Source organism: Enterobacter cloacae complex sp. CDL013, from assembly GCF_049238805.1.
Taxonomy (GTDB): Bacteria; Pseudomonadota; Gammaproteobacteria; order Enterobacterales; family Enterobacteriaceae; genus Enterobacter; species Enterobacter hormaechei_C.
Genome location: NZ_JBMKGT010000013.1, coordinates 1 through 57,671, shown reverse-complemented (window position 1 = coordinate 57,671; position 57,671 = coordinate 1). Strand labels below are relative to the sequence as shown.

General features: G+C 56.0%; 46 protein-coding genes (1 of these 46 running past the window's edge). 21 read left to right on the top strand and 25 right to left on the bottom strand.

From position 1 onward, the window contains the following. Nucleotides 1-1,444: the 5' portion of an L-lactate permease gene (gene lldP, locus ACOTXD_RS21050; RefSeq protein ID WP_003860175.1), read on the bottom strand. The gene continues 212 nt to the left of window position 1, outside the view; 1,444 of the gene's 1,656 nt are visible here — the first part of the coding sequence; it begins with the start codon at nt 1,442-1,444; its stop codon lies off the left edge, out of view. Between the two features lie 1,099 nt (nt 1,445-2,543). On the opposite strand from lldP, the gene ACOTXD_RS21045 reads away from it, so the two are divergent. The 4 genes from ACOTXD_RS21045 to ACOTXD_RS21030 are packed head-to-tail and all read left to right on the top strand — an operon-like array spanning nt 2,544 to nt 7,419. Next, nucleotides 2,544-3,125, top strand: coding sequence for a fimbrial protein (locus tag ACOTXD_RS21045; protein WP_003860173.1), 582 nt, complete (start codon nt 2,544-2,546; stop codon nt 3,123-3,125). A 30-nt stretch (nt 3,126-3,155) separates the two neighbouring features. Continuing rightward, nucleotides 3,156-3,830: a fimbrial biogenesis chaperone gene (locus ACOTXD_RS21040; RefSeq protein ID WP_022652045.1), complete on the top strand. Its 675-nt coding sequence runs from the start codon at nt 3,156-3,158 to the stop codon at nt 3,828-3,830. A gap of 4 nt (nt 3,831-3,834) precedes the next feature. Then, nucleotides 3,835-6,315: a fimbria/pilus outer membrane usher protein gene (locus ACOTXD_RS21035; RefSeq protein ID WP_061856415.1), complete on the top strand. Its 2,481-nt coding sequence runs from the start codon at nt 3,835-3,837 to the stop codon at nt 6,313-6,315. A 9-nt stretch (nt 6,316-6,324) separates the two neighbouring features. After that, nucleotides 6,325-7,419: a fimbrial protein gene (locus ACOTXD_RS21030; RefSeq protein ID WP_048245182.1), complete on the top strand. Its 1,095-nt coding sequence runs from the start codon at nt 6,325-6,327 to the stop codon at nt 7,417-7,419. 32 nt (nt 7,420-7,451) lie between these two features. Here the strand turns inward: ACOTXD_RS21030 and ACOTXD_RS21025 are convergent, their stop codons facing one another. From ACOTXD_RS21025 to ACOTXD_RS21010, 4 genes are all read right to left on the bottom strand, one after another. Next, nucleotides 7,452-7,814: a YibL family ribosome-associated protein gene (locus ACOTXD_RS21025; protein ID WP_022652042.1), complete on the bottom strand. Its 363-nt coding sequence runs from the start codon at nt 7,812-7,814 to the stop codon at nt 7,452-7,454. Nucleotides 7,815-7,872: 58 nt separating this feature from the next. Then, complete coding sequence (mtlR, locus tag ACOTXD_RS21020; RefSeq protein WP_023315021.1) at nt 7,873-8,463, bottom strand: mannitol operon repressor MtlR; 591 nt, start codon at nt 8,461-8,463, stop codon at nt 7,873-7,875. Continuing rightward, complete coding sequence (mtlD, locus tag ACOTXD_RS21015) at nt 8,460-9,608, bottom strand: mannitol-1-phosphate 5-dehydrogenase (RefSeq protein ID WP_038416916.1); 1,149 nt, start codon at nt 9,606-9,608, stop codon at nt 8,460-8,462. The genes mtlR and mtlD overlap by 4 nt, the downstream gene beginning before the upstream one ends. Before the next feature lie 100 nt (nt 9,609-9,708). After that, nucleotides 9,709-11,616, bottom strand: coding sequence for a PTS mannitol transporter subunit IICBA (locus ACOTXD_RS21010; protein WP_023315019.1), 1,908 nt, complete (start codon nt 11,614-11,616; stop codon nt 9,709-9,711). Nucleotides 11,617-12,052: 436 nt separating this feature from the next. On the opposite strand from ACOTXD_RS21010, the gene ACOTXD_RS21005 reads away from it, so the two are divergent. From ACOTXD_RS21005 to selB, 3 genes are all read left to right on the top strand, one after another. Next, nucleotides 12,053-12,661, top strand: a complete 609-nt coding sequence (locus ACOTXD_RS21005) for a glutathione S-transferase (RefSeq protein WP_061856416.1) — start codon at nt 12,053-12,055, stop codon at nt 12,659-12,661. A 103-nt stretch (nt 12,662-12,764) separates the two neighbouring features. Continuing rightward, complete coding sequence (gene selA / locus ACOTXD_RS21000; RefSeq protein WP_022652040.1) at nt 12,765-14,150, top strand: L-seryl-tRNA(Sec) selenium transferase; 1,386 nt, start codon at nt 12,765-12,767, stop codon at nt 14,148-14,150. Beyond that, complete coding sequence (selB, locus tag ACOTXD_RS20995) at nt 14,147-15,985, top strand: selenocysteine-specific translation elongation factor (protein ID WP_061856417.1); 1,839 nt, start codon at nt 14,147-14,149, stop codon at nt 15,983-15,985. The genes selA and selB overlap by 4 nt, the downstream gene beginning before the upstream one ends. Nucleotides 15,986-15,988: 3 nt before the next feature. Here the strand turns inward: selB and ACOTXD_RS20990 are convergent, their stop codons facing one another. Continuing rightward, nucleotides 15,989-16,873 (bottom strand): ROK family protein, encoded by an 885-nt coding sequence (locus ACOTXD_RS20990; protein WP_061856418.1) that lies wholly within the window; start codon nt 16,871-16,873, stop codon nt 15,989-15,991. Nucleotides 16,874-17,039: 166 nt separating this feature from the next. On the opposite strand from ACOTXD_RS20990, the gene aldB reads away from it, so the two are divergent. After that, nucleotides 17,040-18,578, top strand: coding sequence for an aldehyde dehydrogenase AldB (gene aldB, locus ACOTXD_RS20985; RefSeq protein ID WP_006808612.1), 1,539 nt, complete (start codon nt 17,040-17,042; stop codon nt 18,576-18,578). Nucleotides 18,579-18,715: 137 nt separating this feature from the next. On the opposite strand, the gene ACOTXD_RS20980 is transcribed toward aldB, so the two are convergent. Both ACOTXD_RS20980 and ACOTXD_RS20975 read right to left on the bottom strand, forming a co-directional pair. Beyond that, nucleotides 18,716-20,665, bottom strand: a complete 1,950-nt coding sequence (locus ACOTXD_RS20980) for a glycoside hydrolase family 127 protein (protein WP_061856419.1) — start codon at nt 20,663-20,665, stop codon at nt 18,716-18,718. Between the two features lie 10 nt (nt 20,666-20,675). Next, nucleotides 20,676-22,076, bottom strand: a complete 1,401-nt coding sequence (locus ACOTXD_RS20975) for an MFS transporter (RefSeq protein ID WP_126501432.1) — start codon at nt 22,074-22,076, stop codon at nt 20,676-20,678. Between the two features lie 226 nt (nt 22,077-22,302). Between ACOTXD_RS20975 and ACOTXD_RS20970 the strand changes: the two genes are divergently transcribed. Then, entirely contained in the window at nt 22,303-23,121 is an 819-nt protein-coding gene (locus ACOTXD_RS20970) for an AraC family transcriptional regulator (protein ID WP_022652035.1), read from the top strand. Here the strand turns inward: ACOTXD_RS20970 and araD are convergent, their stop codons facing one another. The 8 genes from araD to yiaK form a co-directional block, all read right to left on the bottom strand. Next, entirely contained in the window at nt 23,122-23,817 is a 696-nt protein-coding gene (gene araD / locus ACOTXD_RS20965) for an L-ribulose-5-phosphate 4-epimerase (protein ID WP_061856421.1), read from the bottom strand. Then, nucleotides 23,811-24,671 carry an L-ribulose-5-phosphate 3-epimerase gene (locus ACOTXD_RS20960; protein ID WP_022652034.1) on the bottom strand — a complete coding sequence of 287 codons (861 nt, stop codon included), beginning with the start codon at nt 24,669-24,671 and terminating at the stop codon, nt 23,811-23,813. The genes araD and ACOTXD_RS20960 overlap by 7 nt, the downstream gene beginning before the upstream one ends. A 2-nt stretch (nt 24,672-24,673) precedes the next feature. Next, on the bottom strand, nt 24,674-25,327 hold the full coding sequence (ulaD, locus tag ACOTXD_RS20955) for a 3-keto-L-gulonate-6-phosphate decarboxylase UlaD (RefSeq protein ID WP_022652033.1): 654 nt from the start codon (nt 25,325-25,327) through the stop codon (nt 24,674-24,676). Then, nucleotides 25,324-26,829 carry an FGGY-family carbohydrate kinase gene (locus ACOTXD_RS20950; protein ID WP_061856422.1) on the bottom strand — a complete coding sequence of 502 codons (1,506 nt, stop codon included), beginning with the start codon at nt 26,827-26,829 and terminating at the stop codon, nt 25,324-25,326. The genes ulaD and ACOTXD_RS20950 overlap by 4 nt, the downstream gene beginning before the upstream one ends. A 92-nt stretch (nt 26,830-26,921) precedes the next feature. After that, nucleotides 26,922-28,241: an MFS transporter gene (locus ACOTXD_RS20945; protein ID WP_126501435.1), complete on the bottom strand. Its 1,320-nt coding sequence runs from the start codon at nt 28,239-28,241 to the stop codon at nt 26,922-26,924. 45 nt (nt 28,242-28,286) lie between these two features. Then, nucleotides 28,287-29,213: a DUF4862 family protein gene (locus ACOTXD_RS20940; protein ID WP_061856424.1), complete on the bottom strand. Its 927-nt coding sequence runs from the start codon at nt 29,211-29,213 to the stop codon at nt 28,287-28,289. 26 nt (nt 29,214-29,239) lie between these two features. Next, a complete protein-coding gene (locus ACOTXD_RS20935) occupies nt 29,240-29,707 on the bottom strand; it encodes a YhcH/YjgK/YiaL family protein (protein ID WP_022652029.1) in 468 nt (155 codons plus the stop codon). Nucleotides 29,708-29,717: 10 nt separating this feature from the next. Then, nucleotides 29,718-30,716, bottom strand: a complete 999-nt coding sequence (gene yiaK, locus ACOTXD_RS20930; protein ID WP_061856425.1) for a 3-dehydro-L-gulonate 2-dehydrogenase — start codon at nt 30,714-30,716, stop codon at nt 29,718-29,720. 224 nt (nt 30,717-30,940) lie between these two features. Here yiaK and yiaJ point away from each other — a divergent pair, with 224 nt between their 5' ends. Together yiaJ and ACOTXD_RS20920 are read left to right on the top strand one after the other, a co-directional pair. Beyond that, the gene (yiaJ, locus tag ACOTXD_RS20925) at nt 30,941-31,759 is read left to right on the top strand and encodes an IclR family transcriptional regulator YiaJ (RefSeq protein ID WP_015572751.1); all 819 of its coding nucleotides are present in this window, start codon (nt 30,941-30,943) and stop codon (nt 31,757-31,759) included. Between the two features lie 3 nt (nt 31,760-31,762). Then, complete coding sequence (locus ACOTXD_RS20920) at nt 31,763-32,218, top strand: 4Fe-4S dicluster domain-containing protein (protein WP_061856426.1); 456 nt, start codon at nt 31,763-31,765, stop codon at nt 32,216-32,218. A 7-nt stretch (nt 32,219-32,225) separates the two neighbouring features. Here ACOTXD_RS20920 and avtA read toward each other — a convergent pair whose 3' ends face one another. Both avtA and ACOTXD_RS20910 read right to left on the bottom strand, forming a co-directional pair. Then, nucleotides 32,226-33,479 carry a valine--pyruvate transaminase gene (gene avtA, locus ACOTXD_RS20915; protein WP_421766484.1) on the bottom strand — a complete coding sequence of 418 codons (1,254 nt, stop codon included), beginning with the start codon at nt 33,477-33,479 and terminating at the stop codon, nt 32,226-32,228. A 191-nt stretch (nt 33,480-33,670) separates the two neighbouring features. Continuing rightward, nucleotides 33,671-35,701 (bottom strand): alpha-amylase, encoded by a 2,031-nt coding sequence (locus ACOTXD_RS20910; protein ID WP_061856427.1) that lies wholly within the window; start codon nt 35,699-35,701, stop codon nt 33,671-33,673. A 314-nt stretch (nt 35,702-36,015) separates the two neighbouring features. Between ACOTXD_RS20910 and ACOTXD_RS20905 the strand changes: the two genes are divergently transcribed. Continuing rightward, nucleotides 36,016-36,840 carry a protein bax gene (locus tag ACOTXD_RS20905; protein WP_022652025.1) on the top strand — a complete coding sequence of 275 codons (825 nt, stop codon included), beginning with the start codon at nt 36,016-36,018 and terminating at the stop codon, nt 36,838-36,840. Nucleotides 36,841-36,875: 35 nt separating this feature from the next. Here ACOTXD_RS20905 and xylR read toward each other — a convergent pair whose 3' ends face one another. The 4 genes from xylR to xylF form a co-directional block, all read right to left on the bottom strand. Then, the gene (gene xylR, locus ACOTXD_RS20900; RefSeq protein WP_003860152.1) at nt 36,876-38,054 is read right to left on the bottom strand and encodes a D-xylose utilization transcriptional activator XylR; all 1,179 of its coding nucleotides are present in this window, start codon (nt 38,052-38,054) and stop codon (nt 36,876-36,878) included. Between the two features lie 33 nt (nt 38,055-38,087). Continuing rightward, nucleotides 38,088-39,269 carry a xylose ABC transporter permease XylH gene (gene xylH / locus ACOTXD_RS20895; protein WP_003860151.1) on the bottom strand — a complete coding sequence of 394 codons (1,182 nt, stop codon included), beginning with the start codon at nt 39,267-39,269 and terminating at the stop codon, nt 38,088-38,090. Then, a complete protein-coding gene (locus ACOTXD_RS20890; protein ID WP_015572746.1) occupies nt 39,247-40,788 on the bottom strand; it encodes a xylose ABC transporter ATP-binding protein in 1,542 nt (513 codons plus the stop codon). The genes xylH and ACOTXD_RS20890 overlap by 23 nt, the downstream gene beginning before the upstream one ends. A 72-nt stretch (nt 40,789-40,860) precedes the next feature. Further along, complete coding sequence (gene xylF / locus ACOTXD_RS20885) at nt 40,861-41,853, bottom strand: D-xylose ABC transporter substrate-binding protein (protein ID WP_006808602.1); 993 nt, start codon at nt 41,851-41,853, stop codon at nt 40,861-40,863. Nucleotides 41,854-42,224: 371 nt separating this feature from the next. Between xylF and xylA the strand changes: the two genes are divergently transcribed. Then, entirely contained in the window at nt 42,225-43,547 is a 1,323-nt protein-coding gene (gene xylA / locus ACOTXD_RS20880; RefSeq protein WP_026080557.1) for a xylose isomerase, read from the top strand. 59 nt (nt 43,548-43,606) lie between these two features. Continuing rightward, nucleotides 43,607-45,061, top strand: coding sequence for a xylulokinase (gene xylB / locus ACOTXD_RS20875; RefSeq protein WP_126501439.1), 1,455 nt, complete (start codon nt 43,607-43,609; stop codon nt 45,059-45,061). A 52-nt stretch (nt 45,062-45,113) separates the two neighbouring features. Here the strand turns inward: xylB and ACOTXD_RS20870 are convergent, their stop codons facing one another. Further along, the gene (locus tag ACOTXD_RS20870) at nt 45,114-46,109 is read right to left on the bottom strand and encodes an acyltransferase (protein ID WP_061856430.1); all 996 of its coding nucleotides are present in this window, start codon (nt 46,107-46,109) and stop codon (nt 45,114-45,116) included. Nucleotides 46,110-46,293: 184 nt separating this feature from the next. Here ACOTXD_RS20870 and ACOTXD_RS20865 point away from each other — a divergent pair, with 184 nt between their 5' ends. The 3 genes from ACOTXD_RS20865 (at nt 46,294) to glyS (ending at nt 49,750) form a co-directional block, all read left to right on the top strand. Next, entirely contained in the window at nt 46,294-46,599 is a 306-nt protein-coding gene (locus ACOTXD_RS20865) for a YsaB family lipoprotein (protein ID WP_017693801.1), read from the top strand. A gap of 160 nt (nt 46,600-46,759) precedes the next feature. Beyond that, nucleotides 46,760-47,671 (top strand): glycine--tRNA ligase subunit alpha, encoded by a 912-nt coding sequence (glyQ, locus tag ACOTXD_RS20860; protein WP_003860141.1) that lies wholly within the window; start codon nt 46,760-46,762, stop codon nt 47,669-47,671. Nucleotides 47,672-47,680: 9 nt separating this feature from the next. Further along, a complete protein-coding gene (glyS, locus tag ACOTXD_RS20855) occupies nt 47,681-49,750 on the top strand; it encodes a glycine--tRNA ligase subunit beta (protein WP_022652021.1) in 2,070 nt (689 codons plus the stop codon). A 202-nt stretch (nt 49,751-49,952) separates the two neighbouring features. On the opposite strand, the gene fadA is transcribed toward glyS, so the two are convergent. Continuing rightward, nucleotides 49,953-51,116: an acetyl-CoA C-acyltransferase FadA gene (gene fadA, locus ACOTXD_RS20850; RefSeq protein ID WP_000416981.1), complete on the bottom strand. Its 1,164-nt coding sequence runs from the start codon at nt 51,114-51,116 to the stop codon at nt 49,953-49,955. A gap of 9 nt (nt 51,117-51,125) precedes the next feature. After that, the gene (gene fadB / locus ACOTXD_RS20845) at nt 51,126-53,315 is read right to left on the bottom strand and encodes a fatty acid oxidation complex subunit alpha FadB (protein WP_023315008.1); all 2,190 of its coding nucleotides are present in this window, start codon (nt 53,313-53,315) and stop codon (nt 51,126-51,128) included. Nucleotides 53,316-53,505: 190 nt separating this feature from the next. On the opposite strand from fadB, the gene pepQ reads away from it, so the two are divergent. The 4 genes from pepQ to hemG are packed head-to-tail and all read left to right on the top strand — an operon-like array spanning nt 53,506 to nt 57,497. Next, the gene (gene pepQ / locus ACOTXD_RS20840) at nt 53,506-54,837 is read left to right on the top strand and encodes a Xaa-Pro dipeptidase (protein WP_003860124.1); all 1,332 of its coding nucleotides are present in this window, start codon (nt 53,506-53,508) and stop codon (nt 54,835-54,837) included. Continuing rightward, nucleotides 54,837-55,451: an IMPACT family protein gene (locus ACOTXD_RS20835; RefSeq protein WP_015572737.1), complete on the top strand. Its 615-nt coding sequence runs from the start codon at nt 54,837-54,839 to the stop codon at nt 55,449-55,451. Before pepQ ends, ACOTXD_RS20835 begins: the two co-directional genes overlap by 1 nt. 41 nt (nt 55,452-55,492) lie before the next feature. Further along, nucleotides 55,493-56,944, top strand: coding sequence for a Trk system potassium transporter TrkH (trkH, locus tag ACOTXD_RS20830; protein WP_022649737.1), 1,452 nt, complete (start codon nt 55,493-55,495; stop codon nt 56,942-56,944). Nucleotides 56,945-56,954: 10 nt separating this feature from the next. Continuing rightward, a complete protein-coding gene (gene hemG, locus ACOTXD_RS20825) occupies nt 56,955-57,497 on the top strand; it encodes a menaquinone-dependent protoporphyrinogen IX dehydrogenase (protein WP_003860122.1) in 543 nt (180 codons plus the stop codon). Nucleotides 57,498-57,671: the final 174 nt, after the last annotated feature.

Below are 57,671 nucleotides of genomic sequence, written 5' to 3'. Positions count from 1 at the left end.
CCGAGACGCCAATCTGCTGCGCGGCCGTGGCCTGTAGGGCAGCAAACAGGGCGTTAGATGACGTATCTGAACCGGTCAGGAACACCCCCAGCCAGCCGAGGAACGGCGAGAAGAAGGTAAACGCGTGGCCGGTATGCGCCAGCGCTAACGCCAGCGTCGACGACAGGCCGGAGTAATTCGAAATAAACGCGAACGCCAGCACCATGCCGATGGAGTAAATCGGCAGCATCAGCTCTTTAATCGTCGCCGCAAAGGTCTGTACCGCGGCGGCAGGCTTCATGCGCAGCCACACAACGGAAAGGATAGCGGCAAACAGGATGGCCGTACCGGTGGCTGAGAACCAGTCGAACTTAAACACTGCCGCATACGGCGTGGCGTCGTGCACCACCGGCGGCATACGGGCGACCATTTTGTCGAGGAACGGCACGGAGATATTAATCACCATGTCGTACAGCGCGCCGCCCGGGGCGAACAGGGCTTTAAACGGCGGAATGCTCCACAGCGTCACGGTGGCGGTCAGGAACAGGAACGGTGACCACGCACGCACAATCTGTCCGGCGGTATAGCCGGTGCGCGCCAGCGTCTGATCCACGTGCGATGCGCCCATGTCAGCAAAGCGGAAGATACGTACCGGCTGCCAGCGTTTCAGGAACAGCGTCAGACAGACCAGCGACACCAGGGAAGAGATGATGTCCGGCAGTTCCGGGCCGAGGAAGTTGGAGCTGAGATACTGGGCAATGGCGAACGAACCGCCCGCTACCATCACCGCAGGCCAGGTCTCCTTCACGCCGCGCCAGCCGTCCATAATCGCCATGATCCAGAACAGCACGATAATGGTCAGGAACGGCAGCTGGCGGCCCACCATCTGGCCGATCTCGAAGCTGTCCAGCCCGGTCACCTGACCCGCCACCAGAATCGGAATGCCCATCGCGCCAAACGCCACCGGGGCGGTGTTCACAATCAGGCACAGGCCAGCGGCATACAGCGGATTAAAGCCCAGCCCGACCAGCAGAGCGGCGGTGATCGCCACCGGCGCGCCAAATCCTGCCGCCCCTTCAAGGAATGCCCCGAAGGAGAAACCGACAATCAGCATCTGTAAACGCTGGTCCGGTGTAATAGAGAGAATCGACGAGCGAATAATGTCGAACTGCCCTGTTTTCACCGAGATTTTGTAGACAAAGACAGCGGCGATGATGATCCACGCAATCGGCCACAGGCCGTAGAAGAAACCATACACCACAGAGGCCAGCGCGCGATCGACCGGCATTTTATAGAAGAACAGCGCCACCAGCAGGGCGATGGCAACGGTGTACGTTGCGGCAAGGTAGCCCTTCAGCTTGAGCTTTATCAGCGCAAAGAAGAAGAACAGGATCGGTAGCGATGCGATCAGGCTCGACAGCCAGATATTCCCGGCCGGATCGTAGTTTTGTTGCCAGAGGCTCATGCAGGTCTCCTGAGGACCACACAGGTGTTCGTCGGGTGAGTCTCTGCTCATCTCAGCGTCACACTTAGTGTAAAAGTGGTCCTTCCAATATTGTGATGTAGGGTTAATGGCAATAAATGGTTAACCAAGTGTTGCTATTCAGCAATGCTTTTGTGAAGTGGAGCATCGAAACTGTGAACGATGGATAGCTTTACGCATGATTGGTAGGACCAAAACCGCAAGTTCAACTCACCGCGTGCGTTGGGAGCGGTAGTCAGGTGGAGGGCATTACATTCGCCTTTTGAGCAGATACGGCGCGTAAAAGAGGTTGAATAAAATGGGTATGTGATAATATTGCGTGAATCAAATGAGGTTTGTTTGTTTTATTTATGTTTTTGAAAATCTGTATATGTGTGATCAGAGTGATATATTTCCTATAAATAAAAAATTTTTTTGGTTAAAAATGCGAAATCGAAGCTGTAGCAAAAAATTTTAATTAAGGAAAATTTCACATATAGATTTTAACAGTGTATTACAAACGATCAATTGCTGATCGATAAGGAAATATCCTGTTTAACCGTGATTTTTCAGGATAAAGTGAAAGAATTTTTTGCTGAAGTGACATTTTTTGGCTAATAATATTCTGAAATAAATTGATCAAACAATGATCAGTTAACTCTCTTGTAATTTAGTTGCGGTATTAAAAGCAGATTAATAATTATTAGGGCAATGGAAAGGGGTTAAATTTGTTAGCTGAGTGTTAATTTCAGAATGTTTACAAGCGCGGCGTATTACTTTTCAATACGTAGACGTTAAAAGGCATTTGATTTACTATTTATTCAGAAGCAACGTAACAGAAGATTTTAAATTTATTACTAACCACAACGTATTCAGTGTTATTTTCGGCCAGAAGTCATTCCTCAGTTGAAGGATATCTGTGTATGGCCTTCTGAAAATATACGGATTATCACCATGGGATGGACCCTGCTTTATTCTATAAGGTCGCGTCACCCATTCTGCTAAAACCCTTTCGGTGGCGTTTTTAAATCCTTATAGCGGTTATTGTACCTGGTACAACAAGTCTATATCTGTTTAATTTACAGAGGGGAAAGTGTTCCAAATGAAAATCAAAAATGTGGCGCTGGCGATTGCCGCGGCGGGGCTGCTGTTATCTTCTCAATCGGTACTGGCAAGCAGTGATTCTGGCGTTAATGCTTCTCTGGATACCGGTGCGGGTTCGCAAAGTACGGGCGGGGTGATCAATTTTACCGGGAAGATTACCCTTATTTCCTGTGATATTACTCCGGCCTCTAAAAACAAAACGGTAGACCTTGGGGCGTGGGCAAAAAGCTACTTTGACGATCACAACGAAACGACGCCGCGCGAGTTCAAAATCAACGTGGAAAACTGCCCGGAGACGGTTGAATCGGTTGCGGTACTGTTTGACGGAACCAAAGATACGGTGAATGACACACTGCTTCAGGTTACGCCAGGTGAAGGTATGGCGACGGGTGTCGGCGTGAAGCTTTATAACAGCGATCGCAGCACGGCGATTAAACCGGGTACGGTATCTGAAACAACCGCACCGGATGATGAAGGCAATGCTGAATTAACTTTCTATGCCGCACTTGACAAAGATGGCACAGAAATCAACGCCGGCGATGTTAACGCCGTATCCAACTTCCTGATGGTTTATAACTGATTTCACTGTCAGCCACCTCCAGAGATAATAATGATGAAACGTTTATCGTATATTATGCTCACTGCATTAATGGTTAGTTCTGCGTCAGTTTCCGCTGGCGTTGTAATGGGGGGAACACGGATCGTATACCCACAACATAGCAAGGAGGTGGCATTTTCTGTTTCTAATATGGAAAGTGCGGTTCCCTATCTTATTCAGTCGTGGGTTGAAGGGGATGGGCAGGGTAAAAATAACGCTGCGCCATTTATTGTCACGCCACCTCTGTTCAGACTTGATCCGGAGCAGACCAACACGCTGCGTATTCAATATACCGGCGCTCCGCTGCCCACAGATCGTGAATCTGTATTCTGGCTCGATATTAAAGCGATTGCGCCAAAGCCAAAAGAGAGCAGCAACGAATTACAAGTTAACGTTAAATCGAAATTTAAAATTTTCTACCGCCCGGACAATCTGAAAGGGGACGCTGCAACTGCCTGGCAGAAAATAACGTTTTCGCGGACGGGAAAAGGGCTTAAGGCCGCTAACCCGACGCCATACTACGTCTCTTTTTATCGGCTGACCGTTGGCGGGCATAAAATTGAGCAGCCGGGCATGATCGGTCCAGGGGAAACCCGTGAATGGCCTGTGTCCGCCTCCGGGGGCGTAAGCTGGTCGGCTATTAATGATTTTGGTGCCATCACCGCCACCCACACCCAGCCTCTTTAAGATCATGCCTTTTCGCCTGTTTCGTTACGCGCCGCTTTCAGTGTTGCTGCTTAGCTTCAGCCGTGCGGGGATGGCCGAGGATTACTTTGATCCCGCCGCGCTGGAGCTTTCCTCTACTGAACAGAAAACGGCGGATCTGCACTATTTCTCTGAAAAGGGCGGGCAGATGCCAGGCACCTGGCTCGTGACGCTGGAGATTAACGGACGCGAGGAGCGGCATCAGGAGATCACCTTCGTCAATGAGAAAGGCAGCCTGCAACCCGTTTTTAGCGTATCGCTGCTGGAAGCGCTTGGCGTAAATGTAGGGGCCATTCCTGCATTCTCCCGGTTGCAGGAGGGAGAAACGTTCACGCACCTCGAGGATTTTATTCCGGCAGCGCGAACCTCCTATGATTTCAACCAACAGCGCCTTTTTCTCAACCTGCCGCAGGCGGCGATGAAACACCGCAGCCGTGGCTACGTGCCGCAGTCGCAGTGGGACGATGGTATCCCGGCGGCATTTACTGATTACAGTCTGTCGGGCGGTCAGGCCCGTCATCAGAGCGGGGTCACGACATCCAGCTATCTGAGCCTGCGTAACGGCATCAATCTGGGGGCGTGGCGGTTGCGCAACACTTCGGCCTGGAGCCACAGCGACGCGGGCGGCAACCATTTTCAGTCGCAAAGTAGCTGGCTGAGCCGGGATATTCGCCGTCTTAACAGCCAGCTACGGATCGGCGATGCCTGGACCGCAGGCGACGTCTTCGATAGCGTGGCGTTTCGCGGGGTTCAGCTCTCGTCCAGCGAGAGCATGTTACCCGACAGCCAGCGCGGCTTCGCACCAACCATCCGCGGCGTTGCACACAGCTTCGCTAAAGTCTCCGTTTCGCAAAATGGCTATGTGATCTATGAAACCTGGGTGGCCGCCGGGCCATTTATCATTAACGATCTGTTCCCCGGCGCACAAAGCGGCGATCTACAGGTTACGGTCACGGAAAGTGACGGCTCAACGCGCGTCTTTACCCAACCCTATTCTGCGGTGCCGTTTATGCGACGCCAGGGCAGCCTGAAATACAGTCTCAACGCCGGACGATTTCACTCCGGCTCCGGCGATGCGCGTTCGCCTGAGTTTGTTGAAGGCGCTTTTTTCTACGGTCTGCTCTCCAGGATGACGGTGTATGGCGGCTTTCGTACGGCGAGCAACTACCAGGCCGGTGCAATTGGCATAGGCAGAGGGTTTGGCGCATTTGGCTCGCTGGGCATTGACGATACGCTGGCAAAAAGCCATTTACCCGACGGCAAAAACGCGATAGGGCAGGCGTGGCGCATTCAGTATCAGAAAGATTTCAGCGCTACCGGCACCGCCTTCAACCTGGCGAGTTATCGCTATGCCTCGCGCAATTACTATGAATTTAGTGAACTGAATCAGTCTGACAGCCAACAGCTGCAACTCAATAATCGCCGTAGCCGCTCGCAGGTCACCTTTTCACAGACGCTGGGTCAGTTCGGCAGCCTCAGCGTCTCGGCATGGATGCAGGATTACTGGCATACGTCCGGGCAGGATAAAACCATCCACATTGGCTGGTACACCAGCTGGCGGGGCATTTCCTGGGGCGCGGGATATGACTACACCGACTCAGCGCGTGAGCAGCATCCCGATCGCACCGTGTCGTTTAACGTCAATGTTCCGCTTGGCCACTGGTTACCGGACAGCTCGGTCAGTTACTTCATCAACCACAACAATCGTGGAATGACCACGCAGCAGATGTCTCTCAACGGCAGCGCGCTGGCGAATCGCAACCTTAATTACAGCGTTCAGCAGAGTAAGGCCAGCGAGGGACAAGCCGACAGTACCAGCCTGGCGCTGCAATACAACGGTGGCTACGGCAACGTCAGCCTCGGTTATGACCACAGCCGAAGCGGTAGCAACGCGAGCCTCGGACTCGCCGGAGGCGTTATCGCCACGCAGTATGGCGTCACGCTTAGCGAGCCGCTGGGCGATACCGTCGCCCTGCTGCGCGTGCCCGGTGCGGCGAACGTTGAGCCGGAGGGTTACAACGGGATCCATACCGACAGCCGCGGCTATGCGGTCATGCCAACGCTCTCGGCGTATCGCAAAAATACCGTCAGCCTTGATACGGCGACGCTGGGTGAGAACGTCGACGTTGAGCAGAGCGGTCTGACGCTCATTCCCACCAGCGGCGCGGTGGTGCTGGCCAATTACAAAACCCACATTGGTTATCGCGTTCTGTTTTCCCTGCGCTACCACGGTGAACCGTTGCCGTTTGGCGCGCAGGCTGAAGTGGTGGAGCAGAACCGCCATTCTGCAAACCGAAGCATGGTCGCTGACGGCGGTCAGGCCTACCTGAGCGGAGTACCCGAGCGCGGCACCCTGCGCATCACCTGGTATGAAAACGGGGAACAGCAGCAATGCCAGACACCTTTCAGACTGGGGAAAGCTCATATGGCCCCCGGCATCGCTACGCTGTCTCTTGAGTGCCACTAGAGGAATATCATGCGTCACTTTATTCACTGGTTTTTCTATCTGAGCCTTCTTTCGCTTTTTGGCATGCTGAGTTTTCATGCGCACGCTCAGGCCTCGCCCTGCCGCACCACGCGCGATCAGTGGGTTGTCCAGGTACCCTACGCCATTGGATATGCTCCCGGCACCGCGGATTGGACGCCGGTTTCCGCGCCGATACAGTCTACCGGGCAAGACTTCTACAACTGTGATGGCGGTAGTGACCCCTGGCGTAGTATCGGATTTGTCGAGCTGGATAACCCCGTCGGCACCGTGGTGGGGGAAGACGGTGCGTCGCGGCACGTCTACAAAACCCAAATTGACGGCATCGGCTACGCGCTCGGGTTCCGCGAGCAGCAGTACTGTGGTGCGGATGCCGTACGGTATATTGACGGCACCAGCCCGGTAGACGGCAACGAGTCCCGGCGTATCTGCGATGCCTCACAGAATCCTGCCTTTGCCAGCGCCCCAACGTATAAATTGCAGTTCTGGGTGGTGTTTTACAAAATCCCGACGACCAGCCCCATGCCTGACGATAACGCCAACTCCCAGGAGCAAAATGTCGGATCGCTGATATTGCAGGCGGGAGAAAATCAAGCCAGCGCCACCAACGTGGCGACACCAGTACAGATTCATCTCGCCAGCTTCACCGTCAGGCGTACCAGCTGTTCAGTGGGCTCTCGCAGCATTCTTGTTCCCATGGGGAGCGTGAGCCAGCGTGAATTTCACGGCATCGGCTCCCGCGCCGGGGGCGGACGCTTCAGCATTCCGGTGACTTGCGAAAATAACACGGCGGTTAAGATGGGTTTCTTTGGCGATACCACGCCGGGCAACGATCGGGCGCTGGCGTTGACGAAGCAGGAGGATAGCGCCAGCGGTGTCGGGATCGAACTGCTTTACGGTGACAATACCGGTTCGGTTCAGGGGCAGGTGGTACCGTGGAACACCCCGCAGGTATCAGCGCTTGGGCAAGTAGGGGATAACCAGACGCAAACCTTCTGGTTTGATGCGCATTACATTCAGACGGAAGCGAACGTGACGGCGGGAAAAGCGGATGCGATGGCCACGTTTAACCTGATTTACAACTGAGTTTCCCCTGCCGCAGCGGCAGGGGAGGACGATCAGAACGCGGTCTTACAAAAACCCGTCATCTCTTTCAGGCCCATTTCGCGACCAAGCTCAGTCATCGGGTGCACCACCACCAGGCCACGGACGCTTTTCTTCAGCTTGCCCATGTCGGCCTGCTCTTTTTTGGTGATCGCGCGGCGATGCGGCATGTTCATCAGCTTCTGCGCTTCTTTACTCAGCTTCTGGCCTTTCACTTCGCGCAGGCGTTCAATTTCCGCCTCCAGCTTCACGGACTCTTTTTCCAGCTCGGCATATTTCTCGGCGGAATCAACAAGGGAGAGGCCGGCCATCTGATGGCGGATCATATCCAGACGGTCGCTCAGGCGTTTAATTTCGTTCTTTTCGACTTCTTTCATGACAAATAACTCTGAAAACGGGGAATTTACAGGGAAGGATACACCAATGTGTGCGGGCTTACTTCTGAAACGCTTTTTTTAAGCTGATTTTAGAAATCAGCTCAGTCAGGGAAAGCACCATGGTGGAGCGGACAACCTGTTGATAACGCAGCTTTTGCATCGCGTACAGCTCTGGGTCGCTGTTATCAAACTGAGGTGCGGGAGGGAGCGCGGATACGCAGTGCAGTTCGCCGAAGGGCCCCAGTATCTCATCATCGGTAAAGGTGTACTCATTGCCGTCATGATTGAGCTCTTCGCGCAGCGCCATTAACAGCTCGGCGTCTTCATACTCCTGACGGTTCAGCACGCCGAGACCGTAAATCAGCTTCAGCCGTACCGATAAATCGCCCAGCGGTCCGTCTCCGTCCAGTAACGGTTCTACAGCATACTTTACCGCGTAGTCGTCTTTGCGAAACACCTGAAGCACCAGAATGTTTACCGCCTCGGTTAACAGCTCGACGGCGGTAATCAGGAAACTTCGTACGGTTTTGCCAGCATTCAGACGCTCAAGCACACGATTTTCAAAGGCCTGGGTTTGTTCCATTATTGCCTGCATATCTGACAATCTGTTATTCGGGCGCAGGCTCACCTGCGCCGGACTCTGCATCATTTGGTTGCGTTGTATGCGCTGACCGCCTCCGCAACTACGTCACTGTTGGCATCCAGACCGGAGATCTGCGCCAGCGCAGCCTGCGCGCCTTTGTCATCAATCAGCTGAGCCAGCTCAATTGCCTGCGGGTCCTGCTCGCTGCGGTAGTGCATTGCGGCAGCGATTCCCTTCACCAGGTTAGCGTGCGGCAGGCCGTATTCCAGCGTGCCCAGCAGCGGTTTAATCAGGCGATCGCCCGCGCTCAGTTTACGCAGCGGCTGACGACCCACGCGCTCAACGTCATCTTTCAGATACGGGTTTTCAAAACGACCGAGGATTTTCTGGATGTATGCTGCGTGTTTATCAGCATCAAAACCGTAGCGTTTGATCAGCACCGCGCCGCTCTCTTCCATTGCCCCTTTGACCACCGCACGGATGTTCTCATCGAGGATCGCGTCACGAATGGTCTGATGACCGGCCAATTTTCCGAGGTACGCGGTTATAGCATGCCCGGTGTTCAGCGTGAAGAGTTTACGTTCGACAAATGCCATCAGGTTATCGGTTAATTCCATTCCCGGAATGGTCGGCAGCGCGCCCTTAAACTGGGTTTTATCAACGATCCACTCGCTGAAGGTTTCCACCGTCACTTCCAGCGGGTCGTTGGTGGCGGATTCTGACGGCGGAACGATGCGATCCACGGCGGAATCAACAAAACCTACGTGCGCTTCAACCCAGGCTTTATCTTCGTCGGCGACGGCCGCAAGAACGTGGCCTTTCAGCTGCGTGGTGCCGCGCACCATGTTTTCACAGGCGATGATGTTCAGCGGCGTTTCAACGCCCTGTGCTTTACGCTTCGCCAGGCCTTTCGCGACCGCCGGGGCGATACGCTCAAGCACCACCGGACCCACGGCTGTGGTGACCAGATCAACGCTGGCAATAAGATCGATAACATCGTCGCCAATGCTGCTTACCGCGTTGACGCCAGAGACCGTTTCAACCTGTTCGTTTTCACCCACCACGTGAACCTGATAGCTATGACGGGCATTCAGGGCATCCAGAACCACCTGATTCACATCGGCGAATGTCAGGGTAATGCCCGCGTCTGCCAGCAGTTTACCGATAAAGCCACGACCAATATTACCTGCGCCAAAATGTAATGCTTTCATAGTGTTAACCTTCATCAATGTTTTTACCCGAGAGGGCTGGGGTGAGGAACGTTTTCCCCTCACCCTAGCCCTCTCCCCGGGGGGAGAGGGAGGAGTACCGTTATTTGTTAAGCAGGGCCAGAACTTCTTCAACGCTGGTGGTGTTGGCCAGACGCTCAATAACCGTTTCGTCATCCAGCGCGTTGGTCAGGCTGGTAATCACCTGGATATGCTCGTTGTTGCGAGCGGCGATACCAATCACCAGACGGGCGATGTCGTCCTCTTCTTCACCGAAGCGCACGCCATCAGGATACTGACAGAACACCACGCCGGTTTTCAGCACGCGGTCTTTGGCTTCCACCGTACCGTGTGGAACCGCGATGGATTCACCCAGGTAGGTTGGGGTCAGCTTTTCACGCTCCAGCATCGCCTCAACGTATTCCGGCTGAACGTAGCCACCTTTCACCAGTTGCTCACCGGCGAAGCGAATGGCCTCTTCTTTATTGGTCGCCGTGCGGCCAAGGAAGATGTTTTCTGCGCCCAGTTTGAACAGATGCGCGTTGCTCTCGTCGAAGCTGTCTTGCAGGCTGGTACGTACTTTCACTTCGTTATCTTCATGGCGCTGCGCCGCCACCAGACGTTCGGTCAGGCTCGTGTACAGGCCGCTGTCGAGGAAGTTGGTCAGGGAAATGTGCTGCGCCTGCGGTACCTGACGCATAGCGCGTTCGGTCAGATCGCGGTGCGTGATCACCAGGTCAACGTCCGGCGGCAGGCTGTTAATCGCGCTGTTGGTGACGGAGATGTTGGTCAGACCCGCATCCTGCACTTTCTTACGCAGTACGCCCGCACCCATTGCGCTGGAGCCCATACCGGCATCACAGGCCACGATGATTTTACGAACGTGGCTCAGGTCGTTAGAGACATCGCCTGCCGCCAGCGGCGTTGCGCCTTTGGATTCGGCTTTCATGTCATGCATACGACGGGTTGCCGCTTCGATATCGTCGTCTTCTTTCACCTTGCTGGTTTTCAGCAGGATAGCGGAGGCCACGAAGGAGACCGCCATGGCCGCACAGATCGCCGCGATGTTCGCGAAGTAGGCGCCTTTCGGGGTCATCGCCAGCACCGCCAGGATAGAACCCGGAGAAGCAGGAGACACCAGACCACCGCCCAGTACACTCAGGGTGAACACGCCGGTCATACCGCCAAGGATAACGGCCAGGATCAGACGTGGGTTCATCAGTACATACGGGAAGTAAATTTCGTGAATACCGCCCAGGAAGTGAATGATCGCCGCGCCGCCAGCAGACTGCTTCGCGCTGCCGCGACCGAAGAACATATATGCCAGCAGAACGCCCATACCCGGACCCGGGTTGGCTTCAATCAGGAAGAAGATGGACTTGCCGAGATCGTGAGACTGCTGAATACCCAGCGGCGAGAAGATACCGTGGTTGATGGCGTTGTTCAGGAACAGGATTTTCGCCGGTTCAACAAAGATAGACGCCAGCGGCAGCATGTCATGCGCCACCATGAAGTTAACGCCCGCAGCCAGCAGTTTGGAGAGCACTTCAACCGCAGGGCCAATGCCGAGGAACGCCAGAATCGCGAGGATCATCCCGATGATGCCCGCAGAGAAGTTGTTCACCAGCATTTCGAAGCCGGATTTGATCTTGCCATCAACCCAGACGTCAAATTTCTTGATCGCCCAGCCGCCCAGAGGACCGGCAATCATCGCACCGAGGAACATCGGCATATCCGCACCGACGATCACCCCCATGGTTGTGATGGCACCCACGACGCCACCACGGTCACCGCCCACCAGACGACCACCGGTATAACCGATGAGCAGCGGCAGCAGGTACGTAATCATTGGGCCAACAAGTTTCGCCAGCGTTTCGTTAGGCAACCACCCTGTCGGAATAAATAATGCGGTGATAATACCCCACGCGATAAACGCGCCGATATTTGGCATCACCATGTTGCTGAGGAAACGACCAAAGCTTTGCACTTTGATCTTGAAATCGGATGACATAAAACACCCCTTCTTATGTTTACGCTTAGGCTTGTGGCCCGAGGTTTATCGTTAATGTGCGGCGGCAGAGGTAGCCGGGCCCTGTTCTGATGCTGTGAAATCTGGCACTGAATCGTTCAACTGTCCAGACAGCGAAATTTTGTGTGATCTGAATCACATGAATGTAGGGGGTGAGGACATTAATGAAGTGATCGCGATCACATAATGAGTGTGTAAAAAAAATACATCGTTCAGAATTACGCCAAGATGGGCGGGTTTTTGTGATTAATATCACAATGTTAAGTTGGCTGTTTGTTTTCAGATTGTGATTTGATTCACAAAATATTTTTATGCAGATTTCTCCCGTATCCCCTCACGACAGGAATGCGATACGCACACCTGCCTTTTTCCACGGCTTGATCCATACTGACCTCTTTGTGGGCATTAAGGATAAGCAATGAAACTCATCGGCAGTTATACAAGTCCTTTCGTGCGTAAGATTTCGATTCTCCTGCTGGAGAAAGGGATTGAATTTGAATTCGTAAATGAACAACCCTACAACGCAGAGAACGGCGTTGCGCAGTACAACCCGCTGGGGAAAGTCCCGGCGCTGGTAACGGACGAGGGCGACTACTGGTTTGATTCCCCGATCATTGCGGAGTACATCGAGCTGCTTGGCGTTGCGCCAGCCATGCTGCCGGCGGATCCAAAAGCAGCGCTGGCGATGAAGCAAATTGAAGCCCTGGCGGATGGCATTATGGATGCGGCATTAACGTCCGTACGCGAGCAGGCAAGGCCCGCCGCCCAGCAGTCAGAAAATGAGCTGCTGCGCCAGCGCGAAAAAATCAACCGCAGCCTGGATATGTGCGAACAGCTGATCCGCGACGGGAAAATTCAGAGCGATAGCCTGAATCTGGCGACGATCGCCATCGCCTGCGCCATCGGCTACCTCAATTTCCGCCGCGTCTCGCCGGGCTGGTGCGTGGATCGTCCGCTGCTGGTCAAACTGGCGGAGACGCTCTTCCAGCGCGAAAGTTTCGCCCGGACTGAACCGCCAAAGGCTTGATGCGGGTTATAACACTTCCTGGCGGGAGGCGGTACAATCCCCCCACATGTTAACTCCCTCTCCCGTCGGGAGGGGGGAAGATATTTACTCGCCAGGCGCATTCATGACTACTCATCATTCCCTCTACAGCCAGATCCCCGCTACCGATCGTCTGCTTCGTGACCCGCGCATCACTGCGGTGCTGGAGCAGTTTGGCCATACTGCAACGGTCGACATGCTACGCCAGCTTCAGGACGATGCGCGTCGCCATATTCAGGCTGAGAACGCGCTACCCGGCTGGTGCGAGGCATGGGCGCAGGAAGTTGAAAGGAGGTTGAGCAAGCACGCGCAAAGCGCGTTGCGCCCGGTTATTAACCTGACAGGCACGGTTCTGCACACCAATCTGGGCCGGGCACAGCAGGCAGAAGAGGCAATAGAGGCCGTCACCCGGGCCATGCGCTCGCCGGTGACGCTGGAGTACGATCTGGACGGCGCCGGGCGCGGACATCGCGATCGCGCGCTGGCGGATCTTCTCTGCCAGATCACCGGCGCGGAAGATGCCTGCATTGTGAATAACAACGCGGCGGCGGTGCTGTTAATGCTGGCGGCCACCGCAAGCGGAAAAGAGGTTGTCGTCTCTCGCGGCGAGCTGGTGGAGATCGGCGGGGCGTTTCGTATTCCGGACGTCATGCGGCAGGCGGGCTGCACGCTGCATGAAGTGGGCACAACTAACCGTACCCATGCAAAAGATTATCGCGCGGCGGTGAATGAAAACACCGCCCTGCTGATGAAAGTGCATACCAGCAATTACCACATTGAGGGTTTCACCAAAACGGTGGAAGAGGCTGAACTGGCCGCCATCGGGCGCGAGCTAAACGTGCCGGTGATTGCCGATCTTGGCAGTGGGTCGCTGGTGGATATGCGCCAGTATGGTCTGCCAAAAGAGCCAATGGTGCAGGAAATGGTTGCCGCGGGCGTAAGCCTGGTCAGTTTCTCTGGCGATAAACTGCTGGGCGGGCCGCAGGCGGGTATTATCGTCGGCAGGCGCGAGCTGATTGCGCAGCTACAGCAGCATCCGCTGAAGCGCGCCCTGCGTGCCGATAAAATGACGCTGGCCGCGCTGGAAGCCACGCTGCGGCTCTATCTCCACCCGGAGAAACTGGCTGACCGCCTGCCCACGTTGCGTTTGCTGAGCCGTGATGCGGCCTCTGTTCGCGCGCAGGCGGAAGCGCTACTGCCGCAGGTTGCTCCTCATTACCCTGAGTTTGAAGTTCGTATCGAGCCTTGCCTGTCGCAAATTGGCAGCGGCTCGCTGCCGGTGGACAGGTTACCGAGCGAAGCGCTGACGTTCACCCCGCGCGACGGACGCGGAAGCCAGCTTGAGGCGCTGTCGGCGCGCTGGCGCGCATTACCGACGCCGGTGATTGGCCGGATCGGTGACGGGCGCATGTGGCTGGATTTACGCTGTCTGGAAGATGAAGTGCGGTTTCTGGAGATGATGTTGAAATGATTATTGCCACCGCCGGTCACGTTGACCACGGCAAAACCACGTTATTGCAGGCCATTACGGGCGTGAATGCCGATCGCCTGCCGGAAGAGAAAAAGCGCGGCATGACCATTGACCTGGGTTACGCCTACTGGCCGCAGCCCGACGGTCGCGTGCTGGGCTTTATCGACGTGCCCGGCCACGAGAAGTTTCTTTCCAATATGCTCGCGGGCGTGGGCGGGATCGATCACGCTCTGCTGGTGGTCGCGTGCGATGACGGGGTGATGGCGCAAACGCGCGAGCATCTGGCGATCCTCCAGCTGACGGGAAACCCGCAGTTGACCGTCGCCCTCACCAAAGCGGACCGTGTGGATGAGGCGCGTATCGACGAGGTGCGTCAAGAGGTGCTGGCGGCGCTGAGTGAATACGGTTTTAAGGATGTCGCACTGTTTGTCACCGTAGCGACAGAAGGCCGCGGTATCGATGCTCTTCGCAACCATTTGCAGCAGATCCCGTCTCGTGAACAGGCCAGCCATCACCGCTTCCGTCTGGCGATCGACAGGGCGTTTACCGTGAAAGGGGCTGGGCTGGTGGTGACCGGTACCGCGCTGAGCGGGGAAGTGAACGTGGGCGATACCCTGTGGCTCACGGGCGTGAACAAACCGATGCGCGTGCGCGGGCTTCATGCGCAAAACCAGCCGGTGGAACAGGCCCACGCCGGGCAGCGTATCGCGCTGAATATTGCCGGTGATGCCGAAAAAGACCAGCTTAACCGCGGCGACTGGCTGCTGGCCGACGCGCCGCCGGAGCCCTCTGAACGGATTATCGTTTCTCTCCAGACCCATACGCCGCTGACCCAGTGGCAGCCGCTGCATATCCACCACGCGGCCAGCCACATCACCGGACGCGTGTCGCTGCTGGAAAACGATCTCGCCGAACTGGTGTTCGACTCCCCGCTCTGGCTGGCGGATAACGACCGCCTGGTTCTGCGCGATATTTCGGCGCGGGAAACGCTGGCGGGCGCGCGCGTGGTCATGCTGGATCCGCCCCGTCGCGGCAAACGTAAGCCCGAGTATTTACAGTGGCTGGCCGCGCTGGCCCAGACCCGCGATGATAAGTCTGCGTTAGATATCCACCTTGAGCGTGGCGCGGTGGATCTGGCGGCGTTCGCCTGGGCGCGCCAGCTCAGCGGCGAAGGATTGCGTCTTCTGACGCAGGAGCCAGGTTTTATTCAGGCCGGGAACAGCCTGCTGAACGCGCCGGTGGCGGCGCGCTGGCAGCGCAAAGTGCTGAGCACGCTGGCGACCTACCATGAACAGCATCAGGATGAGCCCGGCCCGGGCCGTGAACGTCTGCGGCGCATGGCGTTGCCCATGGAAGACGACGCGCTGGTGCTGTTGCTGATTGAAAACATGCGTGAAAGCGGCGTTATTGCAAGTCATCACGGCTGGCTACACCTGCCGGAACACAAGGCCGGTTTTACCGCTGAGCAGGACGCGGTCTGGCAAAAAGTGGCGGCGCTGTTTGGCGATGAACCGTGGTGGGTGCGCGATCTGGCGCGTGAAAACAATACCGATGAGCAGCTGATGCGTCAGGTACTGCGCCATGCGGCACAGCAGGGGATGATTGTGGCGATCGTGAAAGATCGTTATTACCGCAACGATCGGATCGTAGCGTTTGCGAACCTGATCCGGGAGCTGGATCAGGCGCGCGGATCAACCTGCGCCGCAGACTTCCGCGATCGGCTGAATGTGGGACGCAAACTGGCGATTCAGATCCTGGAGTATTTCAACCGCATCGGGTTTACGCGTCGTCGTGGCAATGACCATGTGCTACGCGACGCGCAGTTATTTCCGTAAGCGTTAAGCGCTGCGCGCCTGCTTCTGCTTAGCCAGCCAGACCGCGCCCAGCCTTCCCGCCTGGTTACCCAGCTCGCAGGGAAGGATGGGCACCCGGAGCGCCTCCCACTCCTCGAATCGCTGTAGGTATTTATCCAGCAGGAGATAGATTTTCTCCTGCTCGCTAATGCCGCCGCCAATCAGCACCGCCTGCGGATCAAACATGGAGATCACGCTGTAGATGCCGCGCGAGAGGAAATGCGCCCACTCTTCTATGGCCTCACGCAGATGCACGTCGCTGTCCATGCGTCTAAACAGCTCCTCACCGTCAGGCATCTCATCTTCCGACACGGCCAGCGCGCGGCGGCAGGCTTTCATCAGGCCGCTGGCTGACGCCACTTCGTGCATCGGCTCGCCGTTGTTGCCAACGGGCAGCACGCCAAACTCACCCGCCCGGTAGTGCGACCCACGGTAGAGATCGCCCTCCATGACGATACCGCCGCCGATGCCGGTGCCGATGGTGATGCAGACAAAATGCTCATAGTCCTTGCCGGCGCCCTGCCAGCGTTCGCCCAGCGCCGCGCAGTTGGCGTCATTTTCGGTTGTTACGGGGAGATCGGTCAGCTGTGCGAAAAGCTCGCACAGGTTTTCACCGTCAAGGTAATCCAGCGCCCCGGCCTTGGCCGCTTCGCCGGTATGGTAATTGATGTGGCCCGGAAAACTCACGCCGATGCCGACGATCTCATGCTCCTGGCGGTACTTATCCACCACCGCTTTCCACTTCTGTTTGAAGGTGCTTTCATCGTCAGGCGTATCATATTCATCGGATGTCAGTTCTTCGCCGTTTTCGTTAATCACGCCGTGTTTGATGTGGGTTCCGCCCACGTCAAAGCCGATAAATAGCTGCATTGCATCGTTCCTCATGAGCCCCTGAGCTATTAAGTATGGCTCTGGCGGCAGAAACGAAACGTAAAGTACGGTAATCCGTGATACGGCTCGTAAACCCGTTACCGACTGGCGAGAAAACCACCAGCCGGAACTACCCTTGTTGTACACCTACTGCAAGGAGACGGTCATGACAAACAATCCTCCCTCATCGCGTATCCAGCCAGGCGAGTATGGTTTTCCCCTTAAGCTGAAGCCCCGCTATGACAACTTTATCGGCGGCGACTGGGTGGCGCCCGTCGACGGTGAATACTATTCCAACCTGACGCCCGTTACCGGCCAGCCGCTGTGTGAAATTGCCAGTTCGGGCAAGCGGGATATCGATTTAGCGCTGGATGCGGCGCATAAGGCGAAAGATAAGTGGGGACAAACGTCCGTTCAGGACAGAGCGGCCATTTTGTTCAAAATCGCCGATCGGATGGAGCAGAATCTGGAGCTGCTGGCGACCGCAGAAACGTGGGACAACGGCAAGCCGATCCGGGAAACCATGGCGGCGGACGTGCCGCTGGCGATTGACCATTTCCGCTATTTTGCGTCCTGCATTCGTGCCCAGGAGGGGGGAATAAGTGAAGTTGACAAAGATACCGTGGCGTATCACTTCCACGAGCCGCTCGGCGTGGTGGGGCAAATTATTCCGTGGAACTTCCCGCTGCTGATGGCTAGCTGGAAAATGGCGCCCGCGCTGGCGGCGGGTAACTGCGTTGTGCTGAAACCCGCTCGCTTAACGCCGCTTTCGGTACTGCTGCTGATGGAGGTGATTGGCGACCTGTTGCCGCCGGGGGTCATTAACGTGGTCAACGGGGCCGGGGGAGAGATCGGCGAATATCTGGCTACCTCAAAACGTATCGCCAAAGTGGCGTTCACCGGCTCAACGGAAGTGGGTCAGCAGATCATGCAGTACGCGACCCAGAACATCATTCCGGTCACGCTCGAGCTGGGCGGCAAATCGCCGAACATCTTCTTTGCCGACGTGATGGACGAAGAGGACGCCTTCTTCGACAAAGCGCTGGAAGGGTTTGCGCTGTTCGCGTTTAACCAGGGCGAAGTCTGCACCTGTCCGAGCCGCGCGCTGGTGCAGGAATCCATTTATGAGCGCTTTATGGAGCGGGCGATCCGGCGCGTGGAGTCGATTCGCAGCGGTAATCCGCTGGATAACGTTACCCAGATGGGGGCGCAGGTATCGCATGGCCAGCTGGAAACCATCCTCAACTATATTGATATCGGTAAAAAAGAGGGGGCCGATGTGTTGACCGGCGGTCGTCGTAAGGTGCTGGGCGGCGATTTGCAGGAGGGCTACTACCTTGAGCCGACTATCCTGTTCGGTAAGAACAACATGCGCGTTTTCCAGGAGGAAATTTTTGGACCGGTGCTGGCCGTCACCACGTTTAAAACCATGGACGAGGCGCTGGAGCTCGCCAACGACACGCAGTATGGCCTGGGGGCGGGCGTCTGGAGCCGTAACGGTAATCTGGCCTATAAAATGGGCCGGGGCATTCAGGCCGGACGCGTATGGACAAACTGCTATCACGCCTATCCGGCTCATGCGGCGTTTGGCGGCTACAAGCAGTCGGGCATCGGGCGTGAAACCCATAAGATGATGCTGGAGCACTACCAGCAAACGAAATGTCTGTTGGTCAGCTACTCCGATAAACCGCTGGGGTTGTTTTAATCTCCGGGCTCAGGCCGTCCCGGGTGGGGTGGCCTGAGCCGGGTTAAAGCCGGGTGGCGGCTTCGCCTTACCCGGCCTACTTTTTACTCCCTCTCCCGTGGGAGAGGGCTGGGGTGAGGGCAACAGGCCGCAGTTATTCAGCTTTCATCCACCCATATCCGCATTTCCCCTTCCCCCCGGTTTGCCCAGCTGAACCACGGAATAAAGGTCAGCGTCCGGGGCTGACGTTCTACCGGTGAGTGGTCGTACTGCCACAGGGCATCAGTGTCCTTCGCCTGACACCCGATCCCTTCTGCCTGTATCAGCATCTTGTGCGCGAAAATGCCTTTGCCTTCAAATACCCGAAACGCGCTGTCCTGGGGCAAAGAAAGGTTATGCAGATTTGCGCCGTTATCGGCTTCTTCCAGGCAGTAAATCAGCGGCCCACGCTGCAATGCGACTTTCCCCGCCTGCTGGCGCACCTGCGGGTTGCCGTACACGCGGCGGACCGGCATCGGTAACGTCAGCGTCAGCGTGTCGCCTTCCTGCCAGCTGCGGTTGAGGTATAAGTATCCACGGGAGACCTCGCCTGTAATGGCCTGACCATTGAGCGAAACAGCCGGTTCCGCACACCAGTCCGGCAGCCTCAGGGCCAGCGTGTGAGTCACCGGAACTGGTGAGGTAATCTCGATTTTCACCTGCTCATGCCACGGATAGTTCCCGTTAATCCGCAGCTGGAGGATGTTATCCCCAACCGGAATGGCGACGTCGTTCCCCACGTACAGGTTGATCAACAGCGCGTCCGGGCGAACGGTATAAATGTAGTGCCCCAGCGAGGTCAGCACGCGCGCAATATTCGGCGGGCAACAGGCGCAGCCGAACCAGCGCTGGCGCACCGGTTTGACGTGGTCATATATATGGTTAAAGGCCAGGGTTTTCGGGTGCACTTCCAGCGAATTCACATAAAAGAAATGCTTACCGTCCAGCGCCATGCCGCCCAGCACCGTGTTGTACAGCGCGCGCTCCATCACGTCGGCGTAGTGGCCGTCCGCCTCCATCTCCAGCATCCGGCGGGCAAACATCATCAGGCCGATGGAGGCGCAGCTTTCGGCGTAGACCGTATCGTTGGGCAGATCGTAATCGCTGCTGAACGCCTCGCCGCTGCTTTGGGAGCCAATCCCGCCGGTGATGTACAGCTGGCGCTGTGCCATGTTGTTCCACAGCCGCAGGCAATCCTGACGTTTCCCCTCGTCGTTGCTCAGGCGCGCCAGATGCGCCATGCCCGCCATCAGATAGACAAAACGCACGGCGTGGCCGATGGCCGTTTGTTGTGCGGCAAGGGGCAGATGCGCCTGGCTGTAGGCTTTGTCCTTGACCATCCACGCCGGGCCATAGGTGTTCCAGTATGACGTTCTGCCGCGCTTCTCGTATTCGATATCGTAGAAGTGAGGCTGCGCGCCGCGTTCCTCAATAAAGTATTTCACCAGATTGAGATAGCGTGGCTCCTGCGTGACGTCGTACAGCCGCATCAGCGCCAGCTCGATTTCCGGGTGGCCCGGATAGCCGTGCAGCTGGTTTTCGCCCGGGCCAAACACGCTGTCGATATGATCCGCCAGCCTGCACACCACGTCCAGCAGGCGGCGCTTTCCGGTTCCCTGGAAATACGCCACACCCGCTTCAATCATATGCCCGGCGCAGTACAGTTCGTGGCATTCGGCCAGATTGGTCCAGCGCTCGGCCGGTGCTTTCACCGTGAAATAGGTATTGAGATAGCCATCTTCACACTGCGCCGCTGCGACCAGCTCGATCACCTCGTCGGCGGTTTTTTCCAGTTCAGCATCCGGCTTCTGGCACAGCGACCACGCCACGGCTTCGAGCCATTTCGCCACGTCGCTGTCCTGAAAGACCATCCCGTAGAACTCCCCCTGTTCCAGACCGGCCGCGATGCGGAAGTTGGCGATGGCGTGGCTGGGTTCGGCCTCTGCCACGCGATCGTTAAGCGCATCCCACTGGTAGGGGATCACCACATCGCGGACCAGCCGTTGGTACTGACCAAGAAACGGGTCGTTGATTTTCAGCTGATGCAGGTCGGCTTCCATTATGGTCATATCGTTCTCCTCAGGACTGTACATGACGCTGGCGCAAATCGGTGGCAATGCGCGACATCACGGGATTGTTAAGCCTGCACCAGCGGATAGCGACCGCCAGCAGCAGGTGGAAAAGGGCAGGGAGCAGCGTCTCCATGGCGGTGATGCCCTGCAATGAGGCGGGCGTCTGGTTACCCGCGCCTGGCTGATAGGCCACGGCAATAAACACCAGGCTGATGATCCCGGCGCTGGATGCCCACGCGAGCTTGATGAAAAACAGATTGAAGGCGAAGTTCATCCCCGAGGAGCGCACGCCGGTTTTCCATTCGCCGTAATCATCGGCAAAGGCCATCAGTGAGAAGTGCAGCGGCAGGGTGAAGCCCAGGATCAAGCCGTTACTTAAAATCACGATCAGCCAGAGCGTCTGGTGCGCCGGGCCACCCGGCAGGAACCACATTCCCACCGCAAGCGCAGCAAGTACCAGGTTGGTGTAGTAGTAGAGTTTGACGGTATCAATCCGCCGCGACAGCGGGCTGACGATCACCGCGCCCAGAATGGCAGCAAAGGTCACCATGGTGAAAAACAGCGAGGTGTACGCCGTGCTGCCCTGAAGCACGTAGGTGATGAAATACATGTATCCGCCGCCGCGAATGTTGAAGACGTTGATCAGCAGAAACGACATCACCAGCATCAGCAGCAGCTGATCGTTTTTCCGCAGGCCAGCCAGGTGCTCGCGCAGGGTGAATTTACCCATCAGCGCAAGCGGGACGCGCTCGCGCACCCAGAAGAAGCAGCACAGGAACATCACCACAGCGATGGCGCACAGCACGCCAACGCCCAACTGATAACCCCGGGCGGTATTGCCCTGTCCCAGCTCTGACACCAGCCACGGCAGGCCAACGGAGACCAGAAAGCCCGCCACGCCGCACAGTACGAAGCGCCAGGACTGGCAGGATATAACCTCGTTGTGGCGGGTGGTCATGGTGTTGATCAGCGCGCAATACGGCACGTTGATGGCGGTATAGCCCACTGAAAGCAACAGATAGGTGCCGAACGCCCAGGCGATTTTCACGCCCATGCTGGCGTCCGGGACGGTGAAGGTCAGCACGCCGACGATCCCGATAGGAAGCGCGACCCACAGCTGCCACGGACGAAAACGCCCCCAGCGGCTCTGCGTGCGGTCGGCAATCACGCCCATCACCGGATCGGAAATCGCGTCAAATACCCGAAGGGCAATAAACAGCGTGCCCACCAGCGCGGGCGTCAGGCCAAATACATCGGTATAGAAAAAGGTCAGGAAGTTCATGATCAGGCAGGTAATTACCGTGCCGCCCGCGTCGCCCAGGCCGTAGCCAATTTTCTCGCGGACTGACAGCCGTTCATCGGCTGCCTGTTTTGCAACTTCTGCGTCTGTAATCGGTGTGGAAGTCATGGGGTAACTCCTCGATAAACGATTTTTTTATCGTATTTGTGCAAGGTACCCCATTTATTCTGCATTCAACGGGCAGACCAACAAGGGAAGGGAAAAGTATAAAAAGGTGACAATTCCGACCTGATGATAAAACTGTGAGTTTGATCGAGCCGTTCTGCTGATATTTATTAATAATCAAGGGATAAAGACAATATTAGCCACCATAAAAGCGGAAAAATGAATATCCATGCTTGAATTATCCATAGCACTTCCGATCAGGGTTCAAAATGGCGGGTTATTTATCTCCCGGGGCGTGGGCCGTCATCCCGCACGAAAATTATCTTCGTGGGAGATAATTTTTGTCGAAAAAGGGACATTAACGATCCAGGAGGAAAATACGCTGTTTGAGGTAAACGCTGGCGAGAGTTTATTACTTTGGCCGAAGCGACGGCATGTCGGCGTGGAAGATTTTCCGGACGATCTCAAATTTTACTGGCTGCATTTTGAGGTGGATGAACGCTTGCCGGTGTTGCCAGGCGCGACGCCGCTGTCGATTGAGCAACACTGTAGCGTGCGGGATCCGCAATATGTTATTGCGTTATTCCGTCAGTTTTTAAGCGAGCAGGAAAAATTACAGCGTAGCCAGGCGCTGGAGATAATTTTGCTGTTAATTTTGCAGCAGATATCGCTCTCGCCGGGATATGAAGATAAAGCGGATGATGCGGGCGCAGCAATGGCGTGGAAGGCCAAGCAGCTTATCCGCACGCACTTTCATTTGCCCCTGTCCACTTCACAGCTGGCGAAAGAGCTGCACTGCAACGCCGATTATCTGGGGCGAGTATTTCGCCGGACGTTTCATTTAACCCTGACGGAGGCAATTCACCGCCAGCGCGTCAGGGCCGCTGAAAAACTGCTGCTGAACGATGCGGCCTCATTAACTGAAGTGGCCGCCCGGTGCGGTTTTAATGACGTGGGTTATTTCCGGCAAATATTCTCGAAACATACCGGGTTAACGCCCGCCGTCTGGAAACGGCGGTACTGTAAAGAGCATATTAATTCTGGATGATCACTGGCCGTAATAGGCATTTGCGCCATGCTTGCGCAGGTAATGCTTATCCAGCAATTCCTGCTGCATAACCGGAAGCTGTGGTGCAAGCTGGCGTGAGAAAAGCCCCATATAGGCGCACTCTTCCAGCACCACGGCATTGTGTACCGCATCGGCAGCGTCTTTGCCCCAGGCAAACGGGCCGTGAGAATGAACCAGCACCGCCGGGACCTGCATCGGGCTTATGTCGCGCTCCTCGAAGGTTTTGATAATGACTTCCCCCGTCTGGTATTCATATTCACCCGCGATTTCAGCCGGGGTCATCAGCCGCGTGCAGGGGATCGCACCGTAGAAATAGTCCGCGTGCGTTGTGCCCCACGCTGGTAAATCCTGCCCCGCCTGCGACCAGATGGTGGCGTGGCGGGAATGGGTATGCACAATGCCGCCAATTTCCGGGTAACGACGATACAGCGAGAGATGGGTCGGGGCGTCGGAGGAGGGTTTTTTACTCCCCTCGACCACTTTACCCGTGGCGATATTTACCACCACCATATCTTCTGCGGTCATCACGTCGTACTCCACGCCGGATGGTTTGATCACCATCATGCCGCTGTCACGGTCAACAGCGCTGACGTTGCCCCAGGTGAACGTCACCAGCTGGTGGGCGGGCAGGGCGAGATTTGCCGCCAGCACCTCGGCTTTGAGTTGTTCTAACATGTCATGCCTCCTTCCTGCATTCGGGCTTCAATCCAGCGGCGCGCCTGGATGATCTCCAGTACCGGCTCTTTGGCTTTCTCGGTCCACATTTCAATCAGAAATGCGCCGCGATAGTTAAGTTGATTCAGCGTGTTAAACACGCCAACGAAATCGACGCAGCCCTCGCCAAACGGCACGTCGCGGAACTGGCCGGGGCTTTTTTCGGTTACGGGCCGGGTATCTTTCAGGTGGATAGCGGCGATGCGGTCAATGCCCAGCGTCAGCTCGGCGGTGACGTCGTTGCCCCACGCGCTCAGGTTGCCGACGTCCGGGTAAACGCTGAACCACGGCGAGGCGAGCATGTCGTCCCACTTTTTCCACTTGCTGATGGAGTTCATAAACGCGGTGTCCATGATCTCTACCGCCAGCATTACCTGTGCGGCGGCAGCCTGCTCCACGGCCCACGCCAGCCCTTCGGCAAAGCGCTGTTGCGTGCCCTCGTCATGCTCCTCGTAGTACACGTCATAACCCGCAAGCTGGATGGTGCGAATACCCAAATCACGGGCCAGCCGGATGGCTTTGGTCATGATCTCGCGGGCACGTTCGCGCACGATTTCTTCGCGGCTGCCAAACGGGAAGCGACGGTGGGCAGACAAGCACATCGACGGGATCGCCACGCCGGTCTCCAGCATCGCTTCCACCAGAGAGGCGCGCTGCGTGGTACTCCATTCAAGGCGCGATAAACGCTCGTCGGTCTCATCCACCGACATCTCCACAAAATCGAAGCCGCAGCTTTTTGCCAGAACCAGGCGCTCCGGCCAGGAGAGATCTTTTGGCAGCGCTTTTTCGTAAATGCCTAACGGATGCTGACGCATGGTTACTCTCCCCAGATGTCGCGGATTTGCGAATGGAATGCCTGTGCCACCTGCGGCGGATTATCGGCGCCAGCCAGCGCGCGACCGGCAATGAAGGCTTTGACGTTGATCTGCTTAAACAGCGGCAGGTCAGCGGGGGTGATACCGCCAGTGATGGAAAGCTGTAGCCCGATATCGGACAGCGCCTTCATTTTGCTGAGATCCGCCTCGCCCCACTGCTGGCCGCTGGCCTGTGCGTCGCGCCCGCGGTGGTATATCGCCTGCTTCACCCCGATGCGGTGCCACGCGCGCGCGTCGTCCAGCGTCCAGTTGCCAAACAGCTCCATCTGGATCTCGCCGCCGCCTCGCAGTGCGACCTCGTGGCCACGTTCAACGGTGGCCAGCGGGGCGGCACAGATGATGGTCATCCAGTTTGCGCCTGCGCCAAACGCCTGTTCAGCCAGCGTTTCTCCGGCATCGGCGACTTTCCAGTCCGCCACGATAATTTTATCCGGACACTGCGCACGCAGGGCGCGAACGGCGTTTAGCCCTTCGGTCAGGCACAAAATGGTGCCAGCTTCGACGATGTCGACGTGCTCGGAAAGCGTCGCGACATCGCGCTGCGCGGCCTGAAGCGAGGTGTGGTCGAGCGCCAGCTGCAATAATGGTCGGCTCATAGGTCGTACTCCTTAACGCGGGCGTGATAGCCCTGTAATGCTGAAATCAGTAGCTGGTAACGGTTATATTTGCGCTGGTAGGCGGCATGGGCACGCATGTCAGGTTCAATCATCCGGATGTCATGCCTGAGGGCGCGCTGAGCGGCGTAAAAATCAGGATAGAGACCTGTACCGACGAGCGCGGCCAGCGCCGCACCGGAACAGCCGGTCTCTTCCACCTGCGGGAGTTCAATCGCCAGGCCGCTGACGTCCGCGAGCATCTGCATCCACACGTCCGAATGGGTTGGGCCGCCCGTCACGCGCAGGGCCTGCACGTGGGGAAAGCGTTCGAGCATACGGTTGAGGTGGGTCATGTGGCTGAATACCACCCCTTCATAAACCGCCTGGAGGAGGTGCGCGCGGGTATGCAGCGCCTGCAAACCATAGAAACCGCTGGTCATCTCCAGCCCGGCGTTGCTGCCGTAGAGGAAAGGCAGGAAGAACACATCGCTTTCAGCTTTTGGCAGGCTGGCCACGGCGTGGTTAATCTCATCAAATGACATATCGCCCCATTGGGCCGTCAGCCATTCCAGGTTGCCGGACGACGTGGGGCTGGCTTCATGAACGATGAACTGCTGCGGATGGACGTAGCGGCCATAGACGTAGGGGAACGGCTCGTTGTCGCGGATGCCGTGGGCAATCCCACTGGTCACGGCCCAGGTCCCCATTACGGCATTCAGCGTATGTTCGTCATGCAGCCCGGCGCAGATCGCGGTGGAAACCACATCAAACAGTCCACCAACGACGGGAGTACCCGCCGTGAGACCGGTCAGTGCGGCTGCCTGAGCGGTGATTTCCCCGCAAATTTCTGCTGAACCGATAATGGACGGCAGGGCACCGTCAATGTCGCTGATGCCGAGCCAGCGCGTGAGCTGCGGATCGTACTGCCCGGTATTCATGTTGTAGAGATTGGATTCCGAGATGTTGCTCTCTTCGCAGCCTTTGACCCCGGTCAGACACCAGCGCAGGTAATCGTGCGCCATCATCACGCTGCCAATTTGCTGATACCGCTGCGGCTCGTTCTCTTTAACCCAGCGCAGGAGCGAGGCCGGATGCCCCGTCCACAGCGTCTGGCGAGTATGCGGATAGAGCTTTTCGGGTATACCGTCCTGCTGCCAGCGTTGCACGATCTCCAGCGCACGGCGATCGGAGGAGAGTATGGCGTTACCCAAGGGGCGATCCTGTTTATCGAGCAGAAACAGCCCCTTGCCCTGGGCTGAAATGCCAACGCCTTTGATCTGACCGCCGTCAGCGCCTGAATTTTTGAGCAGCAGGGCGACCGTTATGTGGCAGTGCTGCCAGAGCTGGTGCATATCCCGCTCGGCGTAGCCGGCGCGTGGGCTGAGCGTGGCCACTGAGTGGCGTTCAATACAGACTTCTTTTCCCTGGCTGTTGTATAAACCGGCTTTCAGATAAGTACCGCCACAATCGATACCCAACCAGAAGGGCTCTTTTTCACTCATCTTCTTCTCGCTTAATTGCCGGGTGCTTCGCTTACCCGGCCTACGGTTCGGTTTTCTCCCTCTCCCCGTGGGAGAGGGCTGGGGTGAGGGCATCAGGCCGCACGTTTATGTGGAGTCACCGTGGGATTAGGCTCTGCTCCGGCATCGCATTTCGCCGGTAACAGCAGGGCCAGCAGCGATGCCAGCGCCAGCGAAACCGCCAGGCAGTAAACGCCTGCGTCTTTGCTGTACAGGGTGATCAGTACGCCTACCGCATAAGGACCGCAGAACCCGCCGAGGTTGCCCAGGGCATTGATCACGCCGCGAGCGCCACCCGCCATCTCAGCGCTGAACAGACGCGCCGGGATAGTCCAGAACACGCCCGCTGCGGATTGCAGGAAGAAGCCACAGCCCACCAGCGCGGTATAGGCCAGCCAGGTGTGCTCTTTCAGCGCCACGGAGAGGAACATGCAGAGCGCAAAGCCAATCAATGGCAGGGAGACAAACAGCTTGCGCTTGCCGGTGCGGTCAGAGAGTGAAGAGAACAGGAACATACCGGCAATGGCGCCGATGTAAGGCAGAATGGCGAGCATTCCCACCTGGCCGATGCTGGTGTGCGTCAGTTCTTTCAGAATGGTGGGCAGCCAGAGGGTGTAACCGTATATGCCAGTCTGGTAGAAGAAGTTGAGGGCGATCAGCTGCCACATGGTTTTATCAGACAGCACCGCGCTGAGCGAGGCGTTTTTCACCTCTTTACCCGCAATGGCCTGCTGCTCTGCCGCCAGCGTTTGTACCAGGTAGTTTTTCTCGGCCTCAGAGATCCAGCGCGCTTCCTGAGGCCGGTCGTAGACGGTGAACGCCCACAGCACCAGCACAACAACGGACATCAGACCTTCAATAATGAACAGCCAGCGCCAGTCGAGAGCGGTAATAATCCAGCCCGACAGCGGGGCGGTGATGATCCCGGCGATGGGCACGAACATGATCACAATCGCGTTGGCGCGGCCGCGCTCGGCATCCGGGAACCAGTTACTGATCATCGTGAGTACAACGGGCAGCATCCCGCCTTCCGCCACACCGAGTAAGAAGCGCAGCACCAGCAGCTGATACTGGTTGGTCACAAGCCCGGTCAGAACCGAGATCACCGCCCAGGCAACCAGCGACCAGCCGATAAACTTCTTACCGCTGCCGTGCACGGCAATTTTGCCGCCGGGAACTTGCAGGAACAAATAGCCGATAAAAAAGATCCCCCCCGCCAGGCCCGCCATCGTGGCGGAAATGCCCAGCTCTTCATCCATACCGCCGGGCATCGCAAAAGCTATATTTACGCGGTCCATATAGGAAATAATGCAGGCGATAAGAATAGGGGGAATGATCCTTAGCCAGCGTTGACGCGGAATGTCCGCGTGTAGAGCATTAGAAGAAATATTCATAGTTAATATCTCAGTGAAGGTAACCGGAAAATGTATTCTTTATTTTTATTGTGATGCTTTATTCATAGCGCTAATGCCGTCGCGCAAAATAGCGATGCGATGGCTGACGTCAGCATTAGCATTTATTTCCAGTAATTTAATACCGGAGAATTTCAATGTTGCGGCGTTCGCCGCAGTAAACAGCGCTTTTACATGTTCAATGGACATGAGACTGTCGGCGCAGAACGAAGAAAACGGCGCGTGCAGATCCTGCCATTCTCCATACTCACCGTGAGGGGTCGTGCCCGAAAACATCAGCGCCCCCAGTTTCCCGGCAGCGAGTGCCGCCTGAACATGTCCCAGCGGAAGGGCGGTGTTGCGACCTTCAATAGCCGAACGTGCCCAGTTGATACAGACGCTGATATCGGTCTCTTTCACTACCTCCAGCACCTGCTCTAAGGGCAAGAACCCTTTACGCGGCGCCGGGCCATTCATCGCATCACAGTGTTCCAGCACCAGATCGCAGCCCCAGTCCCAGCTCGCGATTTCCCGTACCGAGCGGGAAAATGCTTCTGTCGCTTGCTCGACAGATTCATTACCCGCCTGCGGTGCGGCCTGCATTTCCAGAGCGACCACTTTCCCGGGAAAGCGGGTGTTAACGGCATCAATCTTTTGATGCAGATGGCGGTAATATTCAATGCACGCTTTACGCTGTTCTTCGTCCGCGGACGCCAGGCCAAACGCGCCGTTGCTGCCGCGGCGGCGCATGGTTTCCATAACGGCTGTGACAACGATCTGCCAGTTGCCCGGCGTATGACGAAACAGCCATTCATCACCAAACGGATGGAGATTTTCAAGGCAAGGTTGTTCCAGCCCGCGAATATTTGGCGTGTCGGAAAGTTCCCGCCAGAAGGTGTATTCTTCCTGCTCCCCTTTCTGGTGAAACGAGGGTGCGCAGGGGTACGCACCAATAATAAAACCGGTGTTGGTCATTTCGCATTCCTGTATTTATCAGAAAATTAATCTAATTCGCTGATGGCCACTTTCACCACAATTTTACGAATTGCGGATCCCTTGTTTTTAATACAGGCAGGACGGTGAACATCCTGCGGGAAAAATATGGCGTAACTGCCAGGTATCATTTCGATAAACGACTCGTGTTCACTGTCGTGATAAAAAATAATATCCCGTTGCTCCAGCAATGATTCGCTGATTTTGTTATTCCCGGTATCAATAGCAATACCGATTTTTTCTTCACCCCAGGCCAGAAACTGGATATCCAGATAGCGGCGATGGACTTCAGGGCGGTTCTCGTGCTGCTCCTTTGTGGTGAGGTCGAGAACCTGGGCAAAAATGTTGCGGCCTTCAATTTCGATCACGCCAGGTGCCAGGGTGGTGAAATTCGTGGTACGCAGAAAATTAAGCGCCTTTTCTATCGCCAGCGGCAGGCGACATGGATTTGGCTGTGCAATATGTCCGAATATCATGACCCACTCCTTACAGAGACTGGATTTTCGCCCACACGCTGTCGTCGATGGTGATGCCGTCCCGGCGGTTTTCTTCCAGCAGGCGAGTAAATTCATGGCCAGGCAGACGGACGGCGACATTTTCATCAGCGCGTTCTGCGGTGGTGATGAAGTCCATGATGCGCTGTAGTTTGGCATCGCGGGTTGGACCGTCGATCAGGCGATCCACTTCGACGGCGATAAAGATCTGCGATACGCCGTATTCGTCGCTATTGTCCTGGGTCACTTCCGCAACGGACGCGCCGTCAGAGAGCAGGGTGGCGATCATGTCGAGCACAATCGATAAGCCAGAACCTTTCCAGTAGCCCATGGGCAGAATGCGACGGTTTTTCTCAATCACGCCCGGCTCTCTGGTCAGATTACCTTCATCGTCAAAGCCGCCGTCGACCGGTAATTCGCGTTCGGCCAGGCGATTCACCTCCAGCATGCCGTAGGAGAACATCGACATCGACATATCGACCATGGTGATTGGATTCGACGGGATAGCGACGATCAGCGGGTTTGTGCCGATGCAGCATTCTTTTGATCCCCACGCGGGCATCACGGCAATAGAGTTGGTCCAGCAGATGCCGATATAGCCTTTCTCCGCCGCCTGCCAGCCGTAGCTGCCGCCGCGCATCCAGTGGTTCGCGTTACGCAGCGCCACCAGGCCGATCCCGTGATCGGACGCCAGCTCGGTAGCACGGTCCATCATCTTCTTCGCCGTCAGGTTGCCGATGGAACGCTGCGCATCCCACTGTTCGATGGCGCCTAATGTCGTTACGCGTTTCGGCTGGGCGTCAGGGATGATGTCGCCTGCGTCAAGCTGCTGAATAAATCGCGGGAAGCGGTTGACGCCGTGTGAATAAACGCCGGACTCCGTGGTGCGGGCGAACATCTCGGCGCAGGCGTCAGCGGTATCCGCTTTTACACCGCGATCGAGCAGAACCCGATTGAACGCCGCTTTCAACTCTTCGAAGGTCACTTTCATCCCTGTTCTCCTGTTTTTTTAGGGGCAAGTGCGAGTGCTTTTTTATCACTAAATTTCACTATGCGAAATCTGATTTCAAATATAACGATCAAATTTTGTCAGATCAACGACATTCACGTTTTTCAAAATCGATTAAAATCAAATGGTTGTGTTTTTTGTGTTGAGATCGTGAACTAAACCACACTTTGCGCTACCATCAGGGCGCAATAAACAGGAGCTATTTGATGAGCATAAAAGAGAGCGAAATGACGCAAGAAAAAGAGAGGCCAGCAGGTAGCCAGAGCTTGTTTCGCGGCCTGATGCTGATTGAAATCCTCAGTAACTATCCGAACGGGTGTCCTCTTGCGCATTTATCAGAACTGGCGGGGCTGAATAAAAGTACCGTGCACCGGTTATTGCAGGGGTTGCAGTCGTGCGGGTACGTGACGCCAGCGCCGGCGGCAGGGAGCTATCGTTTGACCACCAAATTTATCGCCGTCGGGCAAAAGGCGCTTTCATCTCTCAATATTATTCACGTGGCGGCGCCGCACCTCGAGGCGCTGAACATTGCCACCGGCGAAACGGTCAACTTCTCCAGCCGTGAAGATGATCACGCGATCCTGATTTATAAGCTTGAGCCGACAACCGGTATGCTGCGCACTCGCGCATATATCGGCCAGCATATGCCGCTCTATTGTTCTGCAATGGGCAAAATCTATATGGCGTTTGGTCATCAGGATTACGTGGCGAGCTACTGGGAAAGCCACCAGGAACAGATCCAACCTTTGACCCGCAACACCATCACCGAACTGAGCGCGATGTATGATGAGCTGGCGGAAATTCGCGATCACAGTATGGCGATGGATAAAGAAGAGAACGAGCTGGGTGTGTCATGTATCGCCGTGCCGGTCTTTGATATTCACGGGCGCGTACCCTATGCCATCTCCATTTCGCTGTCGACGTCGCGCATGAAGCAGGTGGGTGAGAAAAACTTGCTAAAACCGCTGCGTGACACGGCGGAAGCTATCTCGAAAGAACTGGGTTTTAACGTGCGCGAGGCGTAACTGATGAACCGATTTATCCTGGCGGATCCTGAAAAATGTATCGGGTGCCGTACCTGTGAGGTAGCGTGCATGATGTCGCATCAAAGCAGCGCCACGCCAGAAGCGCTTACGTCACGGATCCGCGTGGTTAAGGGGGGAACCTTCACTACGGCGGTGGGCTGCCACCAGTGTGAAGATGCGCCCTGCGCGAATGTCTGCCCGACGGGGGCCATTCACCGCGCTGCGGGAGCCTGGCTCGTTAAGCAATCGCGCTGTATCGGCTGCAAAAGCTGTATGGTGGCGTGCCCGTTCGGGGCAATGCAGGTTCGGGTCGTGGAAGATCGCGTTCAGGCGCTGAAATGTGATTTGTGCGCGCATCGCGAGGGCGGTCCCGCCTGCGTCGAAGCCTGTCCCACCCACGCGCTGCGCTGCATAGACCCCGCCAGCTTACGCGCGGAACGGCTGCGTAATCTGGCCTGAGGTTTTATTAACCGGCCTCGCGCCAGGCGTTCTCAATCTCTTCGGCGAGAATTTTCACACCCGCTTCGATTTTTTCCGGGTCCGGGACGTAGTTCATGCGCATGCACTGGTGCGTGTGCGGCCACGGCTTATCCAGCCCCGGGAAGAAGTAACCCCCTGGCACCATCAGTACGCCACGTTTTTTCAGACGCTGATAAAGCAGCTCTGTCGTAATGGGCAGATCCTTAAACCACAGCCACAGGAAAATTGCCCCTTCCGGTTTATGGATCAGGCAGCGTTCTTCCGGTAAGTAGCGGCGAAGGATGGCTATAGTTTCCTGAACACGCTGAGAGTAAAACGGCTTAATCACCTCATTAGACAGGCGCAGCAGGTCGTTACGCCTGATCATTTCGCACATCATCGCCGGGCCGATGCCGCCAGGCGAAAGGCTGATAATGCCGTTCATGTTGGTAATGGCGGTGATGATTTTCTCGTTAGCAATGATAATGCCGCAACGGCTGCCCGGCAGGCCCAGCTTGGAGAGGCTCATGCAGAGGATGATATTCGGGTTCCATAGCGGACGCGCTTCGCTGAAGATGATCCCCGGGAACGGTACGCCATAGGCGTTATCGATCACCAGCGGGATGCCGTGCTGATTCGCCAGCGCATCCAGCTTCATCAGCTCGTCGTCGGTGATCACGTTGCCCGTCGGGTTGGTGGGACGTGATACGCAGATCATGCCCGTCTCTTCACCGATATGCAGATGTTCAAAATCGACGTGATATTTGAACTGGCCCTCTGGCAGCAACTCGATATTCGGACGTGCGGAAACAAACAGGTCTTCTTCGAGGCCGGCATCGGCATAGCCAATATACTCCGGTGCCAGCGGGAACAGCACTTTTTTCGTGGTGCCGTCGGCGCGGCGTCCGGCGAACAGATTGAATAAGTAGAAAAACGCGCTCTGACTGCCGTTTGTCAGTGCAATATTCTGTGGTTCGATATCCCAACCCAGCGCTTCCCGCAGCATTGCCGCCAGAAGCGTCAGTAGTTCTGTTTTACCCTGAGGGCCGTCGTAATTACATAGCGCATCGGTTGCTTTACCGTTTTCCAGCATCTCTGCCAGCAGCGTCTGGAAGTAGGTGTTCATCTCCGGAATTTGAGCCGGGTTTCCGCCGCCAAGCATGATAGCGCCTGGGGTGCGCAGCCCGTCGTTGAGGTCCTCCATCAGGCGGGTAATGCCTGAATGGCGGGTAAATTTGTCGCCGAAAAGTGAAAACGTCATAGCAGGTGATCTGTCGGGCTTAATATGAAAGGCAGTAACCATAACGCCAGCACCGTGTTGGTGCAAATCGGCGGATGTGGTCGGATTTGTTGTTTTATGTGGCGGGTTTGTATTTGTGTGGTGAATTGTTCTGGTGAATGCCCCTCACCCCAGGCCTCTCCCCTTTGGGGAGAGGGTTAGGGTGAGGGGGTCTATTGATTACCCGCCCACACCACCATCACCTTATCGCCCTTGTGCTCGCGCACAAAGCCGTAGCCTTCTTTCATCGACAGCGTTGTTTGCTTGCCTTCACCCACCGCCGTATGACGGGCGCGGAACTGCCCCAGAAGCTGCCAGTGGGCGACAGTTAACGCCTGTTTACCCGTGACGTCCTGCCAGTTCATATCCGAACGGGTTCCCTGTAGCGGATCGGAGCCCGTCGGGCCGAAAGGACGCTCTGATTCATCGCCGTAATAGATCTGCACGCTTCCCGGTGCCAGCAGCAGTAACTCAGCGGCGCGCTGGCCCCCTTCACGGAACAGACGCGTATCATGGGAGGAGAGATAGCTCAGCACATTAAAACTTTGCAGCTTTTCTGCCATTTGCTGCCAGGTCAAATCCATATCGGCCAGGCAGTCCGCCGCTTTTGCCGCCTGCTCCTGATAGTCAAAATTGATCATCGCATCGAAGCCGTGGCGGTAATAATCGCTCTGCATCACGCCGTGGCCCCAGGATTCACCGGTCATCCAGAACGGCGCATCGTCGAGTTTTTTGTCCGGGTTGGCGGCTTTCCACGCGGCCAGCGCCTGGCTGGCCTGGTTTTTCAGTTGCTGCCAGGCTTCAGGCTCAACGTGCTTAGCGGTATCGACCCGGAAACCGTCGATGCCGTAGTCACGTACCCACTGGCTAAGCCAGTGGGTCAGGTAATCTCGCGGCGTGAAATTCGTCATCACTTTCGCGTTGGTGTCGGGCTTGTGTTGATAAAAGTTCGGCAAACCTGACGGGATCTTAGATTCCGTTTTCAGATCCGGCAGGAAGGCCAGCGACATGGTCAGATCGTCAAAGCCCGGGTTGTCATAATCACCGATATCGGTACGGATCCATTTTTTACCCCACCATTTTTCCCATGCGGCTTTGTCACTGAAGTTGATGTAATCGTTGAAGCTGTGCCAGCTTTGACCCGCGCCTGGCTTCCAGTCAGTCCAGCGCTCGCCGAGGGTTTTTTTCAGCTCATCGCCCTGTAAATAGAGCGCGCCAAACTGATATTCCTGCATATCTGCAAGCGTCGCATAACCCGCGTGGTTCATGATAATGTCAAACAGGACGCGGATACCGCGCCTGTGCGCGTCGTCGACAAGCTGGCGTAAATCATCTTCGCTGCCCATGTTGGCGTCGAGCTTCGTCCAGTCCTGAGTGTAATAGCCGTGATAGGCGTAGTGAGGGAAATCCCCTTTGGTGCCGCCGCCCACCCAGCCGTGGATCTGTTCCAGCGGCGAGCTTATCCAGAGCGCATTCACGCCCAGTTGCTGAAGGTAATCCAGTTTGCTGGTAAGCCCTTTCAGATCGCCGCCGTGGAAAGTACCTATCTCCTGCATACCATCTTTATGGCGGCCATAGCTGTTGTCGTTGGTGGGGTCGCCATTTACGAAGCGATCGGTCAGCACGAAATAGACGGTGGCGTTTTGCCAGCTGAACGGCGCGGGTTTGTCCGTCTCGGCGCGTTCAAGCAGCAGCAGGCCATTGCTGTTGGCGGCTGGCTGAAGAGTTACTTTGCCGTTTTGAACGGTCGCGGTCTGTTTGCTGTAAAAATCACGCACCACCGTGCCTTCCGGAAAGGTGTTAACGACATCGATCGTGAGCGGTTTGCCGTCCCACTTCGGGCACTGGCGGGTAACGTTTGCGACAGGCTGTGGCGCCGCACTTTGTACTGTCAACATCAGCGTCGGCGTTCCCGAGCGCGTATCAATACGCATCTGATAAACGCCGTCACGGAATAACCGCCACTGCGGTGGGGCGCCTTCGCAGGGTTTGAGTGACAGCATCTCGTTGAGTTTAATGGCACCTGTCGGCTGCCAGCACGCGTTATCAAGACTCACCGTCAGCGGGCGGGTACCCTTCGCAAGCGTTGCCTGGCTGGTAAAGACGCCGGTACCTTCAGCGCTAAACGCGTTAAATCCCGGCGATGACCAGTCGGCATGCGCGAATGCGGGTAACATCAGAACAGCTAATGCAGTGCGTTTCATTCCATTTTCCTGTCGCGGCATTTTTGACCAGTGTGCCATTCGGCTCAGGGGAAAAACTCCTCCTCTACGGCTTTCTGCAAGGAGGACGCGAAGGGATGAGTGATCCCGCGCAAAATTAGGCAGTTATCTGCGATATCGCGCACATTTTTCCAGCGTTGATGCTTTAATGAGCATGTTCCGGATGACATAGTTTCGGAATTGGACTATTTATAGACGTGCTCTTGAAGACTATTTTTGGTACGATTTGAGATTCCGCTCTCAAATTTTTGAAGAAAATAAGATGTTGGAATGTTTATATCCGACCAGGAGACCTAATGATATCGACTCCCATTCGACGATATGGGGCCGCGATACTCATGTTACTCACCATGGCATTTTCAGGTGAGGTGCTTGCAAAGACGCACACGGATACAACGAGTAAGAAAGCCCACGTAATAAAGACGACAAGCAGTAAGGTTAGCAGTAAACAAGAGTATTCTCGCAATAGTGCAAAGAGTAGTTCACTTCCTGATTTGCGAAAATACCCTTCCGGGACACCAAGGAAAAAAGCGTTTCTCCGGACGGTAATGCCTTACATTAAAAGCCAAAATGCCGCGATTACTGCGGATCGTAACTGGCTGATCTCCAAACAGTACGACAGCCGCTGGTCGCCGTCTGAGCGCACTCGCCTGAAAGATATCGCCAAACGCTATAAAGTGAAGTGGAGCGGGAACACGCGTCGCGTGCCTTGGAACTCACTGTTAGAACGTGTGGACATCATTCCAGGCAGTATGGTCGCGACAATGGCCGCCGCCGAAAGCGGTTGGGGCACCTCGAAGCTGGCGCGCAACAACAACAATCTGTTTGGCATGAAATGCGTAAAAGGTCGTTGTACTAACGCGCCCGGCAAGGTGAAGGGCTATTCACAGTTTGAATCGGTGAAAGATTCCGTGAATGCCTACGTGGTGAACCTGAACACCCACCCGGCCTATTCCTCGTTCCGTAAGTCACGCGCTCAGCTGCGTAAGGCGGATCAGGAAGTGACGGCCACGGCGATGATCCATAAGCTGAAAGGTTATTCCACTCAGGGACAGCGTTATAACAATTACCTGTTCTCCATGTACCAGGATAACCAGCGTCTGATTGCCGCACATATGTAATGAAAAACGCCTTCCACTGGAAGGCGTTCTTTTTTCTAGAGCAGGACTTCACTGTACCGTTCCCGGTACTCCTTCGGCGTGGTGTCATACTCTTTCCTGAACACCGAATAGAAATACTGAAGCGACGGATAGCCACACATCTGTGAAATCTCGTTGATCGACAGCGAGGTGGAGATCAGCAGACTGCGCGCTTTCTCCAGCTTTTCCGCATGGATCACGGCGTGGATCGTCTCACCCACTTCCTCTTTAAACCGCTTCTCCAGATTCGAACGTGATATGCCGACCGAATCGAGCACCTGATCGACCTTAATCCCTTTGCAGGCATGATTGCGAATGTAGTGCATCGCCTGAATCACGGCCGGATCGTTTAATGAGCGGTAGTCAGTTGAGCGACGTTCGACCACGCGAACGGGAGGAACCAGCAGACGCTGGAGCGGCAGGGATTCGTTGTCTAACAGTCTGTGCAGCAGCTTTGCGGCCTGATAGCCCATCTGACGGGTACCCTGAGCCACGGATGAGAGCGCCACGCGCGACAGATAGCGCGTAAGCTCTTCGTTATCAATACCAATCACGCACAGCTTTTCAGGCACCGGAATATGCAAATGTTCGCACACCTGCAATACGTGGCGGGCGCGGGCGTCCGTCACGGCGATAATCCCTGTCTGGGGCGGCAGCGTTTGCAGCCAGTCAGCCAGACGATTTTGTGCGTGCTGCCAGTTTTCTGGCGCGGTTTCCAGCCCCTGATAAACGACGCCGCGATACTTCTCCTGGGCAACCAGCTGGCAGAAGGCATACTCACGCTCCATCGCCCAGCGCTTTCCGCTCGTGGCGGGCAATCCGTAAAACGCAAAACGATGGACGCCTTTCTCCTTTAAATGGAGGAAGGCGGTCTCGACCAGAGCATGGTTATCCGTGGCGATGTAGTGAACGGGAGGATAATGTTCCGGTGTATGATAAGAGCCGCCAACGCCCACGATAGGCACGTCAACGCCACTCAGCAACTGTTCAATCACGGGGTCGTCAAAGTCAGCGATGACCCCGTCGCCCAGCCAGTCTTTGATGTTCTCCAGACGGGTACGGAAATCTTCTTCGATGAAAATATCCCATTCGGATTGCGACGCCTGCAAATATTCGCCAACCCCTTCAACCACCTGCCGGTCATAGGCTTTGTTGGCATTGAATAACAACGTAATGCGGTGACGCTTTTCAAACATGGCTTATTTCCCAAATTAGTCACGATACTGTTATCAGGCGCGCCGCTTGGTGGCAGAGTCCATCCAGACTGCCAGCAAAAGAATGGCACCCTTGACGATATACTGCCAAAACGTCGGCACGTCCATCATACTCATCCCGTTATCCAGCGAAGCCATAATAAATGCGCCCATCACCGCCCCCGCCACGCTGCCAATGCCCCCGGCGAGGCTGGTCCCGCCAATCACGCAGGCGGCGATGGCGTCCAGCTCGGCAATATTACCGGCAGAGGGGGAGCCCGCCCCCAAACGTGAGCTGAGGATCAGCCCCGCGATGGCCACCATCAGGCCGTTGATGGCAAAGACGGCGAGTTTGGTGCGTTCTACGTTAATGCCGGACAAACGCGCGGCTTCGAGATTGCCACCGATGGCATAAATACGGCGACCGAATGCGGTACGCGTGGCCATAAACATCCCACCTAACAGCAACAGCGCCAGCAGCAGAACGGGCGTTGGGACGCCGCGATAATCGTTTAACAGCCAGATGGCGCCCAGTACAATCACCGCAGTAAGCGCCTGACGGCCGACAACCGAGGTTGAAGCAGGCGAGGCCAGCCCCAGCGCCTGGCGACGCATGCGTCCTCGCCATTGCCACGCGACAAACGCCATCAGCCCAACCACGCCGATCGTAAAACCGACGCCATCAGAGAGGTAGCTTTGGCCAATCTGGGACATCGAGGCGCTGGTCGGGGAGACGGTAGTGCCGTTGGTGATCCCAATCAGAATGCCGCGGAAGGCCAGCATCCCCGCTAAGGTGACGATAAACGACGGGACCTTACGGTAGGCCACCCACCAGCCATTCCACGCCCCCAGCAGCAGACCCAGTACCAGCGTGACCGCAATCGTCAGCGGCAGCGGCCAGCCGAGCCAGACGTCAAAAATTGCCGCCACGCCGCCGAGCAGACCCATCATCGACCCTACTGACAGGTCAATTTCCGCTGAGATAATCACAAAGACCATCCCCACCGCCAGGATCCCGGTGATGGCGGTCTGACGCAGCAGGTTAGAAACGTTACGTGCGCTCAAATAGGAGCCATCGGTCATCCAGGTAAAGAACAACATGATCACGATAATGGCGGCAATCATTACAAAAACTTGCAGATTCAGCGATTTAAGTCCTGCGAACGCACCGGGCGTCGGAACAGCGACTTTGATATCAGACGGGTTGCTTTTCGACATGGCGTTCGCTCCTTAAGGCAGCTTCCATCACCTGCTCTTGCGTCAGGTTCTGGTTGTTCAGGTTGGCTTTGAGTTTCCCTTCATGCATGACCAGCACGCGGTCGCTCAGCCCCAGCACTTCAGGCAATTCGGACGAGATAACAATGACGGCAATCCCTTGCTGCACAAGCTGGTTGATCAGCTTGTAGATTTCATACTTCGCGCCGATATCGATCCCGCGCGTGGGTTCGTCCAGAATTAAAATGCGCGGATTAAGCAACAGGCAGCGCGCCAGAATCGCTTTCTGCTGGTTGCCGCCGCTCAGGCGACCTATCGCCAGTTCCGGCGAGGAGGTTTTCACCTTGAGCCTGGCAAGTGACTGAAGAATACACTGCTGTTCTGCGGCATCATCCAGGCTGCTCAGCGCGCCGGAAAACTGGCTGAGCGCCGCCAGCGTGATATTTTTTCCCACCGCCATGACCGGCACGATGCCGTCTTTTTTGCGGTCTTCGGGCACCATAGCAATGCCTTTGGCAATGGCCTGCTGGCAGTTGTCGATTTTTACCGGCTGACCGTCGATATAAATTTTGCCTTCCCAGCGCCCCGGCCAGACGCCAAACAGACACTGCACGGCCTCGGTTCTTCCGGCACCCACTAAACCCGCAATACCGAGAATTTCGCCGCGGTGCAGCGAGAAGGAGAGGTTATCCACGCGCTTGATGTGGCGGTTAACGGGATGCCACGCCGTCAGGTTTTCCACGCGCAGGAGTTCTTCGCCTATGGTGTGTGGTTCGTTGGGATACAGTGCGGTGAGTTCGCGACCCACCATCATGGTGATGATGTCATCTTCGCTCATGCCTTCTGCTTCACGCGTGCCAATGTGCTGCCCGTCGCGGATGACGCAGATGGTGTCGGAAATAGCTTTCACCTCATTGAGCTTGTGCGAAATATAGATGCAGGCGATACCGTGGTTTTGCAGGTCGCGGATGATATTGAGCAGAACGGCGGTTTCCTGTTCGGTGAGTGAGGCGGTTGGCTCGTCGAGGATCAGCAGGCGTACCTGCTTGTTCAGCGCCTTGGCGATCTCCACCAGCTGCTGCTGGCCCAAACCTAAGTCGCCCACGCGCGTATCCGGTGAGATAGCCAGGCTCACCTGGGCCAGCAGTTTTTCGCAGCGCAGCGTCATGGTGTCGTAATCCAGTACGCCGTGGCGTGAGAGTTCGGCGCCGAGAAAAATATTTTCCAGCACGGTAAGGTGCTTCACCAGCGCCAGCTCCTGGTGAATAATAGCGATGCCTTTACGTTCGGTATCGCGAATGTGCGTGGCCTGGAGCACCTCGCCGGCAAAGACGATTTCGCCCTCGTAGCTGCCGTGCGGATAGATCCCGCACAACACTTTCATCAGCGTGGATTTTCCCGAGCCATTTTCGCCGCACAGCGACATCACTTCGCCGGGATTCAGCCGCAGGCTTACGTTATCGACTGCTTTCACCGCCCCGAAGGCTTTGGTGATGCTTTTCATTTCAAGTAAATAAGACATAACTGCTCCGCATGGCCCGACAGATGTACAGGGCAGGTCGATGCGCCCCTGCCGGGCAGGGGCTGCGCTGGATTACAGTTCACTCTTCTTATGGAAACCGTCTTTCACCACGGTGGCGTCAATATTCTCTTTGTTGACTTCGATAGGGGTAAGCAGGCGAGCAGGTACGTCTTTCAGGCCGTTATTTAACGTCGCGTCTGCTTTAGGTTGCTGGCCATTGCCCAGCTCAACGGCAATTTCGGCGGCCGTATTGGCAAGCTCGGTAATGGGCTTATACACCGTCATGGTCTGGGTACCCGCGATGATGCGTTTTACACCCGCAAGGTCGGCGTCCTGTCCGGAAATAGCGACTTTCCCGGCCAGACCCTGCGCGCTCAGCGCCTGAATGGCGCCACCCGCAGTGGCATCGTTAGAGGCCACCACCGCATCGATTTTGTTGTTATTTGCAGTCAACGCGTTTTCCATAATTTTCAGCGCGTTTTCCGGTAACCAGCCGTCAGCCCACTGGTCGCCGACGACTTTAATTTTGCCCTCGTCGATATACGGCTTCAGCACTTTCATTTGTCCCTGGCGGAACAGTTTGGCGTTGTTATCCACGGGCGAGCCGCCCATCAGGAAATAATTCCCCTGAGGCACTTTTGCGACCAGGCTTTTAGCCTGTAATTCGCCCACCTTTTCATTGTCGAACGAAATATAATAATCAATGTCGGCATTATTAATCATGCGGTCATAAGCCAGGACTTTTATGCCTTCCTGTTTCGCTTCTTTCACCACGTTGCTTAATACCTGGCCGTTATACGGGATAATGACCAGCACATCGACGCCACGGTTGATCATATTCTCGATTTGCGACATTTGCGTCTCTTCGTTGCCGTTAGCGGACTGAACGAACACCTCCGCGCCGAGAGATTCCGCTTTTTTAACAAAGATATCGCGATCTTTTTGCCAGCGCTCCAGGCGTAAGTCATCAATCGCCATGCCGATTTTGACCTCTTTGGCGTGGCCGGCAAAGCTTGCAAGCAGGAGAGTAGTGCAGAGCGTTAGGGTCAGGTTCTTTATCTTCATAATTATTAGGCCTTTTTGTAGGGGTATGTGTAGCTGAGATAAAAGAAACATTCACTGCTGAGACGCAGCAAATTTTTAACGTGGAAAGGCCTGCTGGCAATTACAGATTTTTATCTTCTCATTACGATATTTGGTTTATTTCTGAATTTATGACCGCGATCGGATTTTAAAAAGCGTAACCTATTAATTACATTTGATTCTGGAATGTGCGCCGAAAAATAGTTTGTCTGCACATTATTTTGCGAGCCAGCGCACAATTGCGCATTCTCTCAATAGCAGTGTGAAATAACGTAATTGAGCAACCTCCAATGTCTATTCACTATTACTCCAGAAGCAAGACCACGCCGCATACCCTGATTATGGAGCTCAATATGCAAGCTTATTTCGACCAACTCGATCGCGTTCGTTTCGAAGGCACGAAAACGACCAATCCTTTAGCATTTCGTCACTACAACCCGGATGAGCTGGTGCTGGGTAAGCGCATGGAAGATCACTTGCGCTTTGCCGCCTGCTACTGGCACACCTTCTGCTGGAACGGTGCCGATATGTTCGGCGTGGGCTCTTTTGACCGTCCATGGCAACAGCCGGGCGAGGCCATTGAGCTGGCGAAGCGTAAAGCCGACGTCGCGTTCGAGTTCTTCCATAAGCTGAACGTGCCGTACTACTGTTTCCACGATGTGGACGTGTCGCCGGAAGGGGCATCGCTGAAAGAGTATCTGAACAATTTCGCGCAGATGGTCGACGTACTGGCTGAAAAACAGCAGCAAAGCGGCGTGAAGCTGCTCTGGGGTACGGCTAACTGCTTTACCAATCCTCGCTATGGCGCGGGCGCGGCAACCAACCCGGACCCGGAAGTCTTCAGCTGGGCGGCAACCCAGGTCGTGACCGCGATGAACGCCACGCATCAGCTGGGCGGTGAGAACTATGTACTCTGGGGCGGTCGTGAAGGCTATGAAACGCTGCTGAATACCGACCTGCGTCAGGAGCGTGAGCAGATTGGTCGCTTTATGCAGATGGTTGTGGACCACAAACACAAAATCGGTTTCCGCGGCACGCTGCTGATTGAGCCAAAACCACAGGAGCCAACCAAGCATCAGTATGATTATGATGTCGCCACCGTGTATGGCTTCCTGAAGCAGTTTGGTCTGGAAAAAGAGATCAAAGTGAATATTGAGGCTAACCACGCTACCCTGGCGGGCCACTCGTTCCATCACGAAATTGCCTCTGCGATTGCGCTGGGCATCTTCGGCTCTGTCGATGCTAACCGTGGTGATCCACAGCTGGGCTGGGATACCGACCAGTTCCCGAACAGCGTAGAAGAGAATGCGCTGGTGATGTACGAGATCATCAAAGCGGGCGGTTTCACCACCGGCGGCCTGAACTTCGACGCCAAAGTGCGTCGCCAGAGCACCGACAAATATGATCTGTTCTACGGGCATATTGGCGCGATGGACACCATGGCGCTGGCGCTGAAAGTGGCGGCCCGTATGATTGAAGACGGTGAGCTGGATAAGCGCGTGGCGAAGCGCTACAGCGGCTGGAACAGTGAGCTGGGCCAGCAAATTTTGAAAGGTCAGTTATCGCTTGCGGAGATCGCGAAGTACGCTGAACAGCATCAGCTTGCGCCGCAGCATCAGAGCGGCCATCAGGAGCTGCTGGAAAACCTGGTCAATCACTACCTGTTCGATAAATAACAGCATCCAGGCCCGGTAAGCGCAGCGCCACCGGGCATTTCTGTCAAAGGAGTCACCACATGTATATCGGGATCGATCTTGGCACGTCGGGGGTGAAAGCCATCCTGTTAAGCGAGCAGGGCGATGTATTAGCCACGCAGACTGAAAAGTTGCAGGTTTCACGTCCGTATCCGCTTTGGTCGGAACAAGATCCGGAGCAGTGGTGGCAGGCGACAGAGCGTGCGATGAAAGCCTTAGGCGAGCAGCATAGCCTGCGCGACGTGAAAGCGCTGGGCATTGCCGGGCAAATGCATGGCGCAACGTTGCTGGATAGTCAGCATCGCGTTCTGCGCCCGGCTATTCTCTGGAACGATGGCCGCTGTGCGGAAGAGTGCGCGATCCTTGAGGAGCGTGTACCTGCGTCCCGCGAAATTACGGGCAACCTGATGATGCCCGGTTTTACCGCGCCAAAACTCCTGTGGGTGCAGCGTCATGAGCCTGAGATTTTTCGTCAGGTGGCGAAGGTTCTGTTGCCGAAAGACTACCTGCGTTTTCGCATGACGGGGGATTTTGCCAGCGACATGTCTGACGCCGCGGGCACGATGTGGCTCGACGTGGCGAAACGGGACTGGAGCGAGGCGATGCTGGATGCCTGCCAGCTGACGCGCGACCATATGCCTGCGCTGTTTGAAGGCAGTGAAATCACGGGGGCTTTACAGCCTTCTGTTGCTGAACGCTGGAACATGCCAGCCGTACCTGTCGTTGCCGGCGGCGGCGATAATGCGGCGGGTGCGGTCGGCGTGGGGATGGTCGAGGCAGGGCAGGCCATGCTCTCACTCGGTACCTCCGGCGTCTATTTTGCCGTCAGTGACGGGTATCGTAGCAACCCTGGAAGCGCCGTACACAGCTTCTGCCACGCGTTGCCGGGTAAATGGCATTTAATGTCGGTGATGCTGAGCGCGGCTTCCTGCCTCGACTGGGCGGCAAAACTAACCGGAATGGCGGACGTCCCGGCGCTTATCGCAGCGGCACAGCAGGCGGATGATAATGCCGGTGCGGTCTGGTTTTTACCGTACCTTTCCGGCGAGCGGACGCCTCATAACAACCCGGAAGCGAAAGGGGTGTTCTTCGGTCTTACCCATCAGCACGGCCCGGCAGAGCTGGCGCGCGCGGTGCTTGAAGGCGTTGGCTATGCTCTGGCGGACGGAATGGATGTCGTGCATGACTGTGGACTTACGCCATCCAGCATTACGTTAATTGGCGGCGGTGCGCGAAGCAGCTACTGGCGGCAAATGCTTTCCGATATCAGCGGGTTGCAGCTGGACTATCGTACGGGAGGCGATGTCGGCCCGGCGCTCGGTGCGGCACGGCTGGCGCAAATTGCGCTGAACCGGGATAAACCACTGCCCCAGCTTTTGCCCCAGCTGCCGCTTGAACAGCAGCATCGTCCTGATGCGAAAAATCATGCTCGCTACGCTGAAAGACGAGACGTTTTCCGCAAAATCTATCAGCAGCTTTTACCGCTAATGTCATAAACAGGAGCCGGGTGGCGCTAACGCTTACCCGGCCTGCCAGCCTTCAACCGGGTTAGCTCACAAACCGGCGTGTATCGATGCGTTGCAGCAGCATTGAGAGCAGCAGGCTGACAACCAGCGTAACGGTAAATATCCAGATAATATCCAGCACCGGCCAGCTTTTAAGCTCAACGCCGCGGGTGCGCAGGGCGTGGATCACCAGCGCGTGAAAACCGTAAATGCCCAGCGAGTGGCGAGAGATAAACCCCAGCACCGGAAGCGGGCGGGCATTCAGGGTGTTTTTAACCAGCGTCAGCAGAGAGATTGCGCAGATAAAGACCATCGGGCCACAGTACAGATACCAGGTATCGGCAAAGTTGCCGCGCCATTGCAGCTCATGCAGCGTCCCGCGAGAGATAATAAACACACCGACGAGAAACGCGGCCGCGCATAGCCAGTTTATTCCTCGCTTTTGCGTCTCCATCATGCCAATGGCGCGCCCCAGCATGCCGTACAGCACGTAATAAAACGTATCCCCGGTGATATAGAGGTTAACGGGCAGCCATTCAAAGCCATCAATTTTCTGTGAGACGGTATTCGGGTTGGCCACGATCCCGATGACCACCATCAGCGCCAGCAGCATTTTACCGTTGACGTTTTTTACCTGAATTAACGGTGAAACAAGATAAATAACGATTATCGCGAAGAAAAACCATAGATGATAGAACACCGGTTTTTGCAACAAGTTGAGCAGGGAACGTTCAGCGTTAATTGAAGTGAACAGGACGATATAGAGCAGCGAAATCGCGCTGTAAAACAGCAGACAGGAGACAATACGGATGAAATGTCTCGGCTGTGCACTACGCTCGCCAAAAAAGAGAAAACCGGAAATCATAAAGAACAGCGGGACGCTCACGCGGGAGGCCGAGTTCAGAACATTGGCGACATCCCAGTTAACAGGGCTGATACTGTGCGCGTTCGTGACATACCAGGTCGTTGTGTGGATCATCACCACCATCAGACAGGCTATTCCCCGCAGGTTATCAATCCAGTTAATTTTTGACTGCATCAGTTCCTCTGTATTCCTGATAAAGAAAGTGTGACTGCGATTGCGTAAAACTTTTCCCTTGGAAAATTCTGAGTTTAGCCAGGCTAACTTGTAGGGAGCTGGCGAGATTCGCAGAATGACGGACTTTAATCTATAAACGTGTTGCTACTAAAAATAACAGCCACTGACCAGGGCGGTAATAAAAATGATGATGAAGCGTGGGGTGTCACTCTTTCTGCTGCTCTTATTAACAGGATGCAGTGCTTCTGAGGAGATACCTGTCCAAAAAGCGCAGCAGGGGAAAATGAGCCCGGAGCGTTCCCTGAATATGGAACAGCTGTGCAGGGATCAGGCGGCTCACCGCTATAATTCCGAAGCACAGAAAATTCATATAAACGGCTTCGAGCGCTTTCAGGGCAGCTATGAACTGAAAGGCTATACGGCGCGTAAAGAGGGCTTTGTCTGCTCTTTTGATGCAGACGGCCAGTTTTTACATCTCTCAATGCGCTAAATTGCTCGGATAAGCAGCAACCAGAGCCTTCGCAGGTTCTGGCTGTAGGGCTTATTCCCCAATTTTCCCTAAACAACCCCGTTTCGTACTGTATATCTTGCAGCCAGCGGGTATACTGATCCCTTCCATTTAAAACCACACGTATCCAGCACGAAATACTATGCAAAAGTTTGATACCAAGACCTTCCAGGGCCTGATCCTGACCTTACAGGATTACTGGGCTCGTCAGGGCTGCACCATTGTTCAACCTTTGGACATGGAAGTTGGCGCAGGCACCTCACACCCGATGACCAGCCTGCGCGCGTTAGGGCCAGAGCCAATGGCGACCGCCTATGTGCAGCCATCCCGTCGTCCGACCGATGGCCGTTATGGCGAAAACCCGAACCGTTTGCAGCACTACTATCAGTTCCAGGTGGTGATTAAGCCATCACCCGACAACATTCAGGAACTGTACCTCGGGTCACTGAAAGAGCTGGGTATGGATCCAACCATTCACGACATTCGTTTCGTGGAAGATAACTGGGAAAACCCAACGCTGGGTGCCTGGGGTCTGGGTTGGGAAGTGTGGCTGAACGGCATGGAAGTGACCCAGTTCACATACTTCCAGCAGGTTGGTGGTCTGGAATGTAAACCGATTACCGGCGAAATCACCTATGGTCTGGAACGTCTGGCCATGTACATTCAGGGCGTAGACAGCGTTTACGACCTGGTCTGGAGCGACGGCCCGCTGGGTAAAACCACCTACGGCGACGTGTTCCATCAGAACGAAGTGGAGCAATCCACCTATAACTTCGAATACGCGGACGTGGACTTCCTGTTCACCTGCTTCGAGCAGTACGAGAAAGAAGCCCAGCAGCTGCTGGCGCTGGAGACTCCGCTGCCGCTGCCTGCCTACGAGCGTATTCTGAAGGCTGCCCACAGCTTCAACCTGCTGGATGCCCGCAAAGCGATCTCCGTGACTGAACGTCAGCGCTACATTCTGCGTATTCGTACCCTGACCAAAGCCGTTGCAGAAGCTTACTACGCGTCCCGTGAAGCCCTTGGCTTCCCGATGTGCAACCGAAACAAATAAGAGGCGGCCATGTCTGAGAAAACTTTCCTGGTGGAAATCGGCACTGAAGAGCTGCCACCAAAAGCCCTGCGCAGCCTGGCTGAATCTTTTGCTGCGAACGTCACTGCTGAGCTGGATAACGCTGGCCTGGCGCACGGTAAAATTGAGTGGTTTGCTGCGCCGCGTCGTCTGGCGCTGAAAGTGGCAAACCTGGCGGCGTCCCAGCCGGATCGCGAAGTTGAAAAACGTGGCCCGGCCATTGCTCAGGCGTTCGACGCGGAAGGCAAGCCGAGCAAAGCGGCAGAAGGCTGGGCGCGCGGCTGCGGCATCACCGTTGATCAGGCCGAGCGTCTGACCACCGACAAAGGTGAATGGCTGCTGTATCGTGCCCATGTGAAAGGCGAAAGCGCCGAAGCGCTGCTGCCTGACATGATCGCGACCTCGCTGGCAAAATTGCCAATCCCTAAGCTGATGCGCTGGGGCGCGTCCGACGTTCACTTTGTGCGTCCGGTTCACACCGTGACCCTGCTGCTGGGCGATACCGTTATCCCGGCGACCATTCTGGGCGTGGCGTCCGATCGCGTGATCCGCGGCCATCGCTTTATGGGCGAGCCGGAGTTCACCATCGACAATGCCGACCAGTATCCGCAGATCCTGCTGGAACGCGGTAAAGTGATTGCCGACTACGAACAGCGTAAAGCCAAAATTAAAGCGGACGCAGAAGAAGCGGCGCGCAAGATTGGCGGAAACGCTGACCTGAGCGACAGCCTGCTGGAAGAGGTGACCTCGCTGGTCGAATGGCCGGTTGTACTGACCGCGAAATTCGAAGAGAAATTCCTGGCCGTTCCGGCAGAAGCGCTGGTTTACACCATGAAGGGTGACCAGAAGTACTTCCCGGTTTACGCCAACGACGGCAAGCTGCTGCCAAACTTCATCTTCGTGGCGAACATCGAATCGAAAGATCCGAGCCAGATTATCTCCGGTAACGAGAAAGTGGTGCGTCCGCGTCTGGCGGATGCCGAGTTCTTCTTCAACACAGACCGTAAAAAACGTCTGGAAGATAACCTGCCGCGTCTGCAAACTGTACTGTTCCAGCAGCAGCTGGGTACGCTGCGCGACAAAACCGACCGTATCGCGGAGCTGTCCGGCTGGATTGCCCGTGAAATTGGCGCCGACGTTAACCACGCTACCCGTGCGGGCCTGCTCTCCAAGTGTGACCTGATGACCAACATGGTGTTCGAATTTACCGACACCCAGGGCGTGATGGGTATGCACTACGCGCGTCACGATGGCGAAGCGGAAGACGTGGCGGTAGCCCTGAACGAGCAGTATCAGCCGCGCTTTGCCGGTGACGATCTGCCGTCCAATCCGGTTGCCTGCGCCGTGGCGATTGCCGATAAGATGGACACCCTGGCGGGTATCTTCGGTATCGGCCAGCATCCAAAAGGCGACAAAGACCCGTTCGCGCTGCGTCGTGCTGCGCTGGGCGTGCTGCGAATCATCGTTGAGAAGAACCTGAACCTCGATCTGCAAACGCTAACCGAAGAAGCGGTACGTCTGTACGGCGATAAGCTGACCAACGCGAAGGTTGTGGATGATGTTATCGACTTTATGCTCGGTCGTTTCCGCGCGTGGTATCAGGACGAAGGTTACTCCGTTGATACCATTCAGGCGGTGCTGGCGCGTCGTCCGACCCGTCCGGCAGATTTCGATGCGCGTATGAAAGCGGTATCCCACTTCCGTACGCTGGAAGCGGCGTCTGCGCTGGCCGCGGCCAACAAGCGCGTATCCAACATCCTCGCGAAATCCGACGAGACGCTGAACGATCGCGTAAACGCTGCAACCCTGAAAGAGCCGGAAGAGATTTCTCTGGCGATGCAGGTTGTGGTGCTGCGCGACAAGCTGGAGCCGTATTTCGCGGAAGGTCGCTACCAGGAAGCGCTGGTGGAGCTGGCGGAGCTGCGTGACGTCATCGACGCCTTCTTCGAGAAGGTGATGGTGAACGTGGAAGATAAAGAGCTGCGGATTAACCGTCTCTCGATGCTTGAGAAACTGCGTGAGCTGTTCCTGCGCGTGGCGGATATTTCGCTGCTGCAATAACGTAAAAAACCCGCCCCTGACAGGCGGGAAGAACGGCAACTAAACTGTCTCTCTTCGCCAATGGCGCCATAACTGCGTTGGCTGCGCTCGTTCACCCGAATCACTTACTAATGTAAGCTCATCGGGATTCGCTCGCTTGCCGCCTTGTTCTGACGTCATTGGCTTTGAGATACTTTTCCTTATTTACACTCTCTCAATTAATTTACACCCTCTCAAACACTGTCGCGATCCCCTGACCCAACCCGATACACATCGTTGCCAGACCAAACTGGGCATCTTTGCGTTCCATCAGGTTAATCAGCGTGGTACTGATACGCGCCCCGGAACAGCCCAGCGGGTGTCCGAGGGCGATCGCGCCGCCGTTGAGGTTAATCTTCTCGTCGATCTGATCCATCAGCCCCAGATCCTTAATGCACGGCAGGATCTGCGCGGCGAACGCTTCGTTCATCTCAAAGAGGTCGATATCACTTGCGCTCAGCCCCGCTTTTTTCAGCGCCAGTTTTGACGCCGGAACCGGACCGTAGCCCATGATGGATGGATCGCAGCCCACGACCGCCATCGAACGCACGCGGGCGCGTGGCGTCAGGCCTAATTCGCGGGCGCGGCTTTCGCTCATCACCAGCATCGCGGCGGCACCGTCGGACAGGGCAGACGAGGTGCCCGCCGTTACCGTACCGGTGACCGGATCAAACGCCGGACGCAGGGTGGAAAGCGCTTCAACGGTGGTTTCCGGGCGGATGACTTCGTCATAGCTGAACTGCTTCAGTACGCCGTCTGCGTCGTGACCGCCGGTCGGGATGATCTCATTCTTAAAGGCACCAGACTGCGTGGCGGCCCAGGCGCGGGCATGCGAGCGAGCGGCAAAGGCATCCTGCATCTCACGGCTGATGCCGTGCAGACGGGAGAGCATCTCGGCGGTCAGGCCCATCATACCGGCGGCTTTCGCCACGTTGCGGCTCATACCTGGATGGAAATCGACCCCGTGGCTCATCGGCACGTGGCCCATGTGCTCCACGCCGCCCACCAGACAGGCCTGCGCATCGCCGGTCATGATCATCCGCGCCGCGTCGTGCAGCGCCTGCATCGACGAACCGCAAAGACGGTTGACGGTGACCGCCGGAACCGAATGCGGGATCTCCGCCAGCAGGGACGCGTTACGGGCAATGTTGAAGCCCTGCTCCAGCGTCTGCTGGACGCAGCCCCAGTAGATATCGTCCAGCGCAGCAGGGTCCAGCGCCGGGTTACGCGCCAGCAGGCTACGCATCAGGTGCGCGGAGAGGTCTTCCGCACGCACGTTACGGAACGCACCGCCTTTTGAACGGCCCATCGGGGTGCGAATCGCATCAACAATGACAACCTTTTCCATTGTGACTCCTTAAGCCGTTTTCAGCGCGCCAACCGGACGGGCTGGCTCAACTGCTGGGTAGTAGGGTTCGTTATGACGCGCTTTGTTACGCAGACCTTCCGGCACCTCATAAAGCGGGCCGAGGTGCTGGTACTGCTGAGCCATATCGAGATAGCGAGCGCTGCCGAGCGTATCCAGCCAGCGGAACGCGCCGCCGTGGAACGGAGGGAAGCCGAGGCCGTACACCAGCGCCATATCCGCTTCTGCCGGGCTGGCGATAATGCCTTCTTCGAGGCAGCGCACCACTTCGTTGATCATCGGGATCATCATCCGGGCGATGATCTCGTCGTCAGTGAAGTCGCGTTTCGGCTGACTGACGTCGGCCAGCAGGCCATCCACCGCCGCATCTTCTTCTTTTTTCGGTTTGCCTTTGCTGTCTTCTTTATAGCGCCAGAAGCCCAGACCGTTTTTCTGACCAAAGCGGTTGGCGTCGAACAGGGCGTCAATGGCGTCGCGATAGTCTTTCTGCATGCGCTGCGGGAAGCCCGCCGCCATCACCGCCTGAGCGTGATGGGCAGTATCGATGCCGACAACGTCCAGCAGATACGCCGGGCCCATCGGCCAGCCGAACTGTTTTTCCATCACTTTATCGATTTTGCGGAAGTCTGCGCCGTCGCGCAGCAGCTGGCTGAAGCCGGCGAAGTAAGGGAACAACACGCGGTTAACGAAGAAGCCCGGGCAGTCGTTAACGACGATCGGCGTTTTGCCCATCTTGCTCGCCCACGCCACCACTTTGGCGATGGTTTCGTCGGAGGTTTTCTCCCCACGGATCACTTCGACCAGCGGCATGCGGTGCACCGGGTTAAAGAAGTGCATCCCGCAGAAGTTTTCCGGACGCTTCAGCACGCTCGCCAGTTCGCTGATAGGAATGGTGGAGGTGTTAGAGGCCAGCACGGTTTCCGGACGCACCTTGTCTTCGGTTTCGGCCAGCACCGCTTTTTTCACTTTCGGGTTCTCGACGACCGCTTCAACCACCACGTCCACACGGTCGAAACCGCTGTATTCCAGCACTGGCTGGATGGTGGAGATCACGCCTGCAAGCTTCAGACCATCAATTTTGCCGCGCTCAAGCTGTTTATTCAGCAGCTTGGCCGCTTCGGTCATGCCCAGCGTCAGGGATTTCTCGTTGATGTCCTTCATCACCACCGGCACGCCTTTCCAGGCAGACTGGTAGGCGATGCCGCCCCCCATAATGCCCGCGCCGAGTACCGCCGCGTGTTTTGGCGTTTCAACGTTTTTGGTGAGTTGTTTGGCTTTGCCCTTCACAAACTGATCGTTAAGGAAGATACCAACCAGCGCGCGGGCTTCGTTGGTGTGCGCCAGCGGGACAAAGCTCTGGTTTTCCAGCTTCAGGGCGTCATCACGGCCCAGACGGGCTGCCGCTTCAATGGTTTTCACCGCCGTGATCGGCGCCGGGTAGTGTTTACCCGCCGTCTGCATCACCATGCCTTTGGCGATGGTGAAGCTCATGGTGGCTTCAATTTTGCTGAGCTTCAACGGCTCCAGCTTCGGCTGACGTTTGGCTTTCCAGTCGAGGTCGCCGTTAATGGCCTGACGCAGAATGGCGAGTGCGCCTTCAACAAGCTTCTCAGGTTTTACAACGCCGTCGACCAGGCCAATTTTCTGCGCCTGTTCTGCGCCGACGTCTTTACCCGCGGCAATGATCTCCAGCGCGCTGTCGGCGCCCAGCATGCGCGGCATACGGACGGAGCCGCCAAAGCCCGGCATGATGCCCAGCTTGGTTTCCGGCAGGCCGATACGCAGGTCCGGGGTCGCCAGACGGTAATCAGTGGCTAACACGCATTCGCAGCCGCCGCCCAGCGCGTAACCGTTGACGGCAGAAAGGGTCGGGACAGGCAGATCTTCCAGACGATTAAAGACGCTGTTCGCGAAGTGCAGCCACTGGCTCAGCTGTTCTTCGGGCACCAGGAACAGCGACAGGAATTCGGTGATATCCGCGCCAACGATAAAGGCCGCTTTGTTGGAGCGCAGCAGCAGCCCTTTTAAATCTGATTGCTTTTCAAGTACATCCAGCGCCTGGCCAAGGCTGGCCACCGTCGCGGTATCAAGCTTGTTCACTGAGCCGGGGGCATCGAACACCAGTTCGGCAATGCCATCTTCCAGCCAGTCTACGTACAGGGTGTCGCCTTTGTAGAGCATGTCGGTCTCCTGAATCCAGCAATTGGATCTGGTCATACCAGATGAAACGGAGTGTGGAATTTATGTTAATAAAATGCAAATTAGTCATTAAGAAATTGCTGCGCTGATCACGGTCGGTGGAAATCACGCAGCCGGAGTGAGGTGTGCTAAGATGCGATGACTTGAGGTCAAAAAAACGAAAGGAAGAATGATGGACTCACTGGCTTCGCTTTATAAAAATCATATCGTTACCCTACAGGAACGTACCCGCGATGTACTGGCCCGCTTCAAGCTGGATGCCCTGCTGATCCACTCCGGCGAGCTGATGAATACTTTTCTTGATGACCATGCTTATCCCTTCAAGGTTAACCCGCAGTTTAAAGCCTGGGTGCCTGTCACGCAGGTTCCAAATTGCTGGCTGCTGGTGGATGGCGTGAACAAGCCGAAACTGTGGTTCTACCTGCCGGTCGATTACTGGCACAACGTGGAGCCGCTGCCGACCTCATTCTGGACCGAAGAAATTGACGTGATTGCGCTGCCAAAAGCAGACGGCATAGGCAGCCAGCTGCCAGCGGCGCGCGGCAACATCGGCTACATTGGTCCGGTTCCTGAGCGCGCGCTGGGTCTGGATATTCCGGCAGATAAACTCAACCCGAAAGGCGTGCTGGATTATCTGCACTACTATCGCGCCTACAAGACCGACTACGAACTTTACTGCATGCGTGAAGCGCAAAAAACGGCGGTGAATGGCCACCGTGCGGCGCACGAAGCGTTCCAGTCCGGTATGAGCGAGTTCGATATCAATCAGGCTTACCTGACGGCGACCGGCCACCGCGATACCGACGTGCCGTACAGCAACATCGTGGCGCTGAATGAACATGCCTCGGTTCTGCACTACACCAAACTGGATCATCAGGTTCCGGCTGAGATGCGTAGCTTCCTGCTGGACGCGGGGGCTGAGTACAATGGTTATGCGGCAGACCTGACCCGTACCTGGGCGGCGAATGCGGATACCGATTTTGCGCAATTGATTAAAGACGTGAACGACGAACAGCTGGCGCTGATTGGCACCATGAAGGCCGGAACCAGCTACGTGGATTATCACATCCAGTTCCATCAGCGCATCGCTAAACTGCTGCGTAAGCATCAGATTATCAAAGACATGAGCGAAGAGGCGATGGTTGAGAACGATTTGACCGGGCCATTTATGCCGCATGGTATCGGCCACCCGCTGGGTTTGCAGGTTCATGACGTCGCGGGCTTTATGCAGGATGATACCGGCACGCACCTGGCGGCACCGTCTAAATATCCTTATCTGCGCTGCACCCGCGTTCTGGCGCCGCGTATGGTATTGACCATCGAGCCGGGCATCTACTTTATTGAATCCCTGCTGGCGCCGTGGCGCGAAGGGCAATTCAGCAAGCACTTCAACTGGGAGAAAATTGAAGCGCTGAAGCCTTATGGCGGCATTCGTATCGAGGATAACGTGGTTATTCACGAGAACAGCATTGAGAACATGACGCGAGATTTGAAGCTGGCCTGATGGAAAGCTGGCTGATACCGGCCGAGCCGGTCACCTTTGTTGAGGAAATCAAAAAAAGCCGCTTTATCACGCTGTTGGCGCATACCGACGGCGTGGAGGCGGCGAAGGCGTTCGTCGAGTCCGTCCGCGCGCAGCACCCGGATGCCCGCCATCACTGTGTGGCGTGGGTCGCAGGGCCGCCAGACGACTCACAGCAGCTCGGGTTTTCTGACGACGGTGAACCGGCGGGTACGGCCGGAAAACCGATGCTTTCCCAGTTGATGGGCAGCGGCGTGGGTGAAATCACCGCCGTCGTGGTCCGCTACTACGGGGGCATTTTGTTAGGCACCGGAGGGCTGGTTAAAGCCTACGGAGGTGGTGTCCAGCAGGCGCTTAATCTGCTGATAACAACCCGCAAAACGCCACTTACGGAATATACTTTGTTATGCGATTACGCCCAGCTATCGGGTATCGAAGCACTGCTTAAACAGTTTAACGGTGTCATCGCACACAGTGATTATCAGGCAATGGTGCAATTACGCGTGGCGCTTCCTCAGGCGGAACTGGCTGCTTTTTCAGCAAAACTCGCTGATTTTAGTCGCGGTTCATTGCAATTACTGCCGATTGAAGAATAATCCCCACCTCACAATTTTGAATACCTAAGGAAGCGGCAGAGATGCATTTTCGTGCCATTACCCGAATCGTTGGATTGCTGGTCATACTTTTCTCCGGGACAATGATCATTCCCGGACTGGTGGCGCTCATCTACCGGGACGGCGCGGGGCGTGCATTTACGCAAACCTTTTTTGTCGCGCTGACGATTGGCTCCCTGCTGTGGTGGCCAAACCGCCGTGAGAAAGGTGAACTGAAATCCCGGGAGGGGTTTCTGATTGTGGTCCTGTTCTGGACGGTACTGGGAAGCGTGGGTGCGCTGCCGTTTATCTTCTCCGAACAACCGAATCTCACCGTCACGGATGCGTTTTTTGAATCGTTCTCCGGATTAACGACCACCGGTGCCACCACGCTTGTGGGGCTGGATTCGCTCCCGCATGCGATTCTCTTTTACCGGCAGATGCTTCAGTGGTTCGGCGGTATGGGGATCATTGTCCTGGCGGTGGCTATCCTGCCGATTCTGGGCGTCGGGGGGATGCAGCTTTACCGGGCGGAGATGCCCGGCCCGCTGAAAGATAACAAAATGCGCCCGCGTATTGCGGAGACGGCGAAAACCCTGTGGCTTATCTATGTCCTGCTGACGGTGGCCTGCGCGCTGGCGCTGTGGTTTGCCGGGATGCCTGCGTTTGATGCCATCGGGCACAGCTTTGCGACTATTGCTATCGGCGGGTTCTCCACCCACGATGCCAGCGTCGGCTACTTCGACAGCCCGACAATCAATACCATCATTGCCATCTTTTTGCTGATCTCAGGCTGTAACTACGGTCTACACTTCTCGTTGCTTAGCGGACGGAGCCTGAAGGTGTACTGGCGCGACCCGGAATTCCGGATGTTTATTGGCGTCCAGCTGACTCTGGTGATCATCTGTACCCTGGTACTGTGGTTCCACGATGTCTATAACTCGGCGGTCACGACCCTGAACCAGGCCTTCTTCCAGGTGGTATCGATGGCAACAACCGCCGGTTTCACCACGGACAGTATTGCGCGTTGGCCGCTGTTCCTGCCGGTGCTGCTGTTGTGCTCTGCGTTTATCGGCGGCTGTGCCGGGTCAACGGGCGGCGGTCTGAAGGTGATCCGTATTCTGCTGCTGTTCAAGCAGGGGAACCGTGAGCTGAAACGTCTGGTCCACCCGAATGCGGTTTACAGTATTAAGCTGGGGAACCGCGCGCTGCCGGAACGCATCCTCGAAGCGGTGTGGGGATTCTTCTCCGCTTATGCACTGGTCTTTATTGTCAGTATGCTGGCGATTATCGCCACGGGCGTGGATGATTTCTCTGCCTTCGCCTCTGTGGTGGCAACGTTAAACAACCTGGGGCCGGGGCTGGGCGTCGTGGCGGATAACTTCGCCAGTATGAACCCGGTGGCGAAGTGGATCTTAATCGCCAATATGCTGTTTGGGCGTCTTGAGGTCTTTACGCTGCTGGTGCTGTTTACCCCAACATTCTGGCGTGAGTAAGGAGACATTGGTGAAAACGTTAATTCTTTTCTCAACGCGTGACGGACAAACGCGTGAGATTGCTTCATATCTGGCTTCTGAACTCAAAGAGCTGGGCATTTATTCTGATGTGGTGAACCTGAATCGCACTGAACAGATTGCCTGGCAGGATTACGACCGCGTGGTCATTGGCGCTTCAATTCGTTACGGCCATTTCCATCCGGCGCTGGATCGCTTTGTGAAAAAGCATACGGCGGAACTCGCTCAGCTGCCTGGCGCGTTTTACTCGGTCAACCTGGTTGCCCGTAAAGCAGAGAAGCGTACGCCGCAGACTAACAGCTATACGCGTAAGTTTTTGCTGAGTTCGCCATGGCAGCCCGATATCTGTTCTGTCTTTGCTGGCGCGCTGCGTTACCCGCGTTACCGCTGGTACGACCGCTTTATGATCCGCCTGATCATGAAAATGACGGGCGGGGAAACGGATACGCGTAAAGAAGTGGTTTATACCGACTGGGCTCAGGTCGCCAGTTTTGCCCGTGAAATTGCGCATTTAACGGACGATGCGCGGGTTTAATAAGCGTTGAGTTTGAAAAATGAGCGAACGAAAAGTTTTTTGTATTTAGTGCTTGTCACTTCAGAAGAACTCCCTATAATGCGCCTCCACTGACACGGAACAACGGCACGCAAGCCGCCGGGTCAGCAGAGAAAAGCAAAACAAACGCTTGACTCTGAAGCGGGAAAGCGTAAT

Coding starts and splice junctions, on each gene's coding strand:
- ACOTXD_RS20970 (WP_022652035.1), top strand. CDS start 22,303: ATGCTTGAATTATCCATAGCACTTCCGATCAGGGTTCAAAATGGCGGG.
- yiaK (WP_061856425.1), bottom strand. CDS start 30,716: ATGAAAGTGACCTTCGAAGAGTTGAAAGCGGCGTTCAATCGGGTTCTG.
- ACOTXD_RS20905 (WP_022652025.1), top strand. CDS start 36,016: ATGATATCGACTCCCATTCGACGATATGGGGCCGCGATACTCATGTTA.
- xylA (WP_026080557.1), top strand. CDS start 42,225: ATGCAAGCTTATTTCGACCAACTCGATCGCGTTCGTTTCGAAGGCACG.
- pepQ (WP_003860124.1), top strand. CDS start 53,506: ATGGACTCACTGGCTTCGCTTTATAAAAATCATATCGTTACCCTACAG.
- ACOTXD_RS21045 (WP_003860173.1), top strand. CDS start 2,544: ATGAAAATCAAAAATGTGGCGCTGGCGATTGCCGCGGCGGGGCTGCTG.
- aldB (WP_006808612.1), top strand. CDS start 17,040: ATGACAAACAATCCTCCCTCATCGCGTATCCAGCCAGGCGAGTATGGT.
- ACOTXD_RS20935 (WP_022652029.1), bottom strand. CDS start 29,707: ATGATATTCGGACATATTGCACAGCCAAATCCATGTCGCCTGCCGCTG.
- mtlD (WP_038416916.1), bottom strand. CDS start 9,608: ATGAAAGCATTACATTTTGGCGCAGGTAATATTGGTCGTGGCTTTATC.
- mtlR (WP_023315021.1), bottom strand. CDS start 8,463: ATGATGCAGAGTCCGGCGCAGGTGAGCCTGCGCCCGAATAACAGATTG.
- ACOTXD_RS20920 (WP_061856426.1), top strand. CDS start 31,763: ATGAACCGATTTATCCTGGCGGATCCTGAAAAATGTATCGGGTGCCGT.
- xylH (WP_003860151.1), bottom strand. CDS start 39,269: ATGTCGAAAAGCAACCCGTCTGATATCAAAGTCGCTGTTCCGACGCCC.
- glyQ (WP_003860141.1), top strand. CDS start 46,760: ATGCAAAAGTTTGATACCAAGACCTTCCAGGGCCTGATCCTGACCTTA.
- selB (WP_061856417.1), top strand. CDS start 14,147: ATGATTATTGCCACCGCCGGTCACGTTGACCACGGCAAAACCACGTTA.
- ACOTXD_RS20870 (WP_061856430.1), bottom strand. CDS start 46,109: ATGCAGTCAAAAATTAACTGGATTGATAACCTGCGGGGAATAGCCTGT.
- ACOTXD_RS20975 (WP_126501432.1), bottom strand. CDS start 22,076: ATGACTTCCACACCGATTACAGACGCAGAAGTTGCAAAACAGGCAGCC.
- ACOTXD_RS20940 (WP_061856424.1), bottom strand. CDS start 29,213: ATGACCAACACCGGTTTTATTATTGGTGCGTACCCCTGCGCACCCTCG.
- ACOTXD_RS20910 (WP_061856427.1), bottom strand. CDS start 35,701: ATGAAACGCACTGCATTAGCTGTTCTGATGTTACCCGCATTCGCGCAT.
- ACOTXD_RS21035 (WP_061856415.1), top strand. CDS start 3,835: ATGCCTTTTCGCCTGTTTCGTTACGCGCCGCTTTCAGTGTTGCTGCTT.
- ACOTXD_RS21030 (WP_048245182.1), top strand. CDS start 6,325: ATGCGTCACTTTATTCACTGGTTTTTCTATCTGAGCCTTCTTTCGCTT.
- ACOTXD_RS21040 (WP_022652045.1), top strand. CDS start 3,156: ATGATGAAACGTTTATCGTATATTATGCTCACTGCATTAATGGTTAGT.
- ACOTXD_RS20835 (WP_015572737.1), top strand. CDS start 54,837: ATGGAAAGCTGGCTGATACCGGCCGAGCCGGTCACCTTTGTTGAGGAA.
- ACOTXD_RS20980 (WP_061856419.1), bottom strand. CDS start 20,665: ATGACCATAATGGAAGCCGACCTGCATCAGCTGAAAATCAACGACCCG.
- ACOTXD_RS20950 (WP_061856422.1), bottom strand. CDS start 26,829: ATGAGTGAAAAAGAGCCCTTCTGGTTGGGTATCGATTGTGGCGGTACT.
- ACOTXD_RS20990 (WP_061856418.1), bottom strand. CDS start 16,873: ATGCAGCTATTTATCGGCTTTGACGTGGGCGGAACCCACATCAAACAC.
- selA (WP_022652040.1), top strand. CDS start 12,765: ATGACTACTCATCATTCCCTCTACAGCCAGATCCCCGCTACCGATCGT.
- ACOTXD_RS21025 (WP_022652042.1), bottom strand. CDS start 7,814: ATGAAAGAAGTCGAAAAGAACGAAATTAAACGCCTGAGCGACCGTCTG.
- ACOTXD_RS21010 (WP_023315019.1), bottom strand. CDS start 11,616: ATGTCATCCGATTTCAAGATCAAAGTGCAAAGCTTTGGTCGTTTCCTC.
- ACOTXD_RS20960 (WP_022652034.1), bottom strand. CDS start 24,671: ATGCGTCAGCATCCGTTAGGCATTTACGAAAAAGCGCTGCCAAAAGAT.
- xylR (WP_003860152.1), bottom strand. CDS start 38,054: ATGTTTGAAAAGCGTCACCGCATTACGTTGTTATTCAATGCCAACAAA.
- yiaJ (WP_015572751.1), top strand. CDS start 30,941: ATGAGCATAAAAGAGAGCGAAATGACGCAAGAAAAAGAGAGGCCAGCA.
- trkH (WP_022649737.1), top strand. CDS start 55,493: ATGCATTTTCGTGCCATTACCCGAATCGTTGGATTGCTGGTCATACTT.
- xylF (WP_006808602.1), bottom strand. CDS start 41,853: ATGAAGATAAAGAACCTGACCCTAACGCTCTGCACTACTCTCCTGCTT.
- ACOTXD_RS20865 (WP_017693801.1), top strand. CDS start 46,294: ATGATGATGAAGCGTGGGGTGTCACTCTTTCTGCTGCTCTTATTAACA.
- avtA (WP_421766484.1), bottom strand. CDS start 33,479: ATGACGTTTTCACTTTTCGGCGACAAATTTACCCGCCATTCAGGCATT.
- ACOTXD_RS20890 (WP_015572746.1), bottom strand. CDS start 40,788: ATGTCTTATTTACTTGAAATGAAAAGCATCACCAAAGCCTTCGGGGCG.
- ACOTXD_RS21005 (WP_061856416.1), top strand. CDS start 12,053: ATGAAACTCATCGGCAGTTATACAAGTCCTTTCGTGCGTAAGATTTCG.
- fadA (WP_000416981.1), bottom strand. CDS start 51,116: ATGGAAAAGGTTGTCATTGTTGATGCGATTCGCACCCCGATGGGCCGT.
- fadB (WP_023315008.1), bottom strand. CDS start 53,315: ATGCTCTACAAAGGCGACACCCTGTACGTAGACTGGCTGGAAGATGGC.
- glyS (WP_022652021.1), top strand. CDS start 47,681: ATGTCTGAGAAAACTTTCCTGGTGGAAATCGGCACTGAAGAGCTGCCA.
- xylB (WP_126501439.1), top strand. CDS start 43,607: ATGTATATCGGGATCGATCTTGGCACGTCGGGGGTGAAAGCCATCCTG.
- ulaD (WP_022652033.1), bottom strand. CDS start 25,327: ATGAGCCGACCATTATTGCAGCTGGCGCTCGACCACACCTCGCTTCAG.
- ACOTXD_RS20945 (WP_126501435.1), bottom strand. CDS start 28,241: ATGAATATTTCTTCTAATGCTCTACACGCGGACATTCCGCGTCAACGC.
- araD (WP_061856421.1), bottom strand. CDS start 23,817: ATGTTAGAACAACTCAAAGCCGAGGTGCTGGCGGCAAATCTCGCCCTG.